At 73.3% G+C, this 49,919-nt stretch carries 35 protein-coding genes and 1 pseudogene; 22 read left to right on the forward strand and 14 right to left on the reverse strand.

Going from position 1 to position 49,919, the window contains the following annotated elements; all coding sequences use genetic code 11:
- Positions 1-531: 531 nt before the first annotated feature.
- The 6 genes from ABZ449_RS30965 to ABZ449_RS30990 all read left to right on the forward strand — a co-directional run bounded on the left by ABZ449_RS30965 (position 532) and on the right by ABZ449_RS30990 (position 16,891).
- Positions 532-1,983, forward strand: a complete 1,452-nt coding sequence (locus ABZ449_RS30965; protein WP_360352787.1) for a helix-turn-helix transcriptional regulator — start codon at positions 532-534, stop codon at positions 1,981-1,983.
- A gap of 311 nt (positions 1,984-2,294) precedes the next feature.
- Positions 2,295-3,152, forward strand: coding sequence for a sterol desaturase family protein (locus ABZ449_RS30970; protein WP_360352789.1), 858 nt, complete (start codon positions 2,295-2,297; stop codon positions 3,150-3,152).
- Positions 3,153-3,218: 66 nt separating this feature from the next.
- Positions 3,219-12,464 carry an amino acid adenylation domain-containing protein gene (locus tag ABZ449_RS30975; protein WP_360352791.1) on the forward strand — a complete coding sequence of 3,082 codons (9,246 nt, stop codon included), beginning with the start codon at positions 3,219-3,221 and terminating at the stop codon, positions 12,462-12,464.
- On the forward strand, positions 12,451-14,145 hold the full coding sequence (locus ABZ449_RS30980; protein ID WP_360352793.1) for an NAD(P)/FAD-dependent oxidoreductase: 1,695 nt from the start codon (positions 12,451-12,453) through the stop codon (positions 14,143-14,145). The genes ABZ449_RS30975 and ABZ449_RS30980 overlap by 14 nt, the downstream gene beginning before the upstream one ends.
- Before the next feature lie 29 nt (positions 14,146-14,174).
- Positions 14,175-15,839, forward strand: a complete 1,665-nt coding sequence (locus ABZ449_RS30985) for an NAD(P)/FAD-dependent oxidoreductase (protein ID WP_360352847.1) — start codon at positions 14,175-14,177, stop codon at positions 15,837-15,839.
- Complete coding sequence (locus ABZ449_RS30990; RefSeq protein WP_360352795.1) at positions 15,836-16,891, forward strand: NADP-dependent oxidoreductase; 1,056 nt, start codon at positions 15,836-15,838, stop codon at positions 16,889-16,891. Before ABZ449_RS30985 ends, ABZ449_RS30990 begins: the two co-directional genes overlap by 4 nt.
- Before the next feature lie 78 nt (positions 16,892-16,969).
- On the opposite strand, the gene ABZ449_RS30995 is transcribed toward ABZ449_RS30990, so the two are convergent.
- From ABZ449_RS30995 to ABZ449_RS31020, 6 genes are all read right to left on the reverse strand, one after another.
- Positions 16,970-18,187: a pyridoxal-phosphate dependent enzyme gene (locus tag ABZ449_RS30995; RefSeq protein WP_360352797.1), complete on the reverse strand. Its 1,218-nt coding sequence runs from the start codon at positions 18,185-18,187 to the stop codon at positions 16,970-16,972.
- Between the two features lie 120 nt (positions 18,188-18,307).
- Positions 18,308-18,862, reverse strand: coding sequence for a YceI family protein (locus tag ABZ449_RS31000; protein WP_360352849.1), 555 nt, complete (start codon positions 18,860-18,862; stop codon positions 18,308-18,310).
- 174 nt (positions 18,863-19,036) lie between these two features.
- Entirely contained in the window at positions 19,037-21,769 is a 2,733-nt protein-coding gene (locus tag ABZ449_RS31005) for a penicillin acylase family protein (protein ID WP_360352851.1), read from the reverse strand.
- A gap of 249 nt (positions 21,770-22,018) precedes the next feature.
- Positions 22,019-22,423, reverse strand: coding sequence for a S26 family signal peptidase (locus ABZ449_RS31010; RefSeq protein WP_360352799.1), 405 nt, complete (start codon positions 22,421-22,423; stop codon positions 22,019-22,021).
- A 66-nt stretch (positions 22,424-22,489) separates the two neighbouring features.
- Positions 22,490-23,335 carry a hypothetical protein gene (locus ABZ449_RS31015; RefSeq protein WP_360352801.1) on the reverse strand — a complete coding sequence of 282 codons (846 nt, stop codon included), beginning with the start codon at positions 23,333-23,335 and terminating at the stop codon, positions 22,490-22,492.
- Positions 23,336-23,754: 419 nt separating this feature from the next.
- A complete protein-coding gene (locus ABZ449_RS31020) occupies positions 23,755-24,768 on the reverse strand; it encodes a zinc-binding dehydrogenase (protein WP_360352803.1) in 1,014 nt (337 codons plus the stop codon).
- A 100-nt stretch (positions 24,769-24,868) separates the two neighbouring features.
- Between ABZ449_RS31020 and ABZ449_RS31025 the strand changes: the two genes are divergently transcribed.
- Positions 24,869-25,531, forward strand: a complete 663-nt coding sequence (locus tag ABZ449_RS31025; RefSeq protein WP_360352805.1) for a TetR/AcrR family transcriptional regulator — start codon at positions 24,869-24,871, stop codon at positions 25,529-25,531.
- 119 nt (positions 25,532-25,650) lie between these two features.
- On the opposite strand, the gene ABZ449_RS31030 is transcribed toward ABZ449_RS31025, so the two are convergent.
- A complete protein-coding gene (locus ABZ449_RS31030; RefSeq protein ID WP_360352807.1) occupies positions 25,651-26,337 on the reverse strand; it encodes a macro domain-containing protein in 687 nt (228 codons plus the stop codon).
- A gap of 217 nt (positions 26,338-26,554) precedes the next feature.
- Here ABZ449_RS31030 and ABZ449_RS31035 point away from each other — a divergent pair, with 217 nt between their 5' ends.
- From ABZ449_RS31035 to ABZ449_RS31060, 6 genes are all read left to right on the forward strand, one after another.
- Positions 26,555-28,174, forward strand: coding sequence for an ADP-ribosyltransferase domain-containing protein (locus ABZ449_RS31035; RefSeq protein ID WP_360352809.1), 1,620 nt, complete (start codon positions 26,555-26,557; stop codon positions 28,172-28,174).
- A 145-nt stretch (positions 28,175-28,319) separates the two neighbouring features.
- Entirely contained in the window at positions 28,320-30,443 is a 2,124-nt protein-coding gene (locus ABZ449_RS31040; RefSeq protein ID WP_360352811.1) for an AAA family ATPase, read from the forward strand.
- Between the two features lie 390 nt (positions 30,444-30,833).
- A complete protein-coding gene (locus ABZ449_RS31045) occupies positions 30,834-31,103 on the forward strand; it encodes an IPT/TIG domain-containing protein (protein ID WP_360352813.1) in 270 nt (89 codons plus the stop codon).
- Between the two features lie 399 nt (positions 31,104-31,502).
- Positions 31,503-31,859, forward strand: coding sequence for a zinc ribbon domain-containing protein YjdM (locus ABZ449_RS31050; RefSeq protein ID WP_360352815.1), 357 nt, complete (start codon positions 31,503-31,505; stop codon positions 31,857-31,859).
- A 164-nt stretch (positions 31,860-32,023) separates the two neighbouring features.
- On the forward strand, positions 32,024-33,487 hold the full coding sequence (locus ABZ449_RS31055) for an MFS transporter (protein ID WP_360352816.1): 1,464 nt from the start codon (positions 32,024-32,026) through the stop codon (positions 33,485-33,487).
- Positions 33,487-33,939 carry a MarR family transcriptional regulator gene (locus tag ABZ449_RS31060; protein ID WP_360352818.1) on the forward strand — a complete coding sequence of 151 codons (453 nt, stop codon included), beginning with the start codon at positions 33,487-33,489 and terminating at the stop codon, positions 33,937-33,939. Before ABZ449_RS31055 ends, ABZ449_RS31060 begins: the two co-directional genes overlap by 1 nt.
- 82 nt (positions 33,940-34,021) lie before the next feature.
- On the opposite strand, the gene ABZ449_RS31065 is transcribed toward ABZ449_RS31060, so the two are convergent.
- Together ABZ449_RS31065 and ABZ449_RS31070 are read right to left on the reverse strand one after the other, a co-directional pair.
- Entirely contained in the window at positions 34,022-35,053 is a 1,032-nt protein-coding gene (locus ABZ449_RS31065; protein ID WP_360352820.1) for a pentapeptide repeat-containing protein, read from the reverse strand.
- Positions 35,054-35,333: 280 nt separating this feature from the next.
- A complete protein-coding gene (locus ABZ449_RS31070; protein ID WP_360352822.1) occupies positions 35,334-36,188 on the reverse strand; it encodes an SDR family oxidoreductase in 855 nt (284 codons plus the stop codon).
- Between the two features lie 69 nt (positions 36,189-36,257).
- On the opposite strand from ABZ449_RS31070, the gene ABZ449_RS31075 reads away from it, so the two are divergent.
- A complete protein-coding gene (locus ABZ449_RS31075; protein WP_360352824.1) occupies positions 36,258-36,677 on the forward strand; it encodes a MarR family transcriptional regulator in 420 nt (139 codons plus the stop codon).
- 239 nt (positions 36,678-36,916) lie between these two features.
- On the opposite strand, the gene ABZ449_RS31080 is transcribed toward ABZ449_RS31075, so the two are convergent.
- Positions 36,917-37,879: an ABC transporter substrate-binding protein gene (locus ABZ449_RS31080; protein WP_360352825.1), complete on the reverse strand. Its 963-nt coding sequence runs from the start codon at positions 37,877-37,879 to the stop codon at positions 36,917-36,919.
- A 90-nt stretch (positions 37,880-37,969) separates the two neighbouring features.
- Here ABZ449_RS31080 and ABZ449_RS31085 point away from each other — a divergent pair, with 90 nt between their 5' ends.
- Genes ABZ449_RS31085 through ABZ449_RS31095 form a run of 3 tightly spaced genes read left to right on the forward strand, consistent with a single transcriptional unit; the run spans position 37,970 to position 40,979 of the window.
- Positions 37,970-38,968, forward strand: coding sequence for an iron ABC transporter permease (locus ABZ449_RS31085; protein ID WP_360352827.1), 999 nt, complete (start codon positions 37,970-37,972; stop codon positions 38,966-38,968).
- Between the two features lie 17 nt (positions 38,969-38,985).
- Positions 38,986-40,110, forward strand: coding sequence for an iron ABC transporter permease (locus ABZ449_RS31090; RefSeq protein ID WP_360352829.1), 1,125 nt, complete (start codon positions 38,986-38,988; stop codon positions 40,108-40,110).
- Positions 40,107-40,979: an ABC transporter ATP-binding protein gene (locus tag ABZ449_RS31095; protein WP_360352830.1), complete on the forward strand. Its 873-nt coding sequence runs from the start codon at positions 40,107-40,109 to the stop codon at positions 40,977-40,979. The genes ABZ449_RS31090 and ABZ449_RS31095 overlap by 4 nt, the downstream gene beginning before the upstream one ends.
- Positions 40,980-41,052: 73 nt before the next feature.
- Here ABZ449_RS31095 and ABZ449_RS31100 read toward each other — a convergent pair whose 3' ends face one another.
- Together ABZ449_RS31100 and ABZ449_RS31105 are read right to left on the reverse strand one after the other, a co-directional pair.
- The gene (locus ABZ449_RS31100) at positions 41,053-41,616 is read right to left on the reverse strand and encodes a YbaK/EbsC family protein (protein ID WP_360352832.1); all 564 of its coding nucleotides are present in this window, start codon (positions 41,614-41,616) and stop codon (positions 41,053-41,055) included.
- A gap of 44 nt (positions 41,617-41,660) precedes the next feature.
- Complete coding sequence (locus ABZ449_RS31105) at positions 41,661-42,524, reverse strand: universal stress protein (RefSeq protein WP_360352834.1); 864 nt, start codon at positions 42,522-42,524, stop codon at positions 41,661-41,663.
- Between the two features lie 266 nt (positions 42,525-42,790).
- On the opposite strand from ABZ449_RS31105, the gene ABZ449_RS31110 reads away from it, so the two are divergent.
- The 5 genes from ABZ449_RS31110 to ABZ449_RS31130 all read left to right on the forward strand — a co-directional run bounded on the left by ABZ449_RS31110 (position 42,791) and on the right by ABZ449_RS31130 (position 48,873).
- Entirely contained in the window at positions 42,791-44,068 is a 1,278-nt protein-coding gene (locus ABZ449_RS31110) for an ABC transporter substrate-binding protein (protein WP_360352836.1), read from the forward strand.
- Positions 44,065-44,997: a sugar ABC transporter permease gene (locus tag ABZ449_RS31115; protein WP_360352838.1), complete on the forward strand. Its 933-nt coding sequence runs from the start codon at positions 44,065-44,067 to the stop codon at positions 44,995-44,997. Before ABZ449_RS31110 ends, ABZ449_RS31115 begins: the two co-directional genes overlap by 4 nt.
- A complete protein-coding gene (locus tag ABZ449_RS31120) occupies positions 44,994-45,827 on the forward strand; it encodes a carbohydrate ABC transporter permease (protein WP_360352840.1) in 834 nt (277 codons plus the stop codon). Before ABZ449_RS31115 ends, ABZ449_RS31120 begins: the two co-directional genes overlap by 4 nt.
- Positions 45,828-45,922: 95 nt before the next feature.
- Positions 45,923-47,104, forward strand: a complete 1,182-nt coding sequence (gene ugpC / locus ABZ449_RS31125; protein ID WP_360352842.1) for a sn-glycerol-3-phosphate ABC transporter ATP-binding protein UgpC — start codon at positions 45,923-45,925, stop codon at positions 47,102-47,104.
- 83 nt (positions 47,105-47,187) lie between these two features.
- Complete coding sequence (locus ABZ449_RS31130; protein ID WP_360352844.1) at positions 47,188-48,873, forward strand: multicopper oxidase domain-containing protein; 1,686 nt, start codon at positions 47,188-47,190, stop codon at positions 48,871-48,873.
- Between the two features lie 43 nt (positions 48,874-48,916).
- Here the strand turns inward: ABZ449_RS31130 and ABZ449_RS31135 are convergent.
- Positions 48,917-49,150 (reverse strand): annotated as a pseudogene (locus tag ABZ449_RS31135) (Rieske 2Fe-2S domain-containing protein); the annotation flags it as partial.
- 21 nt (positions 49,151-49,171) lie between these two features.
- Entirely contained in the window at positions 49,172-49,750 is a 579-nt protein-coding gene (locus ABZ449_RS31140; RefSeq protein WP_360352846.1) for a DUF2231 domain-containing protein, read from the reverse strand.
- Positions 49,751-49,919: the final 169 nt, after the last annotated feature.

The following is a 49,919-nucleotide window of genomic DNA, read 5'->3' on the forward strand; positions in this document are numbered from 1 at the left end:
GCGGCGTCGGCGGCGTTGACGGCGGCGGCCAGCGCGCTGGGCGCCGGTGCCGGGGAGGGCGTGGGCGCGGCGGTGGCCGGCCCCGCGGTGGCGGCGATCATGCCGGCCAGCACGGTCAGGGTGGTCGCCGTGGTCAGCAACCTTCCTGCGGAAATCCTGCGTTGCATCGAGGCTCCTCGCATGTGGGGGTCCTCGACCGCGGACGGCTGGGCTGGTGGCGCACCGCGGGGCCGCATTCGGGGGACGGCCGTGCGGGCCGTCCGCGCTCGGGTGCCCGAACCCTCACACGGCGTCATGCCCAGGTCAATGCCTGGTGCGTGCGAGGCGCCCGGTTGGCAAATTCCGTCAAGCCCGCCTGTCCGGCTTCGCGTCAAGCTGGGCTTTTCTTCAAGTGGTTGAGACCACCTCATGTACGGAGCCGGTGGCGATCGAGTACCGTCTCGTCGTCGGAGTCATCGGAGTCGTCGGAAACACCGGAGCCGTCGTCAGTCCCTGCGACCGGCCGAGGACGACGCGCCCGGGGAGGCAGCCGTGCAGCGCAACCGTGTGGCCCCTGCGGTGGCGGTGCCGGCACCGTCGGCCGGCCGGGGGCAGGACGCCTGGCGCGAGTTCGGTGCCCGGCTGCGGCACTGGCGGCGCCGGGCCGGTCTCACCCAGGCGCAGCTCGGCGCCGGGATCGGCTACGACCACACCGCGGTCAGCAAGATCGAGCACGGCGCCCGCCGGGTCACCCCCCGGGTCGCCGACCGGATCGACGACCTCCTCGGTGCGGCCGGTGAGTTGAGCGCGGCCTGCCAGCGCGCCGAGAGTGCCGAACTGTGCGTCCTGGACGTCTTCTCGCCCGCCCTGCTCCGACCCCCGCTGCCGGGCGGGGCGGCGCTCGGCGTGCCGGGCCCGCTCGCGGCCGGCACCCCGCTCCCGGCCGCCGCCCCGCTGCGACTGCCCGACTACGGCCTGCTCTGCCCACTGCACGGCGCCGAGGGCTGTGCGGTCCCCGAGGTCGGAGAACTCGCCGCCCTGCACGCCGAGTTCTGCGCCCCGGAGGGGCTCGCCGATCCGGCCGCCGGGCGCCCGCTGGACGCCGTCACCGCGCACGCCCTGACCGGGCTGCTCGCCGCCCACCTGCGCTCCGGCGAGACCGGCGACCGGCCGGGCCTGGCCGCCGCCGTGGAGCGCACCCTGCGCGCCGTGCTCGCCCGACTGGCCGCCGCCCCCGCCGCGCAGCGCGGTCCGCTGGTCCGCCTGGCCGCCGAGCACGCCCACGCGGCCGGCGCGCTGCGGATGCAGGACGGCCGCAACGCCACCGCGATGGCCTGCTACGACCGCGCCCTCACCTGGGCCGGGCTGGCCGTGGACCAGGCCACCCAGGTCGGCACGCTCAGCGACATGAGCATCCTGGCCCGGCTGGACGGCGACCCGGTCGCCGCGCTCGGCTACGCCCGCGAGATCGAACGGGTCGCCCCGGACCGGCACTGGGCCGGCGCGATGGGCCGGATCAGCCGGGCCCGGGCGCACGCGCTCACCGGCGACGTGCGGGCGACCGTCCGGCAGATCGGGCTGGCGCGGGCGCACCTGGACCACATCGGCGCGCAGGACGAGGTCGACGTGCCCTGGCTCTCGATCGCCTCGATGCGGATGCGGGTCGAGTCCGCCGCGGCCGCCGCGCTGCGCGACCTCGCCGCGGCCACCGACGACCCCCGGCTGGCCCGCCGCGCACTGGACGCCACCGAGACCGCCCTCGGCCTGCTGGGTCCGGACCAACTGCCCTCCAGCCGACTGCTCTTCATCGTCCGGGCGGCCGACTGCCACGTCTGCGCCCACGACCCGGCGACGGCCGTCGAGCTGCTCGGCCCCGCCCTCGAGGCGACCGGCGTGACCGCGCTGCCCGCGCTGGTCGAGTACGAGCTGCGCGGTCTGCGCGACCGTCTCGCGGCGCACGCGCCCCGTGCCGCACACCGGTTGGCGGAGCCGGCCCGCTCCTGATCGGACGACCCTCGCCGGGAGCCGCGGCGAAGGCCGCCCGATTGGCCGGATCGGCAGCCGCGCGGGGCAGCGCAGAGGGGGCGCACAACGGCGCCCGAAATGCCTGCATTGCCGCCTGCACGCGCCCTCATCTCCGACATCTACTCGAAAATGCGCCCCCTTCGCGCCGTTCAGACGTCAACTTCGTGCGCGTATAGTCCGCCGATCGGGTCATTCGTCGAGTTAACACGTCGAATGACTGTCACGACGGGCGCATGCCGCTTAGAGTCTCTGACGTTTCCAGTCGTTAGTTCGCGAAGAACGGGGGGCGCGTGCTGTCAGCCATTGCCCGCCGGCTCGCCCATCCGCTTCTGCTCCTGGGCGTGCTGTGCACGGCCGTCGCGTCCCTGCGTTTCCACTGGGCGCCGGACCGGGTCTCACCGCTCTTCCTGATCGCCGTCCTCGGATATCTGGCCGTCCTGGAACGGGTGATCCCTTACCGGACCGACTGGCATCCGAGCCGACGTGAACTCGGCTGGTACAGCCTCTACTTCGTGCTGAGCATGGTCGGCGGAGCACTGGCTCAGGGGCTGGTGACGACGTTGGTGGAGGTGCTCGGCCCGGCCCACCCGGTGCTGCCGTTCGCGGTGGAGATCCCACTCGCGCTGCTGGTCGGCTCGCTCGGCGACTACCTCGTGCACCGCTGGTCCCACCGCAACCGGTGGCTCTGGCGGCTGCACGGGGTGCACCACGTTCCGGACAAGGTGAACGTCGCGAACAACGGCGTGAATCATTTCCTGGACGTGTTCGTCGCGCAGTCCGTGGTCCAACTGTCGCTGGCGCTGATCGGATTCTCGCCGGATTCAGTGTTCGTGGTCGGAATATTCGTCCTGGCTCAGGGGTATTTCGTCCACGCCAACATCGAAGTCCGCATCGGCCCGCTCGGCCACGTCCTGGCCGGGCCGGAACTCCACCGCCTGCACCACAGCACCGACCTCGCCGAAGCCGGCCACTACGCCTCCGACCTCTCGCTCTGGGACCACGTGTTCGGGAGCTTCACCTGGCGGCCCGGCAGAGTGCCGAAGGCCGTCGGCCTCACCGACCCGGCCGCGTTCCCCACCACCGGGGAGCTCGGCGCCACTCTGCTGCACCCCTGGCGCCGGGCGAAGACCACCGAGCAGTCCGTCTGAGCCCGGCCCGAGAGGCCATTCCCACTTCCGTGTCCCCGCGTCACGCCATCACCCCCGGATTGGATCATGACCTCCTCGCCCTTCGCCGTGCCCCGCGAACGCATCGCGATCACCGGTATCGGCTGCCGCCTGCCGGGACACGCCAACGACCACCGGTCCTACTGGAGCAACCTGATCGAGGGCCGGGACTGTCTCACCGAGACGCCCGCCGACCGCTACGACACCGGCACCCTGGGCAGCAGGGACCGGGCCAAGCCGGGGCGGCTGATCGGTGGCCGGGGTGGCTACATCGACGGCTTCGACACCTTCGACCCGGACTTCTTCGGCATCAGCCCGCGCGAGGCCGAACACATGGACCCGCAGCAGCGCAAGCTCCTCGAGGTCAGCTGGGAGGCCCTGGAGGACGGCGGCCTGCGCCCCGGCGAGCTGGCCGGCCGCGAGGTCGGCGTCTACATGGGCGCCTTCACCCTCGACTGGAAGATCCTCCAGTTCGCCGACCTCGACTTCGGCACCATCGCGGCGCACACCGCCACCGGCACCATGATGACGATGGTCTCCAACCGGATCTCGCACTGCTTCGACTTCCGCGGGCCCAGCGTCTCGATCGACACCGCGTGCAGCTCCTCGCTGGTCGCGGTCCACCTCGCCTGCCAGAGCCTGCTCCGCGGCGAGACCGAACTCGCCCTGGCCGGCGGGGCGTTGCTGCACATGGCGCCGCAGTACACGATCGCCGAGACCAAGGGCGGCTTCCTCTCCGCGGACGGCCGCTCGCGCGCCTTCGACGCCTCCGCGGACGGCTACGTCCGGGCCGAGGGCGTCGGCGTGGTCGTGCTCAAGCGGCTCTCCGACGCGCTGCGCGACGGCGATCCGGTGCACGCCGTCATCCTCGGCACCGGCGTCAACCAGGACGGGCGCACCAACGGCATCACCGTCCCCAGCGCGGACGCCCAGGTCACCCTGATCGAGCGGGTCTGTGCCGAGGCCGGGGTGGTGCCCGGCAGCCTCCAGTACGTGGAGGCGCACGGCACCTCCACCCCGGTCGGCGACCCGATCGAGGCCGCCGCCCTCGGCCGGGTGCTCGGCATCGGCCGCCGCGCCGGGGACCGCTGCTACGTCGGCTCGGTCAAGACCAACATCGGGCACACCGAGGCGGCGGCCGGTGTCGCCGGGCTGATCAAGACCGCGCTCGCGATCAAGCACCGCCGCATCCCGCCGCACCTCAACCTGGAGCGGCCCAACCCCGGCATCGACCTGGACGCGCTGCCGTTCGAGATCCCGACCGCCGCGGTGGAGTGGCCCGAGCACCAGGGGCCGGCCCGCGCGGGCGTCAACTCCTTCGGCTTCGGCGGCACCAACGCCCACGTGCTGCTGGAGGAGCCGCCGCTGCCCGCGCCCGCCGCACCGGTCGCCGAGCCGGCCCGCACCGTGCTGCCGCTGAGCACCAAGGACACCGCCGGACTGCCCGAACTGGCCGCCGCCGTACGGCGGGAGCTCGCCGACGGGACGCCGCTGGCAGACCTCGGCCACACCCTGGCGCACCGCCGCCAGCACCTGCCCGAGCGGCTCGGGGTGGTCTACTCCACCCGGGAGGACCTGGACGAGGCACTGGCCGCGTGCGAGCGCGGTGAGCAGCACCCGAGGGTGGTCCAGGGCCGCGCCCGGGAGCGTCGGCAGCGCCGGCTGGCCTGGGTGTTCACCGGCATGGGCCCGCAGTGGTGGGGCATGGGCCGAGGGCTGTACGAGCACGAGCCGGTCTACCGCGAGGCCGTGCAGGCCGTCGACCAGGAGATCCGCGCCCAGGCCGGATGGTCGCTGCTGACCGAGCTGGCCCGGGACGAGGCGGACTCCAAGATGGCCGAGACCTGGCTCGCCCAGCCCGCCAACTTCGCCGTCCAGGTGGGGCTTTCGGCGCTCTGGCGGAGCCACGGCCTGCGCCCCGACGCGGTGGTCGGCCACAGCACCGGCGAGGTCGCCGCCTTCCACGAGGCCGGGGTGTACGACCTGGCCGACGCCGTCCGGGTGGTGCTCGCCCGCAGCCGCCTCCAGCAGCGACTGGCCGGCACCGGCACCATGCTCGCGGTCGGCCTGCCGGAGGCCGAGGCCGAGCGCCGCATCCGCCCGTACCGCTCCCGGATCTCGCTCGGCGCGATCAACAGTCCCTCCGCGGTGACCCTGGCCGGGGACGCCGAGGCACTGGCCGAGCTGGCCGAGGAACTGCGGCAGCAGGGCGTATTCGCCCGCCTGCTGGACGTCGAGGTCCCGTACCACAGCGTGCGGATGGACCCGATCCGGGACGAGCTGGTGGCCGCGCTCGCCGTCATCAAGCCCCAGGAGGCGCGGCTGCCGCTCTACCTGACCGCCCGCGAGGAGCTCGCCCGCGGACCGGAGCTGGACGGCGAGTACTGGTGGCAGAACGTCCGCAACCCGGTGCGCTTCCGGGCCGCCGTCGAGCGGATGGCCGAGGACGGCCACGGACTGTTCCTGGAGATCGGCCCGCACCCGGTGCTCGGCCACGCGATCCGCGAGTGCGCGGAGCAGGCACACGTCCTGCCGTCGATCCGCCGGCAGCAGGACGAGCCCGAGCGCCTCGCCCGGAGCCTCGCCGAACTGCACACCCTCGGCGTCGAGTTCAGCTGGGACGCGCTGCACCCGGCAGGCCGCCCGGTGCCGCTGCCGGCCTACCCGTGGCGGCGCGACCGGTACTGGGTGGAGCCCGAGCCGGTCGCGCAGGTCCGGCTCGGCCGACTGGACCACCCGCTGCTCGGCCGCCGCACCGCGAGCGCCCAACCCGGCTGGACCGGCGCGCTCGACCCCGAGCGGCTGCCCTACCTGACCGACCATCGGATCGAGGGCCAGGCCGTCTTCCCGGCCGCCGGGTACCTCGAGATGGCCGCCCAGGCCGTCCGCACCCTGACCGGCGGCACCGAGGTGACGCTGGCCGAGATCGAACTGAACCGGGCGCTGTTCCTCTCCGAGACCGAGCCCGTCCCCGTCCAGCTCACCTACGCCACCGAGGACGCCCGCTTCACCATCGCCTCCACCCCCGCCGGCGGCGAGCCGAGCGTGCACGCCGGCGGCCGGGTCCGCACCGGCCAGCGCCGCGGCCACGGGCCCGCGCTGGACGCGGACGCCCTCCGCGCGCGGGGGCGGCACCTCGACGGCCCGGACTGCTACCGGCGGCTGGCCGAGCGCGGCTACGACTACGGGCCCGCCTTCCAGGTCATCGCCGAGGTGTGGACCGGCCCCGGCGAGGCGCTCGCGCGGATCCGGCCGACCGCCCGGCTCGGCCCGGACGCGGCCGACCACCACCTGCACCCGGTGCTGCTGGACGGCTGCTTCCAGGCCCTGCTCACCACCCAGCTGGAGGCGCCCGAGGGCGGCAGCGTCCGGCTCCCCGTCTCGATCGCCGAGGTCCGCCTCGACGAGATCGGCGACCGCCCGCTGTGGGTGCACGCCACCGTCACCCGGGACAGCGGCGAGGAACTCGTCGGCGACCTCGCGCTCTACACCGAGGACGGCGCCCCGGTCGGCAAGGTCACCGGCTTCCGGGTCGCCGACATCGCCCAGGCCCCGGCCTCCGTCGGGCTGGCCACCATCGACGGCTGGCTCACCGAGGTCGACTGGGTGCCGGCCGCCGAACCGGCCCTCGACGAGACCCCGGGCGACCTCCTGCTCTTCGCCGACGAGAGCGGGCTCGCCGAGCGGCTGGCCGCCCTGGCCACCGGGCGCGGCGCCCGCTGCCACCTGGTCCGGCCCGGCACCGAGTACCGGCACGGCGAGGGACACTCCACCGTGAGGCCCGACTCCGCCGAGGACGTCCGGCGCCTGTTCGCCGACCTCGACCCAGGCTTCACCGCCGTCGTCCACCTCTGGAACCTCGACCAGCCCGCCCTGGCCGCCACCACCGCCGACCGGCTCGCCCCGCTCGCGACCCTCGGCGCCTACTCCCTGATCACCCTCGCCCAGGCCCTGCCCGACGCCCGCCCGGACGGCAGGCTGCACATCGTCACCCGGGGCACCCAGCCCGCCGCCCCCGGCGACCGGGTCGAACCGCTCGGCGCCCCCGCCTGGGGCATCGGCCGGGTGCTGTGGCAGCAGGAACTGGTCGCCCAGCGCGGCACCCTGATCGACCTCGACCCGGCCTCCGCCGCCGCCGACCAGGCCGAGGCGCTGCTCGCCGAACTCGCCGCCCGGGACGAGCAGGAGATCGCCCTGCGGGCCGGCGCCCGGCTCACCAGCCGGCTGCGGCAGGCCGAGGGCCTCACCCGCCCGCTGCCGCCCGTCCTGCGCCCCGACGGCAGCTACCTGGTCACCGGGGCCTTCGGCGCCCTCGGCCGGCTGCTCTGCCGCACCCTCGTCCGGCGCGGCGCCCGGCGGCTGATCCTGGTCGGCCGCACCGCCCTGCCGGAGCGCTCCGAGTGGGCGTACGCCCACCCGGACACCCCGGTCGGCGAGCGGATCGCCTTCCTGCGCGAGCTCCAGGCGCTCGGCGCCGAACCGCTGCTCGCCTCGGTGGACGTCACCGACGAGGCCGCCCTCGCCGACTGGCTCGCCGACTACCGGCAGCGCCAACTCCCGCCGATCCGAGGCGTGTTCCACCTCGCCGGACAGGTCAAGGACACCCTGCTGGCCCAGATGGACCGGTCGGCCTTCGACGCCGGCTACGCCCCCAAGGTGATCGGCGGCCACCTGCTGCACAGGCTGCTGCGGGACGAACCGCTCGACCACTTCGTGCTGTTCGCCTCCGTCGCCTCGCTGCTCACCACCGCCGGGCAGACCAACTACGCGGCCGGCAACGCCTTCCTGGACGCCCTGGCCCACCACCGCCGGGCCGAGGGGCTGCCCGGGCTCAGCCTGGACTGGGGCCCCTGGGCCACCGGCATGATCGAGGAGCTGGGCCTGGTCGCCCACTACCGCGACGCCCGGGGCATGAGCTCGCTTCCGCCGGACGCCGGTACGGCCGTCCTGGAACGCGTCCTCGGCCAGGACCGCGCCCAGCTGCTGGTCGCCACCGTGGTCGACTGGCCGACCTTCCTGGCCTGGTACCCGGCGCCGCCGCCGCTGGTCGCCGACCTCGCGGCGAACGCCGCCGAGCAGGCCCCGGCCGAGACCGGCGGCTTCCTGGACGCCTACCGCCCGGCTGACCCGCAGGCCCGCCGGGAGCTGGTCGTCGAGCGGTTCACCGCCGCCGCCGCGGCCGTGCTGCGGATCGGCGCCGAACGGATCGACACCGGGACCAGGCTCGGCGCGCACGGCCTGGACTCGCTGCTCGCGATGGAGCTGCGCGCCCGGGTGCACGGCGAACTGGGCGTCGCCCTGCCGGTGGTGGCCCTGCTCAGCAACGGCACCGTCGGCGACCTGGTCGACCTGCTCACCGACGGCCTGGCCGAGCGGCTCGCCGCCGACGGCGGCCCCGCCGAGGCCGAGGTCGAGCTGTACACCGACGAGTCCCGCTTCCCGCTCACCCACAACCAGCAGGCGCTCTGGTTCCTGCGCCTGCTGCACCCGGACGGCTTCGCGTACAACATCGGCGGCGCCGTCGAGGTCCGCGCGGAGATCGACCCGGAGCTGATGTTCGGGGCCTTCCGCCACCTGGTGGCCCGGCACCCCGAGCTGCGCGCCGCCTTCACCGCCGAGGAGGGCCGCCCGGTCCAGCGCATCCGCGAGGAGGTCGAGGTCGACACCGGGCTGTTCGACGTGGAGGGCCGGCCGTGGGAGGAGATCCACGACCTGATCGTCCACGAGTACCGGCGGCCGTACGACCTCGCCGGGGACCCGCTGGTGCGGCTGAGGCTGTTCCGGCGCGGGCCGGACCGCTGGGTGCTGATGAAGGCCGTCCACCACATCGTCTCGGACGCGATCTCCACCTTCACCTTCATCGAGGAGCTGTTCGAGGTCTACGAGGCGCTGCGCCAGGGCCGCACCCCGGAACTGCCCCCGGTGCCCGCCCGCTACCTGGACTTCCTCAACCGCCAGAACCGCTTCCTGGCCGGGCCCGAGGCGCGCCGGATGCTCGACTACTGGCGCGGCCACCTGCCGGCCGAGATGCCGGTGCTGGCGCTGCCCACCGACAAGCCGCGCCCGGCCGTGCAGACCCACAACGGCGCCTCCGAGTTCTTCCAGCTGGACGCCGAACTCACCGCCCGGGTGCACGAACTGGCCCGCGCCCACGGTGCCACCCCGTTCATGGTGCTGCTCAGCGCCTACTACCTGCTGCTGCACCGCTGGTCCGGGCAGCCGGACATCGTGGTCGGCAGCCCCGTCACCGGCCGCACCCAGGAGGAGTTCGCCTCCGTCTACGGCTACTTCGTCAACCCGCTGCCGCTGCACGTGAGCCTGGCCGGGGAGCCGACCGTGGCCGAGCTGCTGGCCCGGGTGCGGGAGAGCGTGCTCGGCGGGCTGGACAACCAGGAGTACCCCTTCCCGCTGCTGGTCGAGCAGTTGGGGCTCCAGCACGACCCGAGCCGCTCCGCGGTGTTCCAGGCGATGTTCATCCTGCTCACCCACAAGGTCGCCGTGGAGCGCTTCGGATACCGCCTGGAGTACATCGAACTCCCGGAGGAGGAAGGCCAGTTCGACCTCACGCTGTCCGCCTACGAGGACCGTTCGGACGGCTGCTTCCACTGCGTCTTCAAGTACAACTCGGACCTCTTCGAGCCCGCCACCGTCCAGCGGCTGGCCGCGCACTACCGCAACCTGCTGGACGCCATGACCCGCGCCGCCGAGGACCGGCCGGTCGACCGGCTGCGGATGCTGGGCGAGGCCGAACGGCGGGAGATCCTCACCGGGTTCAGCGGCGCCGACCGCCGGATCGAGCACGACACCCCGGTCCCGGAGCTGATCGCCAAGGCCGCCGCCGAGCGGCCCGAGGCCGTCGCGGTGGTCGCGCCCAGCCGGGACGGCGTCCGCCGGCTGACCTACGGCGAGCTCGACCGGCAGTCCGAGCGAACGGCTGTACGGCTGCGTGAACTCGGCGTCGGCGAGGGCTCGGTGGTCGCGGTCTGCCTGGACAAGTCGCCCGAGCTGATCACCACCCTGCTCGGGATCTGGCGGGCCGGCGCCGCCTACCTCCCGCTGGACCCCGGGCACCCGGCCGACCGGCTCGCCCACCAGGTGTCCGACGCCGGAGCGGCGCTGGTGGTGGTCGACCAGCGGCGCCCGCTCGCGGCCGACCTGCCCGCCAGGCCGGTCACCCTGGAGGAGCTGGACCGGCCCGTGCTGGGCGGCGCCGTACCGCTGCCCGCCGCCGACCCGGACCGGGCCGCCTATCTGATCCACACCTCGGGCTCCACCGGCCGCCCCAAGGGCGTCCGGGTCGACCACCGCAACCTGGCCGCCGTCACGGCCGGCTGGCGCGCCGAGTACCGGCTGGACACCGAGGTCCGGGTGCACCTCCAGATGGCCGGCACCGCCTTCGACGTCTTCTCCGGGGACTTCGCCCGGGCGCTCAGCACCGGCGGCACCCTCGTCCTGGTCGACCGCGAGCTGCTCTTCGACACCGCCCGGCTGTACCGGGTGATGCGCGAGGAGGCCGTGGACGGCGGTGAGTTCGTGCCCGCCGTGGCCCGCGCGCTGCTGGCCCACTGCGAGCGCGAGGGCCTGACGCTGGACTTCCTGCGGCTGCTGATCGTCGGCTCCGACTCCTGGAAGGCCGCCGAGCACCAGCGGGTGCGCGCCCTGTGCGGCCCGCGGACCCGGCTGGTCAACTCCTACGGGCTGACCGAGGCCAGCGTCGACAGCACCTACTACGAGGGCGCGACCGAGCAGCTGGAACCCGGCCGGATGGTGCCGATCGGCCGGCCGTTCCCGAACAGCGCGGTATACGTTCTGGACCCGTACGGCGAGCCCGTCCCGGTGGGCGTGCCCGGCGAGCTGTGGATCGGCGGCGCGGGCGTCGCGGCCGGCTACCCCAACGACCCGGAGCAGACCGCCCGGCGCTTCGTCACCCTGGAGCTCGACGGCGAGCCCGTGCGGCTCTACCGCACCGGCGACCTCGGCCACTGGGACACCGCCGGCACCCTGCACCTGCTCGGCCGGATCGACAACCAGGTCAAGGTCCGCGGCCACCGGATCGAGCTGGGCGAGATCGAGGCCCACCTCACCGCCCGCCCGGAACTCGCCCAGGCCTGCGTGGCGGTGCGCCAGGACGCCCGGGGCGAGGCCGTCCTCGCCGCCTACGTGGTGCCCGCCGAGGGCACCGTGCTGGACCGCCGCGAACTGCGCCGCCACCTGGCCGAGCACCTGCCCACCGTGATGATCCCCTCCTACCTCACCGAGCTGCCCGCCCTGCCGCTCACCCCGAACGGCAAGGTGGACCTGGTGGCCCTGCCCGAACCGAAGGCGGACACCGCCGGAGCCCAGCACGAACCACCCGTCACGCTCTACGAGACGAGGGTCGCCGAGCACTGGCAGAACCTGCTCGGTCTGGACGAAGTCGGCCTCCAGCACGACTTCTTCGAGCTCGGCGGCAGCTCGATCCGGCTCATCGAGCTGATCCACCACCTCCAGAGCGAGTTCAACATCAGCATCCCGGTCGGCCTGCTGTTCAAGGTCACCACCCTGCACGGCATGGCCCGCACCATCGAGCAGATCATCACCGGCGAGGTGGCCGGCGGCGAGCCCTACCTCTGGTTCAACGCCGAGGTGCCCGAGGACCGCACGGTCTTCTGCTTCCCGCCGGCCGGCGGCCACGGGCTGGTCTACCGGCAGCTCGCCGCGCACCTGCCGGAGCACCGGATCGCCTCCTTCAACTACCTGACCGGCGACGACAAGACCGCCCGCTACGCGGACCTGGTCGAGGAACTGCATGTCGGCGGACCGTACGTCCTGCTCGGCTACTCGCTCGGCGGCAACCTCGCCTTCGAGGTGGCCAAGGAACTGGAGCGGCGCGGACGCAGGGTGGCCTCGGTGGTGCTGGTGGACGCCTACCGGGTCACCGAGGCCTTCGACCTCGGCGAGGAGCACCTGGCCGTCTTCGAACGCGAACTCCACGAGCACCTGCACCGCCACACCGGCTCGCGGATCGTCGCCCGGGAAACCCTCGAACAGGCCAGGGACTACCTGGAGTTCAGCAGTCGCACGCCCAACACCGGCACCGTCGGAGCCCAGTTGGACGTGGTCTGCGAGGGCGACCGGCTCTCCGTGCACGTCGGCGGCGAACCGGGCTCCTGGCACGGCGCCTCCACCATGGGCACCGCGGTGTACGTCGGGCACGGCGCCCACGCCGAGATGCTCGACGGGGACTTCGCCGCCGGCAACGCCGAACTGGTGGGCGCCATCCTGGCCGGAGGAACCGCCGATGTCCGCGGCTGACCGCGGACCGGACTGGTCCACCAGGGAACGGGCCGACGGCGGCCCGCCCCGGGTGATCGTGATCGGGGCCGGCCTGGCCGGCCTCGCCACCGGCTGCTACGCGCAGATGAGCGGCCTGGAGACCAGGATCTTCGAGAAGCACGTGCTGCCCGGCGGCTGCTGCACCGCGTGGTCCCGGCACGGCTACCTGTTCGACTACTGCATCGACTGGCTGATCGGCACCGCCGAGGGCACCGGAGCGCACCAGGTCTGGAGCGAACTCGGCGCCCTGGACGGCAAGTCGGTGACCCTCTTCGACACCTTCAACCGGGTGGTCGACGAGCACGGCCGGGCCGTCACCTTCTACGGCGACCCGGACCGGCTGGAGGCCCACCTGCTGGCCCTCGCCCCCGGTGACGCCAAGCCGATCCGGGCCTTCTGCCGGGACCTGCGCCGCTACGCCGCGATCGAGCTGCCCTGGGACATCACCCCGCCGCCGCTGCGCACCACGGCGGAACGGCTGCGCACCCTGCGCACCGTCCTGCCCGCGTTCCGGCTGTTCTGGCGCACCGCGACCACCCCGATGAGCGGCTTCGCCGAGCGGTTCCAGGACCCGCTGCTGCGGCGGGCCTTCCCCAACATGTTCCTCCAGGAGCCCGAGGGCTTCCCGCTGCTGCCGTACCTGTACACCCTGGCGGCCGCCCACAACGGCAACGCGGGCTTCCCGGAGGGCGGCTCGCTCGGGCTGGCCCGCTCGGTGGAGGAGCGCTACACCTCGCTCGGCGGGGTGATCGGCTACCGCTGCCGGGTCGAGCGCATCCTGATCGAGGACGGGCGTGCGATCGGGGTGGAACTCAAGGACGGCTCGCGGCACTTCGCCGACCACGTGGTGGCCGCCTGCGACGGCCCGACGGTGCTGGACCGGCTGCTGGAGGGCCGCTACTCCAGCCCCGCCACCGAGAAACTGTACGGCGAACTGCTCGACAAGCCGGGCAACCTGTACCCGGCGGTGGTCTCCGCCTTCGTCGGCATCGACGGCCCGCTGCCGGAGGGCGAGCCGCACAGCACCACCTATCTGCTGCCGCCCGGGGACGGCGAGCGGCTGCCCGGCTCGCTCCAGAACAGCCTGGTGGTGCAGCTGCGGTCCTCCTACGCCGACGGCTTCGCACCGCCGGGCAAGTCGGTGCTGCACTGCACCTACTTCAGCGACTACCGCTCGTGGAAGGACCTGCGGAGCAGCGACCGTCGGGCCTACCGGGCGCGCAAGCAGGAAGTCGCCGTGTTCGTCCGGGAGTTCCTGGAGCGGACGTACCCCGAGCTGGCCCGGCGGATCGAACTCGTCGACGTGGCCTCGCCGGTGACCACCGAGCGGTTCACCGGCAACACCTACGGCAGCATCCTCGCCTGGCAGGCCTTCTCCGAGGCCGAGGACGCCGCCAACCGGCTGGTCAACCGGGACCGGATGCGGCTGCCCGGGCTGAGCGGCTTCTCCATGGCGGGCCAGTGGACCTCGCTCGGCGGACTGATCCGGGCCGCCACCAGCGGACGGTTCGCCGCGCAGTACCTCTGCCGGGAGCTCGGCCGGCCGTTCCGGGCCTGGCCGAGCGACAACCGGGAACCCTGGCACGCGGGCAAGTGGGGCCGCCTGCCTCAACTGGGCCGGGCCACCGTGGGAGCGCCCGAAGTGGGAGTGGCGGAGTGAGCGGGACGACGACCGGCGGCCGGCAGAGCATGGTCATCATCGGCGGAGGGCTCGGCGGCCTGTCCACCGGCTGCTACGCGCAGATGAACGGCTACCGCACCCGGATCGTGGAGATGCACGAGATCCCCGGCGGCTGCTGCACCGGCTGGGACCGCGGTGAGTTCACCTTCGACTGCTGCGTCAGCTGGCTGCTGGGCAGCGGCCCGGGCAACGAGATGCACCAGATCTGGCTCGAACTCGGCGCGCTGCAGGGCAAGCGGATGCGCAACTTCGACGTCTTCAACGTGGTGCGCACCCGGGACGGCCGGGCGGTCTACTTCTACTCCGACCCCGACCGGCTGGAGGCCCACCTGCTGGAGCTGGCCCCGGAGGACGCCCGGCAGATCCGGCAGTTCTGCTCCGGGCTGCGCAAGTTCCGTCTGGCGCTGGCCCGTTACCCCTTCCTCAAGCCGGTCGGGCTGATGGGTCGGTGGGAGCGGACGCGGATGCTCGCCTCCTTCCTGCCCTACTTCAACGTGATCCGGCGCTCGATCACGGTGCTGATGAGCGACTACTCGGCGAAGTTCAGGAGCCCGCTGCTGCGCGAGGCCTTCAACTTCATCCTGTACGAGAAGCACCCCAACTTCCCGGTGCTGCCCAACTACTTCCAACTCGCCTGCCACGCCGGTCAGTCGGCCGGGGTGCCGGAGGGCGGTTCGCTGGGGCTGGCCAACTCGATCGAGCAGCGCTACCGGCGGCTGGGCGGCGACATCACGTACAACACCAAGGTGACCGAGATCCTCATCGAGGACCACCGGGCGGTGGGGGTGCGGCTGAGCGACGGCCAGGAGGTGCGGGCCGACATCGTGGTGGCCGCCTGCGACGGCCGGACCACCATGATGGACCTGCTCAAGGGCCGCTACCTGAGCGACACCTACCGCCGGCTGTACACCCAGACCATCGCCGAGCCGGGCATGGTCTTCCCCGGTTACGTGACCGTCTTCCTCGGGCTGCGCCGACCCTTCCCGGCCGGGGACCCGTGCACCACCTACCTGCTGGAGGACGAGGTCGCCGAGCGGCTCACCGGCATCCGGCACCCGAGTATCAACGTCCAGTTCCGCAGCCGCCACTACCCGGAGCTGTCGCCCGCCGACACCACCGTCGTGTACGCCAGCTACTTCTGCGACATCGAGCCCTGGCGGGAGCTGAGCACCGGGCCGGAGCAGGAGCCCCGGGTGCGGCGCGGCGAGGAACTGCACACCCTGCCGGTCGGCCGGGGGCGGGAGTACCAGCGGGAGAAGCGGCGGGTGCGCGACGCCATCGTGGAGTTCCTGGACGGCCACCATCCCGGGCTGCGGGACGCGGTGTCGGTCAAGGACGTCTCCACCCCGCTCACCCAGGTCCGCTACACCGGCAACTACAACGGGACGGTGCTGGGCTGGCAGCCCTTCGTGGAGAGCGGCGAGACCCTGGAGGAGGAGATCAAGCGCAACGGCCCGGGGCTGCCCGGCCTGGCGAACTTCTACCTCTCCGGCGTCTGGGCGACCACCGGCGGGCTGATCCGGGCGGCGGCGGCCGGCCGACACGTCGTCCAGTTCGTCTGCCGGGACGACGGCAAGCCCTTCACCGCCGAGGTGGACGACAGCGCACCGCTGCCCACCCTGCTCATCGAGCCGGTCGGCCCCGCCGACCGCCAGTTTGGAGTCACCTCGTGAGAATCGAGAAGTGGGTCGTCGGGGAGCACGTGGACGGCGTGCCGGACGTCGGGCGGATGTACCGGAAGGTCGTGGAGGACCTGGACGTCCGGCTCGCCGCCGACGAGATGCTGCTGCGCACCCGGTACGTCTCGGTCGACCCGTACCTCCAGGGCATCGCGCTGGACACCCCGATCGGCGACCACATGGGCGCGGACTCGATCATGGAGGTCCTGGACGCCGGGCCGGCCGCGCGCTTCGCGGCGGGGGACCTGGTCCAGGGCTTCGGCGGCTGGCGCAGCCACCTGGTCAGCAACGGTGCGCCCCGGCTCTGGCAGACCGGCACCTTCCCGATGGTCTTCCCGGCATTCCGCCGGCTGGACCCGGCCGACTACGACGAGGACCTGCCGCTCTCCACCGCGCTCGGCATCCTGGGCGGGCCCGGGATGACGGCCTGGGGAACCGTCGAGAAGTTCCTCGACGTGCGCCCCGGGTCGACGGTGCTGGTCGGCGGCGCCTCCGGTGCGGTCGGCTCGCTGGTCGGGCAGCTGGCCAAGCACCGGGGCGCACGGGTGATCGGCACCACGGCCTCGCCGGAGAAGACGGCGCGGCTGTGGGAGCTGGGCTTCGACGGGGTGGTGCTGTACCGCGACGGCGACGCACCGGAGCGGCTGGAGAAGGAGCTCGCCGAGTTGGCGCCGGGCGGCATCGACCGCTACTTCGACAGCCTCGGCGGGACGCTGACCGACGTGGTCTTCGGCATGCTCGCGGTGGAGAGCCGGGTGGCCGTCTGCTGGCAGTGGGGGAGCCAGGTCGGAGGCGACTGGGCCGGGCCCCGGCTGCTGCCGATGATCATGTTCCCGCGCACCACGATCCGCGGCATCTTCTCGCTGGAATGGTTCACCGAGGACAACTGGGCCGCGCTGCGGCGGGACGTCGGGGCGCTGGTGCGCAGCGGCGAGCTGACGTACCAGGAGACCGTGCACCGGGGGTTCGACAGCATCCCGGTGGCCTACCGCGGCCTCTACCTGGACCGGTCCGCGAGCAAGGGGAAGGTGCTGGTCGAACTCTGAGCACGACCGTCGCACGACGCTCGCGGGCCCTTCGGCGGATGTGCCGGAGGGCCCGCGAACGCGGTCGGCCCGGGGCGGTCAGGCCATGATGCCGGCCGCGCGCAGGCGGCGGGCCACCGCCTCCCAGTCGGGGGCGACGGGCTCGGTGCGACGGGTGCCGACGCCCAGGTCCTTGAAGCCGCTGGAGGTCGACACGCAGACCACCGGGCCCTCGGAGAGGTCCGGTTCGCCGAGGCTGCGCAGCCCGGCCAGGCCCGCCGCCGAGGACAGCTCCGCCCAGAGCCCCGCCCGGGCCATCTCGCGCTGGGCGTCCGCGAGTTGGCCATCGCTCAGGGTCAGCGCCCGGCCGCCGCTATCCCGGACGGCGAGCACGCCCCGGTAGCCGCTGACCGGGGAGGAGATCGAGTACGCGTCGCTCGGGCCGACCGTCACGTGGGCGGCCGGCCGGCCCTCGGCGATCGCCCGGGCGAGCGGCCCGGAGGCGGCCGTCTCGCAGGAGTGGATGCGCGGAACGCGGTCGGCCAGGCCCAGTCGGCGCAGTTCGGTGAAGCCCTTCCAGACGCCGAACAGCAGCTCGCCGTAGCCGGTCGGCACGAACACCGCGCTGGGCAGGCCGACGTCCTGGAAGATCTCGTACGCGACGGTCTTGTAGCCCTCGGGGCCGTACGCGTGTCCGGTGTGGGTGGGGGTCAGATTGCTCACCGGGTGCAGGCCCAGCCGGTCGACCGTCAGGCGCAGCAGCGGCCAGCGGTCCTCCCACGGCACCGGGAGCACCACCGCGCCGTAGGCGTTGAGGAAGGCGTCGACGTTCGGCGGCAGGTCCGGGCCGGTGAACACCACGCAGCGCAGCCCGGCGCGGGCGGCGTAGGCGGCGGCCGAGGCGCCGTGGTTGCCGGAGGAGGCGACCGCGAGGCCCGGCGCGCCGACGCCCACGGCCGCGCTGGTGGTGCAGCGGTTCAGCCGGTCCTTGTGGCTCCACGTGGGGTTGCGGGACTCGTCCTTGACGTACACCCCGGGCTCGATCTCCACCATCGCGGTGGCGCCCTCGCCCAGGCCCGGCGCGAGCAGCGGGGGCAGCAGCGGGGCCCAGCGCTCCAGGCCGCCGCGCACCGGGGCGGGGGCGAACAGGCCCGCCGGGTCGGCCTTGTCGTAGGCGTAGTCGACGTCGACGGGGTAGGAGACGTCCTCGGTGCCGGTGCGCGGGCAGCCGGCGGTGAGCGGGGGCCAGAGCGGGTAGTCGAGGGCCGGGTCGCCGAGGGAGCGTTGGCCGGTCGCGAGGGAGTCGTCCGGGGACATGGCAGGAGACTAACCGGGCGGCCGCCGCGCGGTCCGGCGGTTGGCGGGACCGGCGGCGGGAATCCGCTCGGGGGAGTCGTTCCGGGCCGTTCCGGACGGTTCCGAGCCGTTCCGGCTCGTTCAGCCGCCCTGGCGGATCGCGGAGATGTCGAACTCCAGGACGATCTTGTCGCCGACCAGGACGCCGCCGCCCTCCAGCGCCGCGTTCCAGGTGACGCCGTACTCCTTGCGGCTGATGGTGACCGAGCCCTCCAGGCCCACCCGCAGGTTGCCGTACGGGTCGACGGCGTTGCCGGTGTACTCGAAGTCGATGGTGACCGGGCGGGTGGTGTCCTTGATGGTGAGGTCGCCGGTGACCCGGTAGTCGGTCTCGGAGCGCACCTCGACCGCGGTGGAGCGGAAGGTGATGTCGGGGAAGTTCGGCGCGTCCAGGAAGTCGTTGGTGCGCAGGTGCTGGTCGCGCTGCTCCACACCGGTGTCGATGCTCTGGGTCTTGATCACCACCTGGCCGGAGGAGCGGGACGGGTCGCCGCCGTCCAGGTGGGCGGTGCCCTCGAACTCGTGGAAGGCGCCGCGGACCTTGGTCACCATGGCGTGGCGGGCGACGAAGCCGATCCGGGTGTGGGTGGGATCGAGGACGTAGTCGCCGGTGAGCTCGGAGAGTTCGGCGGTCATGGTCGGCATGCCTCCTGGTGCGGGCCCGGTCTCGGTCCGGGGTGGTCGGGCGGTCCCCGGACCACGCTAGGGGCAGTCGTCGTGGGCCGCGCGTCGGGCTGGGCGGAGTGGAGTGACCGGACGCCGGTGCCCCTGGGCAGGGGCACCGGCGGCTCGGGTCAGCGGTGGTTCGGGTCAGCGGTGGTTCGGGAACTGCACCACCTGCTGGTAGGTCGGGCGGTTCTGCCAGGTGGTCTTGACGTCCGTCACGCCGCCCAGCGGGCGCTGGATGATCGTGTCGGCGCACCACTGGTCGCCGGCCGCGCAGTCCGCGTCACCCGGGTAGACCTGGGCCAGGGTCTGGGTGGCTGCCTGCTTCAGGGTGTTCAGCAGGACGGTCCGGCAGGCTGCGAGGTCGCCCCCGCCGCAGAACGGGCGGGCGAGCGGGCCGGCCACCTGGTCGCCGAGGACGGCGCGCAGGTCCTTGTCCAGGTAGCTCCACCAGCCGTACTGGAAGGCCGAACCCTTGTGCGGGATGGCCTCGTTGGCGCTCACCGGGCCGCCGGCGGGGCCGGTCTGCCCGCCCGAGGGGGACTCGTTGATCTGGAGGGCGCCGGTCAGCGCGCCGAACAGCGGGTCACCGAGGCCGGGCCGCATGATCCCGTCGGCGACCAGCGGCCACCAGGCGTCCATCACCCGGATCGCGGTGGCGTCCGCGTAGCCGTGGCTGCCCGGTGAAGTCTCCTTCCGCTGGGCGCCGTTGGCGAGCCAGGCCTCCAGCTGCTGCAGGGCGGTGAGGGTGGTCTGGTCGGTGACGGGCGCGCTGCGCAGCACGCGGATCAGGTCGGGCAGCACGTCCTCGGTCCGCAGGTCGGCCAGGGCGGCGCTCTCCATGGCCTGGGTGAGCGAGACCCGGCTCGCCTTGCCGCCGTTCCTGAGCAGGGACTTGACCCGGTCGTCCAGCAGGTTGCCGCGGTGCACCGAGCCGTTGCCGAAGCCGGCCGAGGTGTAGCCGTCGGCCTGCTTGTTGTTCCAGGAGACGTAGTAGTCCTGGTTGACGGACTGCGGGTGCTCGGCCGCCGGGGTGTACCGGGCGGTGTTGGCGGCCGGGTCGAAGTCGGCCCACTCGTAGGCGGGTTGGGCCTGGACGGGCAGCCCCGGATCCACCCCGGGGGCGCGGACCGGATTGCTGCCGGAGTTGTAGTACGCGATGTCGCGCGAGTCGGCGTAGAACCAGTTGAAGGTGTAGTTGATGTCCTGCGCGGCCTGCTGGAAGCCCGCCGCGTCGCGCACCGCGCCGGGGTCGTTCAACTCCTGGAAACCGATGATGGAGTCGGCCTCGTGCCGGTAGGTGGAGCGCAGCGAGGTGAAGGCGACGGGGGCGCCGCCGACGGTGCCGCGGGCGCTCACCAGGCCGTACCTGGAGCGGTACATCACCAGGGTGTAGGAGCCGGCCGGGGTGGAGTCGGCGGTGGTCGGGTTCCAGGCGTTCTTGCGTTCCAGTCGGTCGAAGGGCAGGCACTGGCCGTGCCAGAGGTAGGAATCGGCGGCGGTGGTGACCGGGGAGCCGTCGGTGGTGCAGAGCGGGACGGCGTAGGTGTCGGTGATGTCCTGGCCGGCGGAGGTCGCGCTCCAGGCGTAGTCCTGGCCGCGGCCGAGCTGCACGTAGAAGCTCAGGCCGGCGAAGGCGGCGCCGCGGGCGCTGATCCCCGGGCCCTGGATCTCCTCCAGCATCAGCAGCTGCGGGGCGAAATAGCCGGTTTGCGGGCCGAACACGGCGACCGGGTGGCCGTCGTCGGTGTGCGTGCCGGAGACCAGCAGGGCGTTGGACATGCCGTGCTTGGCGGTCAGCAGGTTTCCGGGCAGGACGCCGCCGGCCCCGGTGGTCACGGAGTCGGCCGAGCCGGTGGCGTCGTAGACGACCCGCTCGGGCACCACCGAGCCCGGGTCCGGCAGCGCCGCGCCCTGCGGCCGGTCCGGGACGGTCGCGTACGGGAAGCTCTGCCCGTCGTGCAGGGTCTGGACGGCCTCCGGGTCGTCCGCCTCGCGCAGCGACTTCCAGAGCGCGTCCCCGGCGTCCTTGCCGTACCGGGCCTCGGCGGCAGACTTGACCTGGGCGGAGGACAGTTCGCCTCCTCCGCCGGATCCGAACAGCGCGCCGACCACGGAGGCGAGGGCGACCAGGTCGGTCAGCTTGAACGGCTCGATGGAGCCGGCGTTGGTGATCGGGTCGATGTGGCCGGTGAGGTCGTACTCCCCGGGGAAGGTGCGGGCGTTGTAGGACTCCTTGGCGTACTGGTTGATGCCGTCGAGGTAGGCGGTGGCGTCGGCGAGTGCCTGGGTGGCCCGGCCGCCGCGGGCGGCGATGGCGTCGATCTGCTGCTGCAGCTCCGCCTCGGTGTACGGCGCGGCCTGCCAGAAGGTCTGCTCCAGCTGACGGTTGGCGGCGGCGCCGCCCGCGAAGCCGGACAGCTGGCCGCGGCCGACGTGCCGGAAGAGGTCCATCACCCAGAGCCGGTCCTGGGCGGCGGCGTAGCCCGCGCCGAACTCGGTGCCGTAGCGGGTGGTGCCGCTGATGTGCGGGACGCCGGTGGCCTTGTCCCGCACGATGGTGACGTCCGGGCGCGGGCTGGTGGTGCTGGCGACCTGGTCGGCGGGGACGCCGAAGGAGGCGTCGTTGAAGAAGTCGCGCAGCTTGGCCTCGGTCAGGCCGGGGTAGCCGGAGGCGAGGGCCGCGTAGGGGCCGAGCTGGTCGTCGGTGTGGGCGGGGCGGGTGCCGAAGGCCCGGTTGAGCAGGATGTCGGCGAGGGTGGCGTTGCCGTTCTCGCCGGGCGGCAGGATGTCGGAGCAGCGGCCGCCGCAGTAGTCGTTGGCGGCGGCCGTCGTCGCGGGGGCCGGTGCGGCGTCGGCGGTGGGGGTGGTGGTCAGGGCGGCGGTGACGAGCAGGGCCGAGGCGAGGGCGGCGGCCGGCAGTCGGAGGGAGCGGGGGCGGGGGCGTTGGCGTGAACGCAAGGCGGACTCCTCCGTCGAAGTCTCACGGAAGAGTCGACGGTAGGGGTGCTACTGGCCGGTTGGCTAGTGGCGTGCATGCCATTTCCCTTGCGGGCGAGCGGAGTTGGGGCGGGCCTCGGCGCCACCGGCACCTGCCCCGGCCAGGGGTGGACGGCGCGGGCGGCGTCAGCGGAGGAGCCGTACGCGGCGCGGTGGCCACACGATCAGAACAGCCCGGCCCGCCACCTGCCGGGAGCTGATGGGCCCGTAATCGCGCGAGTCGCGCGAGACGATGCGGTTGTCCCCGAGGACGAAGATGCCGTCCTCGTCGACGGCTGCGACTCGTTTGACCAGCCGGCGCCCGGCTCGTCGCCCGGCCCGGCCGTCGGGCTCGGCCGTGAAGACGATGATCTGCCCGAGCGCGGGGAGCTTCCGTGCCAGGACCGACCTCCGGACGACCAGGAGTCGGTCATTGACCAGCAGTGTCGGCGCCATCGATTCCGTTGCTATGTGAATGAAGTACGTCAACGAGGCCATGGTGACGAGTGCCAGCCCCGATACGGCGAGGTAGGCGATGTCCGTGGCATGCATCGGCCGCTCCCCTGGTAGGCGCCGGAAGGCCGGCCCCGGGTTCCCGTCACGGGGCCGGCCGACGCATCAACCGCTGAACGCGAGCCTGAAGTCCGGGATTCCTCGTAGGTGCTCTCCGATCGTGAGGACGGCAGAGGCTCTCCTCACCCGGTACTTGATGTCCCCCAGCAGCGCGTATCCGCTTTCTCCTGCCGAGAACGGGGACGGGAGGAGCCTTTCGTCGAACCCCTCGGGGGTGACGATGTCCAGTTCCACGTACGAGGCGGGCTCGGAGATGAACCGAGTCAGCTCCAGCGGGAACCAGGCTTCATCGGTCTTGAACGAGTAGTGGACACTTCCCGCGGGCGCGAAATTGACGAACTCCGAGGAGTCCTGCCGTGCGCTGTGGAAGTAGGAACGGAGGAAAAGGTCCTGGCGCCCACCGCTGTGGACGATCACCGCACGCTGGAGCACGAGGCTGCAGGCCACGAACGCATCCGGAGCGGAGACGCTCGGGTGGTCCACCAGAGCCATGAATATGGTGTTGCCGTTGTCGATGTAGTTTTCGTACACGCCCAGGGCTTCGGGCTCCATCTCGATTCCGTGGCGCCCTTGCCAGCGCACGAGGTCGTCGGCGGTCCAGGCCATGGACGCGTTGAACACCTCGGACGCGCGAAGGTTCTTCAGGTACTTCTCCGGGTAGTCGGGCGGGAACGCCGGCCCGGTGGCCTGTTCCACCCGCTCGAAGATGTCGCCGTTCGCCACTCTCACCCGCGCTTCTCTGGGCGCGGGGCCCGCCCATGTGACAACGAGTCCGCCGTCGAAGTACATGGGTGCGTCGCCGCATTTCAGATCGGCGTAGGCCGGTCGCGAGAAGCGGACCATCAGAGCTATCAGAATGAATGCCACGCAGGACATGGCAAAAATAAGCATGAGGCTTCTCCCTTCGGTCGCAGGCCGAATCGCGCGGCAGCTGCGACTGATGGAGTGTCACTTGCGTGAGGATCGCCGGGATGTCATGAATCTGTAGGGAAACCTCCATGCCCCCCTGCCTCGACGCCAGCTTAATCGTCGGCGCCGGGGTGCGCATGCGCACGGTGAGTGATCCGTCACGGCCGTTCCGGCGGGCTGTCGCGATCGCTCGCGGACCATGGCGCTCCGTCACGGTCCGCGGGTCGCCTGGTGCGGGACGGCGCCGCACCTGCCGGGCTCAGTCCGGAGGTGCGGCGCCGGGTCGATGGGGCCGTCGGGTCGGTGGGGCCGTCGGGTCGGTGGGGCCGTCGGGTCGGTGGGGCGGTCGGGTCGGTGGGGCGGTCGGGTCGGTGGGGCGGTCGGCTGGTGGGGCCGTCGGATCAGGGCTTGAGGACCAGGCGGATCGGGTTGCCCTCCTTGTGCTCCAGTGCCTCGACCGCGCGGGCCGCCTCGGCCAGCGGGAAGGTGCCGCTCACCGAGCGGGAGAAGTCGAGCCGGCCGCCGCGGACCAGGTTGACCAGGTCGACGACGTCCTGGCCCTCGGAGCCGTAGTGGCCGCGGATCTGCTGGCGCAGGTAGCTGAGCAGGGTGCCGTTGGTGACGGTCAGCGGCTTGTCGGTGAGGCCGACCAGCACCAGTCGGCCCTGCTCGCCGAGGGTGGCCATGGCCTGCTCGCGCACCGGGGCGACTCCCGCGAAGTCGAAGGCGGCGGACAGCGGGCGACCGCCGGTGGCCTCGCGCAGCCGCTCGGCGAACGCGGGGTCGGCCGGGTCGAGGGCGGCGTCGGCGCCGAAGGCCAGCGCGCGCTCGCGGGCGGCCGGCAGCGGGTCGACGGCGACGATCGGGAAGGCGCCGATGGTCCGCAGCAGTTGGACGCCGTGGGCGCCGAGGCCGCCGACGCCCCAGACGCCGACCGCCTCGGCCGGACGTACGGCGCCGGTGGTGGTGATGGCGGCCCACGGGGTGGAGACCGCGTCGGGGATGAAGCAGGCCTGCTCGAAGGGGAGCGCGTCCGGGATGGGTACCAGGGTGGTGGCGGTGGCGAGCGCGTACTCGGCCCAGCCGCCGTCGTAGTCCACGCCGCGGGTGTGCACGACGCCGTCGCGGGTCTCGCCGGCCTGCAGCAGCACCCGGTCGCCGACGGCCGCGGTGGTCACGCCCTCGCCGAGGGTGTGCACGGTGCCCGCGACCTCGTGGCCGAGGGTGACCTTGTCGCCCTTGAGGAAGAGCGGCTTGAGCATGCCCTCGATCAGGTGGACGTCGGAGAGGCAGACGCCGGCGGCCTCCACCTTGATCAGCACCTCGCCCGGACCGGGCACCGGGACGGCGACCTCCTCCACGGCGAAGGCGCCCTTCGCGACGTCGAGCCGGCCGGCGAGCATCGTGGCGGTCATCGGGACTTCCCTTCTCGCGGGGGCGGCGGGTCAGGGGGAGTGCCCGCCGCTCCGGAAGTTACTTGTTAGTCAACAAGCAAGTTCACCGTAGCATGGTGTTATGTCTACGCACGATGAGGGCCGAACCGGGGGACCCGGGACGCTCCGGGAGGCGCCGGCGCGCCGCACCCAGGCCGAACGGCGGGCCCGCGCCGAGTCCGCGCTGATCGCCGCCGCCGCCCGGCTGATCGCCGAGCACGGCAGCACCGGGGTCACGCTCGCCAGGGTGGGGGAGGAGGCGGGTTTCAGCAGGGGCCTGGCCAGCCACTACTTCGGCTCCAAGGCCGCGCTGCTGGCCCGGCTCCAGGAGGCGGCGCTGGCCGAGGCGATGGCGGCGGCCGCGCCGGAGCGCAGCGGAGCGGGGGCCGTGGACGAGCTGTGCCGGTTCGCGCGCGGCTGCCTGGAGGGCGTGCGCAACCCGACCGACCTGGGGCGGGCCTTCGTGGTGCTCGGAGCGGAGGCGCTCGCCGGGGCCTCGGAGCTGACCGCCGCGGTGGCGGAGCTGGACGCCCGGACCAGGGAGTGGGCGGCCCAGGTGGTCGGGCAGGGACAGCGGGAGGGCGAGCTGCGCCCCGGTGTGGACCCGGGGGCCTTCGCGCTGGCCTTCGTGGGGCTGCTCAAGGGGCTGGTGGTGCAGGCCGCGGCCGCTCCGGCGGCCTTCGACGTGGGCGTGGCGGTCGCCGAGTCCGAGCGGTGGATCCGGCTCGTGCTCACGGCGGACTGAGGGCCCGGCCTGGCATCCGGCCGGGCCGGCCGGGAGAGGGGTGCGGACGGCGCCGTCGCCGCGCGGTGGCCGTGCGGCGACGGGCGGTCGGTCGCCCAGGGGTGGGCCCAGGGCTGGGATCAGGCCCGTCGGGCGGCCGAGCCGCCGCGGGCGGGCGGTGTGATGCGGACCCGCTGGGTGGGGGGCGCCTTCTCCAGGTCGTCCAGCTGGGCGAGGACGGTGGTGCGCAGGTCGTCGTCGTCCTCGAAGTGGTGGTCGTTGAAGAGGGTGTAGCCGGACCACATCAGGTTGGCGCAGACCCGGGGCGGGACCTTGCCCGTCGCGGCGCCCATGCCGACCAGGGCGACGGACCGGATGGAGCCGGGCTGCAGCCGGTTCTGGCGGTGGACGGCCTGGAACGCGGCGGCGCAGGCCAGGGCCACGTTCAAGGTCTCGCTGACGTTCTGCGAGGAGGTCCGCATGGTCGGGGCCGATATCAGGAACGCGGGGTTGACGGCGCCGGAGGGCACGCAGACCGCGCTGCCGACCGGGAGGCTGCCGGCGTGCTGCTCGCGGATCGCCTTCTGGATCCGCAGCTGGATGCCCGCGCCCAGGTGGCGCTTGATCGCCGCGTCCGTGCCGCCGTCCATCCGGCCGCGGGAGTTGGTGGGGGTGACCCAGGCGTCGGCCTTCGCGGTGAGGAGGGAGGCGTGCCGGATCTCGACCCCGGGGACGTCGGCGAAGGCCGCGCGCCAGGACTCCACGACCGTCGCGTTGAGGTCGGTCAGCACCACCTTGAGCGGCGACGGGGTGCGGTCCGTGGTCATGCTGGGCTCCTGTCGGTCGGTCCGGTTCCTCGATGACGCCGACGAAGCTAGCGCCCGGGTCCGACAATCCGTCCGCCCCGGCTGACGGTGGGTCGGAGCGGCCGGGACTGTCGGACCCGGCTGGTAGGACTGTGGTGTCCGCCAGGAAAGCTGACGGGCCATCACCTGCCGTTCGTCTGTCCTTCGTACGGTCCCGACCAGCCGGAGTCGCACCACCATGAGCGCTGTCGACACCCCCGCCACCCAGCCCGATCCGAACGACCCGCTCGCCCTCGCGGAGCTCTTCGCGGGCGGCGGCGAGCCGTGGCTGCCGCTGCTGAAGCCGGTCATCGAGGCGCAGCCCGGTGCGGCCTCCTTCATCGGGCCCGGCCGCGGCCCGGAGGTCGTCCCGGTCCGCGAGCTGACCTTCCAGGCGCTCAAGCCGCACGCGCCGCACAGGTGGAAGGTCGTCGTCTTCGGCCAGAACCCGTACCCGAGGCCGGAGAGCGCCACCGGCATCGCGATGTTCGACAACACCTTCCACGACTGGAAGGACAGCCAGTTCGGCCGGGTGATCAGCATCCGCTGCCTGATCAAGGCCGCGGCGATGTGGAAGTACGGCATCCCCAAGAAGACGCCGATCGCCGACATACGGGCGCTGCTGAAGGAGCAGGAGACGGTCCAGCCGCCGGAGTGGTTCCAGGCGATGCTCACCCAGGGCGTCCTGCTGCTGAACGCGGCGCTCACCGCGAGCAGCGACGGTGCGATGGGGCCGGACCAGCACACCGGGTTCTGGCGGCCGGTCGCCGAGCGGATCGTGGAGGAGATCCTCCGCGCCAAGCAGCAGGCCGCCGAGGAGGACCGCTACGTCGTCTTCGCCTGGTGGGGCGCGCACGCGCGCAGCCTGAAGAACGTCGTGCTGCGGCTGCAGGAGAAGTACCCCGAGGTCGAGGTCCGCCACATCGACCACGCCAACCCGGCGGCCCAGGGCGACATCTTCTGCGACGGCGACCACTTCGCCACGGTGAATGCCGCCCTCGCCTCGCTCGGCGCCGACGAGGTCGACTGGCTGCCCAGCGTCGGGTGGGACGCGGGCCCGGCGCAGGGCGGCGGGGCGCAGGACGGGGTCGCCGAGCGGATGGGCGCCTTCATCGCCTCCACCATGGAGCTGCACCAGCTCTACCTGGACCGCCTCGCCGGGGTGAAGGACGAGGGCCTCGTCCTGCCCGCCATCACCGGAGTGTTCGACACCCCGCTGATGGGCTTCCGGGAGGCGGTGGCGCCGGTCGCCGAACTGCTGCGCGGCCTGGACGGGCACGTGTCGCTGTCGCACGACTTCGGCAAGCGGCGGGCGGACGAGGCGGCCACCGGCCCGTCCGCCGACGAGATCGCCGCGCTGTACCTGTACACCTGCGAGTCCGCGTTCTACCGGGAGATCAACGCCGTACTGCGCTCGCCGGACCGCGACCGGCTGGTGCCGTACCTGCCTTACCTGCGGCTGCTGTTCGCGGCGGTGTCGCGGCTGCCCGCGCGCACCGCGCCGCTATGGCGCGGGGTGTCGCTGGACCTGCGGCGGCAGTACCCGCTCGGGAGGACGGTCACGTGGTGGGGCGTGTCCTCCTGCACCTCCAAGCTCGGGGTGGCGCGGTCCTTCCTCGGCAGCCGGGGCAAGCGGACGCTCTTCGAGGTGCGCCCGGTGCGGGCCGCCGGCATCCAGAACTTCTCGGCGTTCACCGGCGAGGAGGAGTTCATCCTGCTGCCCGGCACCCAGCTGGAGGTCACGGAGGTGCGGTCCGAGCGCGGGGGCCTGTGCACCGTGACGCTGACCGAGCTGGAGGAGGCGCCCCTGGTGTCCTGAGGAGTCCTGAAGTGGCCTGAGGAGTCCTGAGGTGTCCGGGTCGAACCCACTCTCGGAGCATTAACCAAGTCAGCATTTTTACCGGGTTAAGTTATGCTGGACTCCGAGAGCAGGTGAGCCCGTGGTGCGGGAAGGGATGCGAACGATGACCTCGGAAACCCGGAACCTCGACGGCGAACTGGAGCGGGAGCGGGCCTACGTCGAGGTCTGCCGGGCCGCGACGGCCCGGCAGGTGGAGGACGCGAGCCACCAGGTCGTCGCCGCGGAGGACGTCTCCGGTGACGGTGCCAGCGCGGAGGCGCTCGGCCGGTACCTGCGCACCCGCGCCAAACGGATGAAGGAGTTGCCGCCCAGCCCGTCCTTCTTCGGCCGCCTCGACTTCGCCGACACGGCGGAGGCCGGGGACCACCGGCGGCAGCGCTACTACGTGGGCCGCCGGCGGATCTCCGAGGATCCGACGGTGCCGCCGCTGGTGGTCGACTGGCGGGCCCCGGTCTGCCGAGCGTTCTACCAGGCGAGCGCCCACGCCCCGCTCGGGCTCGCGCGGCGCCGCCGGTTCGGCTGGGCGCCGTGGAGCCTGGGCGCGCCGGAGGAGCTGACCGGGCTGGAGGACGAGCCCCTCGGTGGAGCGGGCGGGTACGGCTCTGCGGGTGGCACGGGTGGCACGGGTGGCACGGGTGGCACGGGTGGCGGGGACGGCGGTGCGGGCGGCATCCTGGCCGCCGAGATCGAGCGGCCCCGCACCGGCCCGATGCGGGACATCGTCGCCACCATCCAGCCCGAACAGGACGCGCTGGTGCGGGGCGAGCTGAGCGAATCGGTCTGCGTACAGGGCGCGCCCGGCAGCGGCAAGACGGCCGTCGGGCTGCACCGCGCCGCGTACCTGCTCTACAGCTTCCCGCAGCGGATCCAGCGCAGCGGGCTGCTGGTCATCGGCCCCAACCGCACCTTCCTGCGCTACATCGCCGAGGTGCTCCCCGCGCTCGGCGAGATGGACGTCACCCAGCGCACCGTCGAGGACCTGGCCGCCACCCGGCCGGTCGCCTCGGTGGACGACGAGCGGGCCGCCGCCGTCAAGCAGGACGCGCGGATGGCGACGGTGCTGCGCCGGGCGCTGTACGGCCGCATCCGGGCGGCGGGCGCGGAGCCGCTGGTCGTGCCGGACGGCTCCTACCGGTGGCGGGTGTCGCCGGAGCGGCTCGACCGGGCGGTCGCCGAACTGCGCGAGCAGGCACCGCCGTACGCGATCGGCCGGGAGAGCCTGCGCACCCGGGTGGTGGCGATGCTCCAGGACCAGGCCGAGCGGCGGACGGGCGTGCGCTCCGGCGCCTGGGCGCGGAAGATCGGCCGCTGCGGGCCGGTCGCGGCCTTCCTGGAGGCCGCCTGGCCGAAGCTGCGCCCGGAGGCCGTGGTCGCCGCCCTGCTGAGCGACCCCGCCCTGCTGGCCGAGGCCGCCGACGGGGTGCTCGGCCCCGAGGAGCAGGCGGCGGTCCTGTGGCGACGGCCGCCGCGTTCGGAGAAGAGTGCCAAGTGGTCCGAGCACGACCTGATGCTCCTGGACGAGGTGGCCGGCCTGATCGAGCGCCCGGCCGGCTTCGGCCACGTCGTGGTGGACGAGGCCCAGGACCTCTCCCCGATGCAGTGCCGGGCGATCGCCCGCCGCAGCGCCTTCGGCTCCCTGACCGTCCTCGGCGACCTCGCCCAGGCGACCGCCCCGTGGGCCGCCCGCAGCTGGCCCGAGCAGCTCGCCCATCTGGGCAAGCCGCAGGCCGTGGTGGTGCCGCTGACCGCCGGCTTCCGGGTCCCGGCCGCTGTGATGACCCTCGCCAACACCCTGCTGGGCGCGCTGGACGTGGACGTGCCGCCGGCCGTCTCGCTGCGGCAGGACGGCGAGCTGACGGTGCGGCGGGTGGCCGGGGACGGCCTGGGCGCAGCGGCGGTCGCGGTGGTGCGGGCCGCGCTGGAGCGCGAGGGCTCGATCGCGGTGATCGCGGCGGACGGCGCGGTGGCGGATGCCGCCCGGGCGCTGCTCGCCGCGGGAATCCCGACCGGGGAGGCCGAGCAGGTCGGCACCACGGCCCGGGTGACGGTGCTGCCGGCCTCGCTGGTGAAGGGGCTGGAGTACGACCACGTGGTGGTGCTGGAGCCGGCCGCCATCGTGGAGGCCGAGCCGCGCGGCCTGCACCGGCTGTACGTGGTGGTGACCAGGGCGGTCTCCCGGCTGGACGTCCTGCACTCCCGCCCGCTGCCCGCGCCGCTGGGCGGGTGACGGCGCGGCGGGTGATGGCGCGGCAGTGACGGTGAGACGGGGGAGCATGGGCGGCAGCGGCAGCGGCGGCGGGGGAGGAGGGCGGGCGAGGCAGCGCGGGATCGCGCCATATGCGGTGCGGGTTCGGGCGATTCGGTGAAGCGCCCGCCGAACTGTCGGGTGCCCGCAAGGATTTCCGTATGCCTACGATCATCAGACTGGCAGGAGCCGGTCTCGCCGCAACCCTGTCCCTGACCGCCGCCACCGCGACGGCGGTCGCGACCGCCGCGCCCGCCGGGGGCCCGACCCCGATGAGCCGGCGGGTGGTCCTCACCCAGGCCGGGAACTACCCCACCGAGCGACACCCTCCCCACCGGGCACGTCTCCACCTACCTGCTCGGCATCGGTCTGTTGCCGCCGCTGTTCGCGCCGAAGCCGCGGATCGACCAGGTCGGGGCCACCACCGGCCCTGGCACGGGTGGCACCCCCGTGACCGTCACCGGCGAGAGTCTGGCCGGAGCGATGGTGCTGATCGGCGGCCGGCCCGCCGCCCGCCACTCCTGCGGCCCGCAGTTGTGCACTGCCACCGCCCCGGCGGCCGACCGGCCCGGCCTGGTGGACGTCACGGTGACCGCAGCGGGCGGCACCAGCGGCCCGGTGACGTTCACCTACACGCCGTAGCGCGACCGCTTGCCGTGCGGGCGCGGCTCACGGCGCGTGGTCCGCCCCGCCCCCGCACCCGCCCACACCCGCGCGCTCCCGCTTCGACGGCGGGAGACCACTACCATGGGGATCCGCTGCATGCGAAACAAGTGATTTGAAAAACTCTTCAAGTTCATACATGCTGGCGTGCCGTTGGACCGGTACGAGGCGGGTCCGGGTGCCACCGTCGGACGCAGGAGGGGGCGGTCGTGGCCGTGGCGATCGGCGAACACCGGCCGGCGGCCGGCCGCTCGTGGGAGGGCGCGGCATGAGCCCACCCCGCATCCGCCGGAAGCGGTGGCCGACCGGTACCGGAACCCCCGCCGACCTCCTCATTCGTCCGCAGATCGCCTTCGAACACCTGGATATCCTGAACACATGAGCGACAACCTTCCCCCGTGCCCGCAGTGCTCCAGCGAGTACACCTACGAGATGAACGCCCTCATGGTCTGCCCTGAGTGCGCCCACGAGTGGGTGCCCGGCGGTGCGGAGCAGGCCGGCGCGCCGGCCGGTGAGCGCGTGATCAAGGACGCCGTCGGCAACGTGCTGAGCGACGGCGACACCGTGACGGTGGTCAAGGCGCTGAAGGTCAAGGGCAGCGTCTCCGGCATCAAGGCCGGCACCAAGGTCCGCAACATCCGCCTGGTGGACGGCGTCGACGGGCACGACATCGACTGCCGCATCGAGGGCTTCGGTGCCATGCAGCTCAAGTCCAGCGTGGTCAAGAAGGCCTGACCCCCGCGGTCCCGAACGGCCGCGCCCCGCCGATCTCCTCGGCGGGGCGCGGCCGTTTCGTCGTCCGGAGCCGGAAGGAGGTCGGAGGAGGGTGGAGCCATCGGCCGAGTTAGTTGTATGCTCACAATAATTACAACAACACAAATAAACCTGGAGCGTTCGTCATGCCCGATGCCGCTCGACCGCGGCCATGGCTCGTGCTCGCCATCTGCTGTATGAGCCTGCTGATCGTCAGCCTCGACAACACCATCCTGAACGTGGCCCTGCCCGCCGTCCGGCGCGACCTGGACACCACGGTGTCCGGTCTGCAGTGGACCGTCGACGCCTACACCCTGGTGCTGGCGAGCCTGCTGATGCTCTCCGGCTCGACCGCCGACCGGATCGGCCGCCGCCGGGTGTTCCGGATCGGACTGGTGGTGTTCACCGCCGCCTCCCTGCTGTGCAGCCTGGCCCCCGGGCTCGGCTGGCTGATCGCCGCGCGGATGCTCCAGGCGGTCGGCGGATCGATGCTCAACCCCGTCGCCATGTCGATCATCAGCAACACCTTCACCGACTCCCGGCAGCGCGCCCGGGCGATCGGCGTCTGGAGCGGCGTGGTGGGCATCAGCATGGCCGCCGGGCCGATCATCGGCGGGGCACTGGTGGAGTCGGCCGGCTGGCGGGCGATCTTCTGGATCAACGTCCCGATCGGCCTGGCCGCCCTCTTCCTCACCACCCGCTACGTGCCGGAGTCGCGGGCGGCCCGCACCCGCCGGGTGGACCCGGTCGGCCAGCTGCTGGTCGTCGTGCTGCTCTCCGCCCTCACCTACGCGATCATCGAGTCGCCGGAGCTCGGGTGGACCTCGCCCGTGGTGCTCGGCTGCGCCGCGGCCGCGCTGGGCGCGCTGCTGGGCCTGCTGTGGTACGAACCGCGGCGCACCGACCCGCTGATCGACCTGCGGTTCTTCCGCTCCGCGCCCTTCTCCGGCGCCACCGTGATCGCGGTCGCCGCCTTCGCCGGCCTCGGCGGCTTCCTGTTCCTCAGCTCCCTGTACCTCCAGGACGTCCGCGGCCTCGACCCGCTGCACGCCGGACTGTTCATGCTGCCGATGGCGGTCATGTCGCTGCTCACCGCGCCGCTGTCCGGCCGGATGGTGGCCACCCGGGGGCCGCGCACGCCGCTGCTGCTGGCCGGCTCGGCACTGACCGCGAGCGCCGTGCTCCAGGCGGTCGGCTACTCCGAGCACCTGCCGACCGGGCTGCTGGTCCTCGCCTTCCTGCTCTTCGGCACCGGCTTCGGCCTGGTCAACGCGCCCATCACCAACACCGCCGTCTCCGGGATGCCCCGCTCGCAGGCCGGGGTGGCGGCGGCCGTGGCCTCCACCAGCAGGCAGGTCGGCCAGTCCCTGGGCGTCGCGGTGACCGGCGCCCTGATGGCCGGCAGCGCCCTGGTGGACCCGGCGGCCTTCACCGGCGCGGCCCGGACGGCGTGGTGGATCATCGCCGGCTGCGGGGCCGCCGTGCTGGTCACGGGTACGCTCACTTCCGGCCGCTGGGCCCGGGCGACGGCTGAGCGCGCGGCGCAGCGACTCGCCGCCGAGGAGGTGGCCGAGGGAATCGCGGAGACGAAGGAGACGGTGGACGCCTGATGGAGCGCCTCGACACCGGTGGGCACCCGGAGGCGAGCGGGACGGACGCCGCGACGGCGGCCCGGGTCTGGCAGGGGATGTACGCGCTCGTGCTGGAGCGCCACGACCGCCGCAAGACCGTCGCCGACGCCCTCGGCATGAGCTTCAGCCGGGTCAGGGCGCTGCGCCGGCTCGCCGCCGGCCCGATCACCCTGCGGGAGTTGGCCGAGCGGCTGACCGCCGACCCGCCGTACACCACCGTCATCGTGGACGACCTGGTGCGGCGCGGTCTCGCCGAACGCATCACCAACCCGGCCGACCGGCGCTCCAAGCTGGTCCACCTCACCGAGGAGGGTGAGGCGAAGGCCGCGCTCGCCACCGGGATCCTCACCACCCCGCCGGACGCGCTGCTCGCGCTGCCGCCGGAGGACCTCCGCGAGCTCGACCGGGTGGTGGCGAAGCTCCTGGACTGAGGCGCTCGTCCTGTCCTCGGCGGGCCGTGGTGCGTCGCCGGCGGCGCTCCCGGAGAACGGGGCGCGGCGGCGCGACCGCGCGTCAGGTGGAGGACTCCTGCCGGCCGTCGTTTCCGGCCGCGGCCGCTGGGGCGGGGGTGGGCGCCGGGGCCGGGACGACGTACCCCTCCCGTGCGACGCGGGCGTGCCAGTCGAGGCAGACGGCGAGCCGGGCCTCCACCCAGGGATCGCTCTGAAGGCCGACCGGCAGCTTCGTGGCCGAGTCGAGGACGGCTGCGGACAGCTGTCGCGCGCTCAGCCCGGTGGCGTCGCGCAGATCGGCGCCGGACAGGTCGCACTCCGTCAGGACGGCGCCCGACAGTGCCGCTCCGCGTAGGTCCGCTCGCATCAGGCCGGCCCGGGACAGGTCTGTCTGATGCATCATGGCGTTCCTCAGATCGGCTCGGTTGAGGATGGTCTGCGTCAGGTCCAGGCCCCGCAGATCAGCCCGGCGCAGGTCGGAGAAGGTGAGGAAGGCCCGGGTCAGCCGCGGACGGGCGGTGAAGTCGTGCACGCGCAGACTCAGGCCCACGAGGCCGGTGTGGCGCAGATCCGGCCGGTTGGGCTCCGGTCGGTTCGGTCGGCGGGCCAGGACGGTCAGGACGGCATCGACGTCCGGCGGCGGTTCGGGAGGCGGTGCGGAGGGCCGTCGTCGTCGGCGCCGGCCCGTGCCGGTGGTGTTCGGCTCGCCGGCCGGATCCCGCGGCGCCCTGGTGCGCACGAAGACGCACAGCACCTCCAGCACCGTGGAATGGTCGCGGGGCGACTCGTGCATGATGTGCTCGAGCGCGTAGATCCCCCCGAGGCGTTCCTCCAGGTTGTCGGACGCCAGCAGTCCGATGGCCTTGCTGAACCGGTCCGTCACCTGGCCGCGGCGCGAGAGGTAGAAGGTACGGATGCTGAACCCGAGTCCGCCCAGCGCCGCCGTCCCGGCGAAGGCCGCCAGCACGGTCTGACGCACGGTGTTGAGTGCGTCGGCCTGCTCCTTACCGGTCAGCCGGTGCACCGAGGCGCCGGCGACGCGCCAGGTGAACGGCCCGAGGATCAGCGTCAGACACGCGAACACCGCGAGCACGGCGAGCACCCCCGCAGCCGCCCGGCCCGCTCTTCGGATCCTGGCCTGCCGTGCCGCTCGGTGGACACGGTGGAACAGGCTGCTGCGGTTCCCCATGGCCGAACATCTCAGCACACCGGTGACGGAGCCCGCCAGCGATTCCGCCCCATGGCCGGGCGAATCAACTCGCCGTGACGGGAACGTGGTTGAAGCCTGGCTCGCTCCGAGGGGTGCTGGGCGGGCGTACCTCTGCGGAGCTCGCCCGGCTACCGTGCCACTCGCGGGCCCCCTGCGGCGGTGATCACCGGGTGACCCAGCCGGCGGTCAGGGCCTGCACGGCCGAGCCGTCGAGGTCCTTGAGCTTGACCCCGGCGAAGGCGCGGGCGGTGTCGGAGGTGAGCGTTCGGAAGGCGGGGCGCTCGGCGGTGAGGAGGTCGAGGATTCCGGCGGCCACGTCCTCGGCCGTCTGGGCGTTGGCGAAGGCGCCGCGGGTGCGGTCCAGGTAGGCGGCCAGCGCCGGGGCGTACGGCCCGGCCTGCTCGGCCGCGTCGTCCGTCAGGCCCACGTTGCTGACGAACTCGCTGGCCACCGCCCCCGGCTCGACGACGCTGACGGACACCCCGGCGGTGGCCGCGACCGGGGCGAGGGACTCCATGTAGCCCTCCACCGCGAACTTGGCGGCGCAGTACGCCTCGTTGAAGGGCTGGCCGACCACGCCGCCGACGCTGGTCACGGTCAGCACGCGGCCCTTGCTCGCCCGCAGCAGGGGCAGGGCGGCCTTGGTGACGTGCAGCACCCCGAAGAAGTTGACCTCCATGACGGCGCGGACGTCGTCCACGCTCTCCTGCTCCAGGGTGCCGATGTGGCCGGCGCCGGCGTTGTTGACCAGCGCGTCCAGCCGGTCGAGGCCGGCCAGGCAGGCCTCGACCGACGCCGGGTCGGTGACGTCCAGCGTCCGGACGTCGACGGTGACCCCGGCCTCCTCCGCGGCCGCCAGCAGCGGGCCGGCCTTGGCGGTGTTCCGCATGGTGGCGATCACGTGCCAGCCGCCGCGGGCAGCGGCGACGGCGGTGGCCAGGCCGATGCCGGAGGAGGTGCCGGTGATCAGGACGGTCTTGTCGCTCATCTCGTCGAACTCCATATGTTTATGGATCATAACCACTATGATTCATAACTATGTGGCCTGACATTTCACCTTGTCAAGCACCTGGATACCCTGGTGGCCATGTCCCTCCCATCGGATGACCTCACCCAGGAGATCGTCGGACTCTTCGCGGCCATCAACCGCCGCTACGGCCGGGAGTCCGAGGCGGCCGCGGCGGTCCACGACCTGACCGCGCTGCAGGCCAAGGCGCTGCTCGCCGCCGAGGCCCCGGTCCCGACGCGCCGGATCGCCGAGCGGCTGCGCGCGGAGCCGTCCAACGTGACGGTGATCGTCGACCGCCTGGAGTCCCGCGGCCTGGTCGAGCGCAGCGTCGACCCCGCCGACCGCCGGGTCAAGCGCGTCGCCGCCACCGCCGCCGGCCGCGAGGTCGTCACCGACCTGCGGGCCCGCATGCCCTTCGCCGGCGACCCGCTGGCCCGGCTCGACGTCGATCAGCGCGAGTCGCTGCGCGAACTCCTGCGGCTGGTCCTGGAGGCATGACCGGCGGCCCCGGGCCGTGGTCCGGGGGCTGGAGCCTTCGCCGCGGTTGGAACCCGGGGTCGGAGGTCATCCGCCCTCCTGGGTGTTGACTCCGGGCCGCCGCGGCCGGGCGTCCGGGGCCCCCGGGGCCCGGGGTATCCGGGGCGGCCGAGACGGCCGGAAGGGCCGTCGCCGGATCCGCTCCGGTGACGGCCCTTCAATTTCCTCGGGGGGGGGGGGATTCCCCGCGGCCGGTGTGGCTACTTCGCGGCGAAGGCCTTCTCGATGTCCTCGACGACCTTCTCCGCCGCGATCGGGCCGGAGCTGCTGCTCCACACCTGGCCGTCGACGCCCGTGACCCGGTCGGTGCCGACGGCCTTGAGGCGGGTGAAGGCCTCCTGCTTGCGGGCGGTCTCCAGGGCCTTCTCGCCCTCGGCGTTCAGGGTGGCGACGAACACCCGGTCGGCGTCGGCCTTGTTGAGGTTCTCCAGGGACAGCGGGTCCGAGTGGGGCTGGGCGCCCAGGCCGTCGGCGATCGGCATGGTGCCGGCGCCGGCCTTCTTCAGCAGGTCGCCGGGCATGTTGGTGGTGTTCATCACGATCGGCCCGTTGGGCATCCAGCGCATCACGACGGCGCTGCCGGTCTTGCCCTCGCCGGCCTTGGCGGCGCGCTTGTCCAGCGTGTCCAGCTTGGCGGTCAGGTCGTCCTTGTGGCCGAGCGCGTCGCCGTACACGGCGAGCACCGAGCGCCAGTCGCCGGCCTTGGGGACGATGGTCGGGGCCACCGCGGAGAGCTTCTCGTACTGGGACTTCTCGATGCCGGAGGAGGCCAGGATGAGGTCGGGGCCGGCCTTCAGGATGGCCTCGATGTTGGGCTCCTTGACCGTGGCGACCAGCGGGATGGCGTCGGCCTTCAGGTAGGCGGGGGCGGTGGTGCCGCCGCGGCTGGAGCTGGTGCCCACCGGGGTGACGCCGAGTGAGAGGGCGGTGTCGAGCGAGGTGTCGTTCAGCGCGACGACCCGCTTGGCGGCGGCCGGGACCTCCACGGCGCCGAAGGCGGTGTCGATGCTGCGCTTGCCGTCCTTCGCGGCGGCGGTGGACGGGGAGCCGGCGTCACCCGCGGAGCTGCCGGAACCCGAGGAGCCGCACGCGGTCAGCCCCAGGGAGAGGGCGCCGACGACGGCCGCGCCGAGCAGGGTCCTGGTAAAGCGGGTGCCAAGCATGGGTGTTCTCCGAGTAATGGTAGTTTACGGACGAACCGTTTTTCTGAGGTTAGCCTAACCATACTTAAGGCTCTGACGGGGAGGCCCGGTGTGACATCCCGATCACTTCTGCTGCGCGGACTGCTGCCCGCCGGCGCGATACTGCTGGCCGCCGTCCTGGCGAGCCTGCTGCTCGGCGCGGGCGACGTGGGGCCGTCACGGGCCCTCGCCACCCTGCTCGGTGACGGCGACTCCGACTCCCGGTTCACCGTCTTCCATCTGCGCGCCCCGCGCACCGCCGTGGCCCTCGCGGTCGGGCTCGCGCTCGGCGTGGCCGGCACCGTGCTCCAGGCCGCCGCCCGCAACCCGCTGGCCGAGCCCGGCCTGCTCGGCGTCAGCACCGGCGCCTCCTTCGCCGTCGTGATCGCGATCGTGCTCGGCGCCAGTGCCGCCGGCGTCGGCCCGTACGTCGCCGTGCTGGGTGCCGCCGCCGGCTGCCTGCTCGCGCTCGGCGCGGCCCGGCTGCGCGGCACCGGCGACGACCCCGTCCGGCTGGTGCTCGCCGGGGCGGCACTGAGCGGGCTGATGAACGCCGGCTCCTCCGTGCTGCTGCTGGCCGACGCCCGGGCCGCCGACGAGATCCGGTTCTGGACCATCGGCTCGGTCGCCGGCCGCGGCACCGACCAACTGCTGGCCGTGCTGCCGGTGTTGCTGCTCGGCCTGGTCCTGGCCCTGCTCTCCGGCCCGGCGCTGACCGCGCTCAGCCTCGGCGACGACGTCGCCACCGGGCTCGGCCACAGGCCCCGACGGGCCCGCGCCCTCGCGGTGACCGCCGTCGCCCTGCTGGTCGGCGCCGCCACCGCGATCGCCGGACCGGTCTCCTTCGTCGGCCTGGTGGTGCCCTTCGCCGCCCGGGCCCTGGTCGGCCCGGACCTGCGCCGGCTGCTCCTGGTCTCCGCCCTGCTGGGGCCCGCCGTCGTGCTGCTCGCCGACGTGGCCTCCCGGCTGGTCGCCCGCCCGTACGAGCTGCCGCTCGGCGTGATGACCGCCCTGTGCGGCGCCCCCGTCCTGGTCGCCGTCGTCCGCTCGCACCGGATGCCCGCGCTGTGACCCCCACCGTGAAGACCGTGAAAGCCGACGCCGTGAAGAACCCCGCGAGCCCTGACACGCCGTCGGCCGGGACCCGGCCGCCGAGTACGCCCGGTGCCCGCCGGCCGACCCCGCCCGGCACCCGGCTGCTCGCCCTGGGCGGCCGCTCGGTGCTCGTCCCGGTCCGGCCGCTGCTCGGCTGCACCGCCCTGCTGCTCGTTCTCCTCGCGGTGACCGCCGTCTGCCTGGCCGTCGGCGAGACCGACCTCGATCCGGTGACCGCCCTGCGCGCCGCCTTCGGCGACGGCACCGCGCGCGACGTGCTGCTGGTGGAGAAGCTGCGGCTGCCCCGCGCCGAGGCCGCACTGGCCGTCGGCGCCGCCCTCGGCGTCGCGGGCTGCCTGATGCAGACCCTCGCCCAGAACCGGCTGGCCACCCCGGACACCGTCGGCTTCAACGAGGGCGCCACCGCCTTCGCCGTCGCCTCCGTCACCGGCGTCGCCACCCAGCTGCTGCCCTCCGCCGCCGCCCTGGTGGGCGCCGCCACCGCCGCCTCGCTCGCCTTCGCCCTCGGCGGCGGGGCCGGCCGCAACGGCTACCGCTTCCTGGTCGTCGGCCTCGGCGTCGGCGCGGTCTTCGGCGCGGTGACCAATCTGATGCTCTCCCGCGCCGCCATCGACGCCGCCAACTCCTCCTACGCCTGGACGGTCGGCACCCTCAACAGCCGGGACGCCGACGCCGTCGGCCACCTCGGGCTCGGCCTGCTGGTCTGCCTGCCCGCCGCCGTGCTGCTCGGCCGCCGGCTGTCGCTGCTGCGCTTCTCCGACGCCGTCGCCACCGGGCTGGGCGTACGGGTGCGCGGCCTGCGGGCCGGCGTCCTGGTGGTCGCCGTGGTCTGCGCGGGCCTGGCGGTGGCCGTCGCCGGACCGCTCGGCATGATCGCGCTCGCCGCGCCCGAGGCCGCCCGCCGGATCGCCGGACCGCGCTGCGTGCCGGTGCTCACCTCGGCCGCCGCCGGAGCCGCCTTCACCCTGCTCGCCGACCTGATCGGCCGCACCGCCCTGTCGCCGATCGAGGTGCCGGCCGGCCTGGTCACCGCCGTCGTGGGCGGCCCGTACCTGCTCTGGCTGCTGCTCACCACCCGCCCCCGGAGGACCGCATGACCGCCCGCACCGCGACCACCGCGACCACCGCTGCGACTGCGGGGACCGCCGCCGCGGCCGACGGGACCGCCGCCGGAGCGCCCCGGCTGGCGACCAGCGGGCTCAGCCTCGGCCACGACCGCACCATCGTGGTCCGCGAGCTGGACCTCGAACTGCCGCAGCGGCAGGTCACCGTCATCGTCGGCCCGAACGGCTGCGGCAAGTCCACCCTGCTCGGCGGCCTGGCGCGGACCATCGCCCCGCGCTCCGGCGCCGTGCTGCTCGACGGCAGGCCGCTGACCTCGCTGTCCACCCGCGCGATCGCCCGGATCATCGGCCTGCTGCCGCAGTCCGCCACCGCCCCGGACGGGCTGACCGTCCGTGACCTGGTCCGCTACGGCCGCCAGCCGCACCAGGGCCTGCTGCGGCAGTGGTCCGCCGCCGACGCGGAGGCGGTCGAGCACGCGCTCGCCGCCGCCGACCTGCACGAACTGGCGGACCGTCCGCTGGACACCCTCTCCGGCGGACAGCGTCAGCGCGCCTGGATCGCCATGGCCGTCGCCCAGGACACCGACATCCTGATGCTGGACGAACCCACCTCGGCGCTGGACATGGGCCACGCCCTGGAGGTGCTGGAGATGGTGCGCGGCCTGACCGGGCGCGGGCGCACCGTCGTCCTCGTCCTGCACGACCTCAGCACCGCCTGCCGCTACGCCGACCACATGGTGGCCATGCGCGACGGCCGGGTGGCCGCCCAGGGCGCCCCGCGCGACATCGTCACCCCGGAGCTGGTGCGCGACCTGTACGGGGTGGAGAGCGTGATCCTCACCGACCCGGTGCACGGCACCCCGGTGGTCTGCCCGGTCGGCCTCGCCCCCAGGGCCCGCTGACCCAGGGGCACAGGGCACAGGGGCAGACGGGCAGAGGGCAGAGCGGCGCAGAGCCGCCGGGCCGGTCGGCCGGTCAGCCGGCCAGGCCCGGCAGCACCTCGGCGCCCGGCAGCTTCGCCAACGCCCACCCGGGCAGGATGAGCTTGCCCCGGCGCCGCCCGCTGCCGACCAGCACGTACGGGGCCGCGGCCACCGCCTCGTCGATCAGCAGCGGCCAGTCGCCGGGCAGGCCGACGGGGGTGACGCCGCCGTACTCCATGCCGGTCAGCTCGACCGCGGTGTCCATCGGCGCGAAGGACGCCTTGCGCGCCCCCAGGTGGGTGCGCACCGTCTTGTTCACGTCCACCCGCGTGGTGGCGAGGGCCAGGCACGCGGCCAGGGTCACCTCCCCGGCGCGCTTGGCGGCGACCACCACACAGTTCGCGGAGAGCTCCGGCGGAGTGTCGTAGGCCGCGCAGAACACGGCGGTGTCCGCCGTCTCCGGGTCGCTGTCCACGTAGAGCACCGAGGCGGCCGCCTCCCGCTCGGCCCAGTTCCTCAGCGCGTCGGCGACGGGCGCGGTGAGCTCCGCGCCGGCTTCCAGCGCGGCCACGGCGGAGGCGAAGTTCCCGAAGGGCGGGCGCACGGTCTCGGTCATGGCACCGGAGCTTACGGCCCGCCCCGGTCTGCCGGGCCACCCGGTCAGCCGTACGGGACGACGGCGACCGGGCAGTGCACGTGGTGGATCGCGGCGTGCGCCACCGGGCCGATGTGGTGGTGGCGCAGCGGCAGGTGCCGGATCCGGCGGCCGACGACCAGCAGCCGGGCCGTCGCGGTGGCGTCCACCAGGTCGACGGAGGGCTTGCCGCGGATCAGTTCGGTGGTCACCTCCACCTCGGGGTACCGGGTCCGCCAGGGCTCCAGGGCCCGCGCCAGCCCGCTGTCCTCGACGGCCGAGACCTCGCGCTCCAGTCCGCCGATCGCCCCGTAGGACATGTACTCGCTGCCGGCCGGCGGGGACCAGACGTGGATGACGCGCAGGGGCGCCGAGCGGAGCGCGGCGGCCTCGAAGGCGAAGGCCAGCACCGCGTCCGCCGGGTGCGCCAGGTCGAGGCCGACCGTCACCGCGCCGTCCGGTTCGTCCCCGTCGGCCCGGATCAGCACGACGGGGCAGGCGGCCCGCCGCAGCACCTCCTGGCTCACCGAGCCGACCAGGAAGCCGCGCAGGGTGCTCAGCCCGCGCGAGCCGAGCACCAGCACGGCGGCCGTGTGCCCGGCGGCCTCCAGCGCCTCGACGGGGTCGCCGGCCACGGAGGTGGCGGCGACCGTCACCTCGGGCGCGAGGGCGCGCAACTCGCCCTCGTGTTCGGCGAGTTGCGCCAGCGCGCGGTGATCGCCCGGCTCGCTCCCGGGCGCGAGGTGCTTCGGCCGGGGCCAGGCCTGGAGGACGTCCAGACGCAGGCCGCGGCGCTGGGCCTCGCGGGCGGCCCAGGCGGCGGCGGCCAGGCTCTCGGGTGAGCCGTCGAATCCCACGACGACGGGTCCGGCGGCGACGGGTCCGGTCACGGCGTGCTCCTCGGGTTCCGGTGCGGCCGGCGGTCTCTGCGTGTGCGCCCAGTATCCGCGCGGGCCCCGGCCGGCGCCTCCCGGCAGCCGGGTACCGGCCCGTGCCTCCGCCCACGTCCGCCCCCGGCCGGCGCCTCCCGGGGCCGGGCCCGGGCCCGGTTCGGCCGTCCGGCTGGTCGCCCGGCCCGCGGCGCGGCAACGCCCGGGACCGGCGGGGGAGCCCGGCTAGGGTCGGCCGGACCGGTCCGTCCCAGCGCGGGAGAACGATGCCGAGCGTCCCCGATTTCCGCTCGCGGTGGGCGAGCGCCGCCGCCGGACTGGCCGTGCTCGCCTCCGCCCTGGTGGGCTGCGGTGACGGCGGGAGCACCGGCCCGGTCACCCTGAACTGGTACAACTTCCCGGACGACTCGGGCGCCCTCCAGCAGGCCGCCGACCGCTGCGGGCAGCAGTCCGGCGGCCGCTACACGATCCACTACAACAAGCTGCCCCGCGGCGCCGACGGCCAGCGCCAGCAGCTGGTGCGCCGGATGGCGGCGCACGACGCCGACGTGGACGTCCTGGGCCTGGACGTCACCTGGCCCGCCGAGTTCGCCGAGGCCGGCTGGATCCGCGAGTGGACCGGGGAGATGCGCGAGCGGGCCACCACCGACACCCTCGACGCGGCGGTGCGCACCGCGACCTGGCGGGACCGGCTGTACGCCGTGCCGTACAACTCCAACACCCAGCTGCTCTGGTACCGCGACGACCTGGTGCCGACCCCGCCGAGGACCTGGGCGGAGATGCTCTCCCGGGCGCAGGAACTGGCCGACCAGGGCAAGCCGCACTTCGTGGAGATCCAGGGCGCCCAGTACGAGGGGCTGACGGTCTGGTTCAACACCCTGGTCACCAGCGCGGGCGGCACGATCCTCACCCCCGACGCGCAGGCGCCCTCGCTCGGGGCGCCCGCCGTCACGGCCGCCGGGGTGATGCACGACCTGGCGACGTCCGTGGCCGCCGACCCCTCGCTGCCGAACCAGATGGAGGACCAGAACCGGCTCGCGATGGAGTCCGGGACGGCCGCCTTCGAGCTCAACTACCCCTTCGTCTACCCCTCGATGAAGGCCAACCAGCCGGAGCTGTTCCCGCACTTCCGCTGGGCGCCGTACCCCGCGGTGAGCGCCGACCGCCCCGCCAGCGTGACCATCGGCGGGATCGACCTCGCGGTGGGCTCCTACAGCCGGCACCCCGACCTCGCCGCCGAGGCCACCCTCTGCCTGCGCGACCGGGACAACCAGCTCACCAACGCGCTGAAGGGCGGCCTGCCGCCCTCGCTGCGCAGCCTGTACGAGACGGCCGAGCTCACCACCAGCTACCCGTTCGCGGCCGACGTGCTGGCCGCCCTCGACTCCGCCAGCGTGCGCCCGCAGACCCCGGCCTACCAGAACGTCTCGATCGCCATCTCGCACACCCTCTCCCCGCCCGCCGACATCCACCCGGAGAAGGACGTGGCCGACCTCCGCGGGCAGATCGAGGACGCCCTCGGCTCGAAGGGGCTGATCCCGTGACACCGTCCACCGAGGCCGCCGCCGCGGCCGTACCGAAAGCGGCCGGGCCCTCGCGCGGGGCCCGCCAGGAACGCCGGCTGGGCCTGCTGCTCTGCGCCCCCGCGGTGATCGTGATGCTCGCCGTCACCGCCTACCCGATCGGCTACGCCGTCTACCTGTCCCTGCAGCGCTACGACCTGCGCTTCCCGGACCAGGCGCACTGGGTCGGGCTCGCCAACTACGGTGCGGTGCTGACCTCGTCGTTCTGGTGGCAGGCGCTCGGCGTCACGGTGCTGATCACCGTGGTGTCGGTGGCCGTCGAGCTGGTGCTCGGCCTGGCGCTCGCGCTGGTGATGCACCGCACGATCTTCGGGCGCGGCACGGTGCGCACGGCGGTCCTGGTGCCGTACGGGATCGTCACCGTGGTGGCGGCCTACTCCTGGCAGTACGCCTGGACCCCGGGCACCGGCTACCTGGCAGCCCTGCTGCCGGAGGGCAGCGCCCCGCTGACGGAGCAGTGGCCGGCCATCGGTCTGATCATCCTCGCGGAGGTGTGGAAGACCACCCCGTTCATGGCGCTGCTGCTGCTCGCCGGCCTGGCCCTCGTCCCGGACGAGACGGTCCGGGCGGCGATGGTGGACGGCGCGAGCTTCGGGCAGCGGCTGCGGCTGGTGATCCTGCCGCTGATGAAGCCGGCGATCCTGGTCGCCCTGCTCTTCCGCACCCTGGACGCCTTCCGGATCTTCGACAACATCTACGTGCTGACCGGCGGTTCCAACGGCACCGGCTCGGTGTCGATCCTCGGCTACGACAACCTCTTCACCGCGCTCAACCTGGGCATCGGCTCGGCGATCTCGGTGCTGATCTTCGTCTGCGTGGCCCTGATCGCGCTGGCCTTCGTCAAGCTGTTCGGCGCGGCCACGCCCGGCGCGGAACCGGAGCACCGATGAGCAGCCGGCACACCCGGAGCCTCACCGGCTGGGGCATCGCCAACCTGGTGGTCGTGCTCTACGCGCTCTTCCCGGTGTGGTGGATCGTGGCGCTCTCCTTCAAGGACCCGAGCACCCTCTCCGACGGCGACTTCGTGCCCCGCCAGTGGACCCTGGCCAACTACCGCGGCATCTTCGAGACCTCCGAGTTCACCCGCGCCCTGGTCAACTCGATCGGCATCGCGGTGATCGCCACCACCATCGCCGTCGTGCTCGGCACCATGGCCGCGTACGCGGTGGCCCGGCTGCGCTTCCCCGGCAAGCGGCTGCTGATCGGGGTCTCCCTGCTGATCGCGATGTTCCCGCCGATCTCGCTGGTCTCGCCGCTGTTCGACATCGAGCGGGCGCTCGGCCTGTTCGACACCTGGGCCGGGCTGATCATCCCGTACATGACCTTCTCGCTGCCGCTGGCGATCTACACGCTCTCGGCGTTCTTCCGGGAGATCCCCTGGGACCTGGAGAAGGCGGCCAAGGTGGACGGCGCCACGCCCTGGCAGGCGTTCCGGCTGGTCATCGCGCCGCTGGCGGCACCGGGCGTGTTCACCACCGGCATCCTGGTCTTCATCTTCTGCTGGAACGACTTCCTGTTCGCGATCTCGCTGACCTCCACCACCTCGGCCCGGACGGTTCCGGCGGCGATCGCCTTCTTCACCGGGAGCTCCCAGTTCGAGCAGCCGACCGGCTCGATCGCGGCCGCCGCCGTGATCATCACGATCCCGATCGTGATCTTCGTGCTGCTGTTCCAGCGGCGCATCGTCGCCGGGCTCACCGCCGGCGCCGTCAAGGGGTGAGGGCCCCCGCCGAGTTCCCGCATCGAGCATCCGAGTTCCCGCACCGAGCACCCGAGGTTGAGCCCGCCCCACCCGGCGGACCAGGAAGGCGGATCGTGGCCGAGATCGTCCTCGACGGCATCACCAAGCGCTACCCGGACGGCGCCCTCGCCGTGCGCGACGTCGACCTCACCATCGCCGACGGCGAGTTCGTGATCCTGGTCGGCCCCTCCGGCTGCGGCAAGTCCACCACGCTCAACATGATCGCCGGGCTGGAGGACATCACCGAGGGCACCCTGCGGATCGCCGGGGAGGTGGTCAACGACCGCGCGCCCAAGGACCGGGACATCGCGATGGTGTTCCAGAGCTACGCCCTCTACCCGCACATGAGCGTGCGCGACAACATGGGCTTCGCGCTGCGCCTGGCCAAGGTGGACAAGGCGACCATCGCCGCCAAGGTCGAGGAGGCCGCCCGCATCCTGGACCTCACCCGGCACCTCGACCGCAAGCCCGCCAACCTCTCCGGCGGGCAGCGCCAGCGGGTCGCGATGGGCCGGGCGATCGTCCGCGACCCCAAGGTCTTCCTGATGGACGAGCCGCTGTCCAACCTGGACGCCAAGCTCCGGGTGCAGATGCGCACCCAGATCGCCGCCCTCCAGCGCCGGCTGGGCACCACCACCGTCTACGTCACCCACGACCAGGTCGAGGCGATGACGCTCGGCGACCGGGTGGTGGTGATGCGCTCCGGCGTCGTCCAGCAGGTCGGCTCGCCGCAGCAGCTGTACGACGAGCCGGTGAACCTCTTCGTCGCCGGGTTCATCGGCTCGCCCGGGATGAACTTCCTCGGCGCCGCGCTGGAGCAGGGCGCCCTGCGCACCTCGTTGGGGGACCTGCCGCTGGACGACCGCACCCGGCGCGCCCTGGAGCGCGCGGACGCGCCGCGCGAACTGATCGTCGGCATCCGCCCCGAGGACTTCGAGGACGCGGCCCTGACCGAGGGGCACACCGGCGGGGTCACCGTCACCGTGACCGTGGAGGTCCGGGAGTCGGTCGGCTCGGACGTCTACGTCCACTTCGCGGAGGAGGGCGGACCGGTGGCGACCGAGGAACTCGCCGAACTCGCCGCCGACTCGGGCCGGGCCGACACCGGCATGCGGGAGCACCGCGTGGTGGCCCGGCTGAACACCGCCACCCGGGCCGCCGAGGGCGGCCCGCTGGAGCTGTGGGTGGACACCGCGCGCATCCATGTCTTCGACCCCCGGGACGGCGCCAACCTGACCCACCCCGAGCGTTCGTAGCGTGCTACGGAAGGCCCAACCCCTCGTCGGCCTGCGGTGTGCCTGACCGGAGGCCTGCGGAAGTCGACCTAGATTGCCCGGCTATGAGAGAAAATGCCGGAATCAGTCGACGATCGGTGCTCAAGGCCGTTCCCGCAGTCGCCGTCCTCGTGGCGGGCTCCGACGGGATCCTCGCCGCGCCCGCGCGGGCGGCGGCGGCGCCCTTCCCGCAGCCGGCCGTCTGGAGCCCGCGCACCGCCTCCGACGGGTCGAGGGCGGTGCTCGACCAAGCGCTCGACGTACGGTTCACGGACACCGCCGTCCCGGGCTACGGGACGGTCACCACCCGCACCTACAGCGGCACCATCCCGGGGCCGACGCTGCGGGTGCGCGCCGGGGACGCGCTCTGGCTGACCCAGGTCAACGGCCTGCCGCCGAACCCGCCGGACGCGCCGACCGCTTCGCACCACGGCGGCCACAACCGGCCGCACCAGCCGAACACCTTCAACCTGCACACCCACGGCCTGCACGTCTCGCCCTCCGGGGACGCCGACAACATCCTGCGCGTGTTCCCGCCGCGCACCGCCGAGGAGGCCGCGGCCGGCGCCCCGGAACCGCGCTACCTGACCACCGTCGAGATCCCGCCCGGCCACCCCGCGGGGACCTTCTGGTACCACCCGCACGCGCACGGGGCCACCGCCGAACAGATCGCCGGAGGGATGGCCGGGGTCATCATCGTCGAGGGCGACGTCGACGAGGTGCCGCAGATCAAGGCCGCCGCCGACCTCGTCGTCTGCGTCAACGAACTCAAGCTCAAGGACGGGAAGGTCCCCGAGTTCACCGCCGACAACTCGCTCACCGGCACCCCGTCCACCTTCACCGTCAACGGCGCGGTCAACCCCACTCTCGCGCTGCGCCCCGGCGAGGTCCAGCGCTGGCGCCTGGTCGCGGCGACCGGCTTCACCACTCTCGCTCTCCAAGTCATCGGCGGGGAAAGGAAAGTGACGCTACATCAGATCGCGATGGACGGCGTGACCTTCCCCGCGCCGGTCGCCACCGAGACGGTGTCCCTGGCCGTGGGCAACCGCGCCGACGTGCTGGTCCGGGGCGGAGAGGTCGGAACGTACGAACTGCGGGCCAAGGGCGTGCGCGTCCCGCTGATGACGATCGAGGTGGCGGGCGAGGCCGTACAGCCGCCGATGGAGCTGCCGACCACGCTCCCGCAGGGCAAGCCGTTCCTCGACGAGAAGGACGTCACCGACCCCGGCGGCGACCGCAAGGTGGTCTTCCACGTCGACCCGAACGTCTTCGACCAGCCGTTCCCCCACGCCTACCGCGTCCTCGGCAGCCACCCGACCCCGGCGGCCGACCCCGGCGGCGACCTCACCCACGACCCCGTCTACGGGCTGTTCGACCCCGAGCACGTCAACCACACCCTGGAACTCGGCACGGTCGAGCGGTGGACCCTGCACACCGACGACACCATGTCGGCCTTCCACCACCCCTTCCACCTGCACACCAACCACGTCCTCGTCACCCACCGCAACGGCCGACGGCTCGACCCGCCGGTCTGGCAGGACACCGTGGACCTGGCCGGCGGCAGGCCGGGCGACACCGTCACCCTCCTGGTCAAGTTCGAGGACTTCACCGGCCGTTCCGTCCTGCACTGCCACCAGCTCCAGCACGAGGACCTGGGCATGATGCAGCTGGTCGACTACGTCCAGCCGCAGCGGCCCCACGAGCCGGGCCGGCCGGCCGAGCCGGAACGGCCGGGCCCGCTCGGCCGGTGAGCGGCCCCGCCTTCCACCCGGCGGCGGGTGCGGCCGCGGCCGGACCGGGCACCACCTCGCCGTCCCGCAGCCGGAACGCGCTGCCGTGCCACGGGCAGCGCCGGCAGACCTCCACCGATTGGGCCTTCGGAGAGCGGCCCGGGCGGGTGGGCGCAGCGGTCGGCCCGGGCGGGTGGGTGCAGCGGTCGGCCGGCACGTGGCAGTGCCCGTCCGCACGCACCACGGCCACGGGCGGCTCTCCGGCCGTCGCGTGGACGGGCTTCCCGGGCGTGAAGTCCTCGACCGTGCCGAGGCCGACTCAGTCGACCGATGCCAGTCGGGGTGCGGCGGCGGCCCGGTCCGGGTCGGCGGCCTGCCGGTAGGCCAGGTGCCCGCCGAGCGCTGCGCCGGCCGATACGGCGGTCAGTCCGGCCAGGCCGAGCAGCCGCCCGCGGGCCCGGTGCCCCTCGCAGCGGGCCAGCAACGAGCCGCCGTACAGCAGCACGCCGGTGGTGTTGCAGAGCGCGTGCACCAGGCCGGTGCGCCGGCGCGGCGGGTCGAGCCGGGCCCAGTCCACCCAGCCGGTGAGGGCCGTGGGCCCGGCGGTCAGCAGACCTGCCGCCACCAGGGTGTCGGCGGACCGGCGCCCGCCCGGGAGGTAGTCCAACAGGGCGGCGGACGTCCAGAAGCCGATCGGCAGTTGGACCATCGCCGGGTGGAGCGGGTGACCGAGCCACACGCCGTGCAAGGCGTCGCGGTACGGCCCGAGCGGCAGGGCTTCGACCGCCTCGGCGAGCGGACGGGCCGGGGCGTCGAGGACGTCCCAGTGCTCCGGGGCGTCCAGTGCGCGGCGCAGTCGGCGGGACCACTGGTGGGTGTGCAGGGGTGTGATGTCCATACCAGGGCGGCTAGCCGGGCACCGGCCCGTCAAACCCCGGGCGCCGGACCGACCGCGAGGGCTCCTCGATCGTCGGCGTGGTTTCGCTGTGTGATCGGCGCATACTGTCCGTAAACAAGCGGAGGTGCTCATGCCCATGGTGGATGTCGCTGCGCTCGGCCGGCTGGTG

Source organism: Kitasatospora sp. NPDC005856 (genome assembly GCF_040629945.1).
GTDB lineage: Bacteria > Actinomycetota > Actinomycetes > Streptomycetales > Streptomycetaceae > Kitasatospora.

Coding starts and splice junctions, on each gene's coding strand:
- ABZ449_RS31080 (WP_360352825.1), bottom strand. CDS start 37,879: ATGCTTGGCACCCGCTTTACCAGGACCCTGCTCGGCGCGGCCGTCGTC.
- ABZ449_RS31035 (WP_360352809.1), top strand. CDS start 26,555: ATGAGCGCTGTCGACACCCCCGCCACCCAGCCCGATCCGAACGACCCG.
- ABZ449_RS30985 (WP_360352847.1), top strand. CDS start 14,175: ATGGTCATCATCGGCGGAGGGCTCGGCGGCCTGTCCACCGGCTGCTAC.
- ABZ449_RS30980 (WP_360352793.1), top strand. CDS start 12,451: ATGTCCGCGGCTGACCGCGGACCGGACTGGTCCACCAGGGAACGGGCC.
- ABZ449_RS31100 (WP_360352832.1), bottom strand. CDS start 41,616: ATGACCGAGACCGTGCGCCCGCCCTTCGGGAACTTCGCCTCCGCCGTG.
- ABZ449_RS31040 (WP_360352811.1), top strand. CDS start 28,320: ATGACCTCGGAAACCCGGAACCTCGACGGCGAACTGGAGCGGGAGCGG.
- ABZ449_RS31020 (WP_360352803.1), bottom strand. CDS start 24,768: ATGACCGCCACGATGCTCGCCGGCCGGCTCGACGTCGCGAAGGGCGCC.
- ABZ449_RS31015 (WP_360352801.1), bottom strand. CDS start 23,335: ATGCTTATTTTTGCCATGTCCTGCGTGGCATTCATTCTGATAGCTCTG.
- ABZ449_RS31140 (WP_360352846.1), bottom strand. CDS start 49,750: ATGGACATCACACCCCTGCACACCCACCAGTGGTCCCGCCGACTGCGC.
- ABZ449_RS31120 (WP_360352840.1), top strand. CDS start 44,994: ATGAGCAGCCGGCACACCCGGAGCCTCACCGGCTGGGGCATCGCCAAC.
- ABZ449_RS31070 (WP_360352822.1), bottom strand. CDS start 36,188: ATGATCCATAAACATATGGAGTTCGACGAGATGAGCGACAAGACCGTC.
- ABZ449_RS31055 (WP_360352816.1), top strand. CDS start 32,024: ATGCCCGATGCCGCTCGACCGCGGCCATGGCTCGTGCTCGCCATCTGC.
- ABZ449_RS30975 (WP_360352791.1), top strand. CDS start 3,219: ATGACCTCCTCGCCCTTCGCCGTGCCCCGCGAACGCATCGCGATCACC.
- ABZ449_RS31095 (WP_360352830.1), top strand. CDS start 40,107: ATGACCGCCCGCACCGCGACCACCGCGACCACCGCTGCGACTGCGGGG.
- ABZ449_RS31000 (WP_360352849.1), bottom strand. CDS start 18,862: ATGACCGCCGAACTCTCCGAGCTCACCGGCGACTACGTCCTCGATCCC.
- ABZ449_RS31010 (WP_360352799.1), bottom strand. CDS start 22,423: ATGCATGCCACGGACATCGCCTACCTCGCCGTATCGGGGCTGGCACTC.
- ABZ449_RS31050 (WP_360352815.1), top strand. CDS start 31,503: ATGAGCGACAACCTTCCCCCGTGCCCGCAGTGCTCCAGCGAGTACACC.
- ABZ449_RS31130 (WP_360352844.1), top strand. CDS start 47,188: ATGAGAGAAAATGCCGGAATCAGTCGACGATCGGTGCTCAAGGCCGTT.
- ABZ449_RS31025 (WP_360352805.1), top strand. CDS start 24,869: ATGTCTACGCACGATGAGGGCCGAACCGGGGGACCCGGGACGCTCCGG.
- ABZ449_RS31110 (WP_360352836.1), top strand. CDS start 42,791: ATGCCGAGCGTCCCCGATTTCCGCTCGCGGTGGGCGAGCGCCGCCGCC.
- ABZ449_RS30995 (WP_360352797.1), bottom strand. CDS start 18,187: ATGTCCCCGGACGACTCCCTCGCGACCGGCCAACGCTCCCTCGGCGAC.
- ABZ449_RS31060 (WP_360352818.1), top strand. CDS start 33,487: ATGGAGCGCCTCGACACCGGTGGGCACCCGGAGGCGAGCGGGACGGAC.
- ABZ449_RS31075 (WP_360352824.1), top strand. CDS start 36,258: ATGTCCCTCCCATCGGATGACCTCACCCAGGAGATCGTCGGACTCTTC.
- ABZ449_RS31030 (WP_360352807.1), bottom strand. CDS start 26,337: ATGACCACGGACCGCACCCCGTCGCCGCTCAAGGTGGTGCTGACCGAC.